The sequence below is a fragment of the Hymenobacter sp. HD11105 genome, assembly GCF_054051685.1.
Genome location: NZ_JBSWBR010000006.1, coordinates 57,672 through 114,475, shown reverse-complemented (window position 1 = coordinate 114,475; position 56,804 = coordinate 57,672). Strand labels below are relative to the sequence as shown.

Sequence of the window (56,804 nt, the reverse complement as noted above, 5' to 3'; positions counted from 1 at the left end):
AGACGCATAAGCCGCTGATTGCCGCCGTATCGGGCTTTGCCTTAGGAGGCGGCTGCGAGCTGGCCATGATCTGCGACATGATTGTGGCCTCGGAAACGGCTCAGTTTGGGCAGCCCGAAATCCGGATTGGTACGATGCCGGGCGCGGGCGGCACTCAGCGGCTCACGCGGGCCCTGGGTAAAGCGCGGGCTATGGAGATGGTGCTAACGGGCCAATCTATTTCAGCCCAAGAAGCTGAGCGACACGGCTTAGTGAATCGGGTAGTACCTGTGGGACAGTATCTAGAAGAAGCGTTTCGATTGGCAGCCAGTATTGCCCAAATGTCGCCGGTAGCGGCGCGACTTGCTAAAGAGTCCGTGAATCGGGCCTTTGAAACCCACCTTGACGAAGGGCTGCACTTCGAGCGCAAAAACTTCTATATGACCTTTGCTTCCGAGGACCAGAAGGAAGGCATGGCGGCTTTCGTGGAAAAGCGGCCGGCTGATTTCAAGGGCAAGTAAGACCCAAATTACAAGGCTCAACCCGCTGATGCTCGTTCAATAGAATGCCTATTTTTTGCCCCCCAACGAACATTATTGTCTTGCGGTAGCTTATAGGATTACCTTTGTGGAGAAGCATTCTTATCTGTGAACACATCAGCCGAACATTCTACTGCCGCCTTACCCACGGCTCCCACCCAGGAGTGGCTGCGTGAGCGCCTCGCCCAGGCGGGTCTGCGGGCTACGCCCCAGCGCCTGCTGATTCTAGAAAGCTTGGTAGTAGCGAAGGGCCACCCGACGGCCGAGCAGGTGCACCGCTGCGTACTCAGCCACGACGCGACCGTGTCGTTGGGTACGGTGTACAAAGCCTTGGATAGCTTCGTATCTGCCGGACTCACGAAGCGGGTTTCGACGGCCGATGGTGCTAGCCGGCGCTACGATGCGGATTGTTCGGCTCATCATCATCTGTATTGCACCAATACGCAGGAAATCATTGATTACTGCGACCCGCAGCTCGATGCCCTGATTCAGGAATTCATTGCGGCCCGTGGCTTCAAGAACTTCCGACCCCGCTCCTTTTCCCTACATATCACGGGTGAGCGGCCCGATACTTCGAAGGCAGGCTAAAAATTGTTTCTATTACCTGATTGCTCGTCAAAAAGTGCTTTTCATTATCCCCCTTTTCAACACCTTTTAACACCAATTCCATGGCAGTTCTCGTTGGCAAACGTGCTCCTTCTTTCAAGGCTACGGCCGTTATTGATGGCGAATTCGAAGAAGATTTCTCTCTCGACCGCTATCTGGGCAAAAAGCACGTTATCTTTTATTTCTACCCCGCCGACTTCACTTTTGTGTGCCCTACCGAAATCATTGCGTTTCAGGATAGATTAGCCGAGTTTGAATCGAAAGGCGTGGCCGTAGTCGGCTGCTCCACTGACACCCATTTCTCCCATTTCGCCTGGCTCCAAACGCCCCGCGAAAATGGTGGTATCGAAGGTATCACGTACCCATTGGTAGCCGACGCTACCAAAACTATTGCCGCTAACTACGACGTACTTGGCGGTCACTACGACTACAACGATGCGGGTGAAATGATCTTTGTAGGCTCTCCTTTGGCGTATCGTGGTCTTTTCCTGATTGATAAGGATGGTATCGTGCGTCACCAGCTTGTAAACGACGGTCCCCTAGGCCGCAGCATCGATGAGGCGCTACGCATGGTAGACGCGCTGCAGTACTACGAGGTGAAGGGTGAGGTATGCCCCGCCAACTGGGAAGAAGGCAAAGAAGGTATGTTCGCTACCCGCGAGGGCGTGTCTAACTACCTCTCTCGTCAGGGCACTACGCACTAGTTTTCAGTTCATTGAGCACCAATTACAAAGCAGCTCCGGCCAGTTGGTCGGGGCTTTTTTGTGCGCAGTAACCAGAAGGCTGTAATTTTGCTGCCCAGCCGGCCATCGTGCCGTGCTCATTTTGGCCCCGCAGGTAGCTGGGGGCATTTTTATATATCGAACGATACTTCCTTGCTTTTTCTCTATAACCTTGCTCTTCGTGCCTACGCCCTGCTTCTGCAGTTGGTGGCGTCGTTTGCGCCTAAGGCCGCGAAGTGGGTAGCTGGGCGCGAGGGACTTCTGCCGCACATTCAGCAAGCGCTTCGTCATGAAACGGCTCCGTTGGTGTGGTTTCATTGCGCTTCGCTGGGCGAGTTTGAACAGGGCCGCCCCTTAATGGAAGCCTTTACGCAGGAGCACCCGCAGTTTAAAATTGTGCTCACGTTTTTCTCGCCTTCCGGCTATGAGGTGCGCAAAAACTGGCCCGGCGCGCACTACGTCTTCTACCTGCCTCTCGACACGGCTGCCAATGCCCGTGCCTTTCTGGACGCAGTGCAGCCCCGCCTGGCCGTATTCGTGAAATATGAATTCTGGTACCACTTTCTCACCGGGCTGCAACGGCGGCGGGTACCAGTGGTGTGCGTAGCGGCAATATTTCGGCCTCAGCAGGTGTTTTTTAAGCCTTGGGGGGCTTTTTTCCGCAAAATACTCAGCCGCTTTACGCACATCTTCACTCAGAACCAAGCCTCCGTTGAGTTGCTGCGCTCCATTGGTATTCGGCAGGCCAGCGTAGCCGGCGACACGCGCTTTGATACGGTAGTGCGCACTGCATTGGCCTCGCCGAAGCCGCTGCCAGTGGTGGAGGCGTTTGTGGCCGATGGCGCTCCAGTGTTTATTGTGGGTAGCAACTGGCCCGAAGACTTGCCGGCGCTTACACCCTTACTACGGCAGTACCAGGCGGAAATGCGCTTTATATTTGCCCCCCACGAAATTACCGAGACTAATCTGAGCTTAGTAGAAGCCGCACTGCCGGGCCTGGTGGTGCGCTACTCCAAGGCCACGCCAGCCACGGTAGCTCAGGCGCGCGTCCTGCTTATGGACAACGTGGGGCTGCTGAGCCAACTCTATCGGTTTGGCACCTATGCCTATATCGGTGGGGCATTTGGCAAGGGGCTGCACAATACGCTAGAAGCTGCGGCTTTTGGGTTGCCCTTGTTCTTTGGGCCTACCTACGCCAAGTTTCAGGAAGCTGTTGATTTGGTAGCGGCTGGCTGTGCATTTCCGGTGCGTACGGCCGCCGAGCTGCAGGTAGCTTTTGGTCTGCTTTGGCACCAGAATGAAGTTCGGCTGCGGGTGCAGGATACGAGTCTGGAATACGTGCACCAGCAGGCGGGCGCCACGGCCATCATCATGGCCGCCCTTGAAAAGATGGCCATGGTGGAAATCATCAAACAGTAACTAATTAAGCACAAGCTCCCATGACTGGCATTGTCATTAAATCAACCGGCTCATGGTACTTAGTGCGGGAGCATGGCACGGGCGTGCTGCACCGCTGCCGGCTGCGTGGCAAATTCAAGAACAAAGGTTTGAAGGTGAGCAACCCGCTGGCCGTAGGCGACCAAGTGGAGTTTACGGTAGAAGAGCAGACCGAGGGCGCGGGCGTCATTCATCATATCGAGCCGCGCCGCAACTACATCATTCGCCGCTCGGTGCACAAGACGGAGCACGCCCACATCGTGGCCGCCAACCTCGACCAGGCGCTGCTCGTGGTTACGCTGGTATCGCCAGCTACCTCGTTCGGATTTATCGATCGGTTTCTGGTAACAGCGGAAGCTTATAGCATTCCTATCACGCTTATCTTCAACAAAACCGACCTCTACGACGAGGATTTGTCGGGGTATCAGGACCAGATTTCCAACATGTATCAGCGCACGGGTTATCCTAGTCTGCGCTGTTCGGCGCACTCCGGCGAGGGTCTGGAGGCCGTTGATGCCCTGCTCGATGGCAAGGTGACCTTGCTTTCCGGTCACTCAGGCGTAGGCAAAAGCACTCTTATTAATGCGCTAGTGCCGGATTTGGACCTAAAAACAGCCGAAATCAGCGACTTCTCGGACAAAGGTGTGCACACTACTACGTTTGCCGAAATGCTGGAAGTGCGAGCCGGCACTTACCTTATTGATACGCCGGGCATCAAGGAACTGGGCTTAGTAGATATTCCGCCGAGCCAATTGGCGCACTTCTTTCCCGAGATGCGGGCTTTGCTCAACCAGTGCCGCTACCATAATTGCCAGCACGTGCACGAGCCGGGCTGTGTAGTGCGCGAAGCAGTAGACAAAGGCCGCATCGCGCTGCCGCGCTACGACAGCTACCTGAGTATGCTGGCTGGGCAGGATAATCGGCACTAGGCTTTCTACTCGTTCGATTGTCGCGAGCCTTATTAGCCGTGGGGCTTTGCTGCCAGAACCCAACGAAAAGACGCAACCATCGTTTTCCTTAGAAAACTGATCGTATGCAACTTCAAAATTCCACCTTCCTTATTACTGGCGGCACGCTCGGTATCGGCTACGCTACGGCCAAACTGCTGATTCAGCATGGGGCCAAAGTTGCTATTACGGGTCGCACGGCCGGCACGGTCCAGCGCGCCGCCGACGAGTTGGGCGCTCTTGGCATCACGGCCAATGTAGCCAACCCAGCCGACGTAGAGCGCACCTTTCGGGAGTTCATTGCCGCGTTTGGCCACCTTGACTGCTTAATAAATAATGCTGGTATTGGGGTCCGAAAAAACCTGGTAGACCTGACCCCTGAAGACTTCGAGCAGGTACACAGCACCAATATTGTGGGCGCCGCGCTCATGGCTCAGCAGGCCGCCAAGCTATTTATGGAGCAAAAGTCCGGCAACATTATCAACATCGGCTCCTCTGCGGCCACCAAAGGCTATGAGGGTGGCTCCGTTTACGTGGCCTCCAAGTTTGCCCTGCGCGGCATGACCCAATGCTGGCAGGCCGAACTGCGCAAATACAACGTGCGGGTGATTCTGGTAAACCCGAGCGAGGTAACAACGGCGTTTGGCAACGAGGAGCGTCGCGAGCGGCCCGACCAAGACAATAAGCTGCGCGGGGAGGAAATCGCCTCTGCTATCAAAGGCGCTCTAGAAATGGACGACCGAGGCTTTATCACCGAGCTAAACGTATGGGCCACAAATCCCTTCTAGGCTCCCATTCAAGCTTGAATAAAAAAGCCCCCCAGATGTGCTCTAGGGGGCTTTTTACAATACGGCTAGAAACCGAAATTACTTTGTAGGCATCAACACTTTGTCGATTACGTGGGCAACGCCATTGTTCGACATTACGTCGGCCTGCACTACGTTAGCACCATTTACGGTCACTTTGCCGCCCGTTGTTTTCACGGTTAGCTTTTCACCTTGAATGGTGGTGAGTTGCTGTCCATCTTTCAGGTCAGCGGCCATCAGGCGGCCTTTTACTACGTGGTAGGTCAGTACGCCGCTTAGTTTCTCTTTGCTTTCGGGCTTCAAAAGGCCGTCGAGAGCACCTTTGGGCAAGGCCTCGAAGGCAGCGTTAGTTGGCGCAAATACAGTGAATGGACCCGCGCTGGCGGCTTCATCATCAAGACCGGCGGCTTTCAGAGCCGTAGTCAGCGTGCTTATCTGCGATACGGCCATGGCATTTTCCGCGAGGTTCTTGCCAGACGTATCCATGCGCGACGAATCATTCATGTCCATTGCAGGATCCATGGCCGTGGTGTCGGTCATGGCCATTTCAGTTGATTCGGGCGTTTCCGTCGTTTCTGCGGTTTTGTTGTCGCCGCAGCTTGTTACGCCAAAGGCGAAAGCAGTGGCAGTGAATAAGGTAAACGAGGTGTTTCTCAGGGTCTTTTTCATGAGACGCAGATCAGGGTTTTGGTTGGAAAAAAGAAAATGAAGGTGGTAAGGCAGGAAAGGAGGCAACCCAGCGTACTACTTGCTGGTATGGCTATGCTTACGCAACAAGCTCGACAGTGGATATGGACACCCAACGATTTGGCTACCTTTGCGGTGCTTAGTTGAGCTTAATAAGCCTTGAGCTGTATATTCTGTTTAAAAAATTTATTTCCTCGCACATGAAAACTGCTGAAATTCACACCAATAGAGGTGTAATGAAGGTGGAGTTCTTTGAAAAAGACGCTCCTAACACCGTTAAGAACTTCACCGACTTAGCCCAGAAAGGCTTTTACGACGGCTTGAAATTTCACCGCGTTATTCCCAATTTCGTAGTGCAGGGCGGCGACCCTAACACCCGCGCCGGTGCAAAAGGCGCGCCTGGGACCGGTGGCCCCGGCTACAAAATCAAGTGCGAAACGTCGGGTGAGAACCAGTACCATGACCGCGGCATCCTGAGCATGGCTCACGCCGGTAAGGACACCGGGGGCTCGCAATTCTTCATTGTGCACAGCCGCCAGAACACGGCGCACCTCGACCGGGTACACACCGTATTTGGCAAAGTGGTGGAAGGCCTGGAAGTAATCGACCAGATTAAGGCCGATGACGAGATTCAGAAGATTGTCGTAACGGAAGCGTAAGCGTTCTGTAGCTCACTTAACCCAGCCCGCCGGACGTATCCGGCGGGCTGGGTTTTTTATGGGCTTGTGGTACCATTCGCAAAGCGCGGAGTCCACTTGGTAAAGCAGTGTATTTGTAAGTGTACTGCCTTGCACTGATAAGCGCACTTACTGTACAATATAAACTCGCAGACTGTGAGTATATTGAAGCTAAGTAAGAAAAGATGTAACGTTTCCTTAACTAGCCAAACTTTTGTAATTCCGTTCTTTACCACGCTGCCCATCACCCACTAAACCCAATTCATCCCTATGAAACACTTTCTCCGCATTGCAACTTGCTGCTCCGTCGCTCTCTTGGGAGCCTGCAACGACGATCATGGTAATCCATTCATTATCAAGCCTCCGCAAGTGTCAGCGTTACGCTTCATTGGCGAACAGATTGTTCCTTTTAGCCAAACTTACAATGGTACTACACTGGGGGGCTTTTCGAGCATTGACTACCGCGCGGACAACAACTCATACTATATCATGAGCGACGACGCCTCGGCCCTACAGCCAGCGCGTTATTACACCGCTACTCTCAACTTCAATCAAAATAGCTTTGCGGGCGTCAACTTCACGAGCGTTACCACGCTGAAGCGCCCCGATGGCAGCAACTTCCCCAGCTTCGCCGCCGACCGCAACAACGCCATCGACCCGGAGGGCATTCGCTACGACCCCAGCACCAATCGTATTATCTGGTCGAGCGAAGGCATTCGCAATGTGGCTGTCACGCCATTTGTGTTGAATCAGCCTTTCCTGCGCGAGGCCAACCTCGACGGTTCCTACGTAGCCGATTTCGGCTTGCCCCAGCTGTTCCGCATTCAGGCTACCGAAAACGGCACCCGCTCCAACGGCTCGTTCGAGGGTTTATCGCTCACGCCCGATAGTCGCTACTTGTTTGCCTCGCAAGAAGAACCGCTCTACGAAGATGGTCCCCGCGCCGACGTGGGCGTAGCCAACTCACCAGTCCGCATCGTGCAATACAACCGCGCTACCCGCCAGCCCATTGCGCAGTATGCCTATCTACTCGACGCTGTGCATCAGGCGCCTAGGCCTGCGGATCAGTTTCGCTTAAACGGCATTGTAGAGGTGCTGGCCCTGTCAGATAAGAAGCTGCTGGTAATGGAACGCTCCTTTGCCGTTGGCGCCACCCCCGACTACTCCGTAAAGATCTACGAGGTGAACCTGGCCAGTGCCACCGACATCTCCGGCCTGAATTCCTTGCAAGCCGCCATATACAAACCCGTGCAAAAGCGCCTCATCCTCGATGTGGGCTCCACAGGAATCCGTCGGGTAGATAACCTGGAGGGCATGACCTTCGGTCCCAAACTGCCAAATGGCAACCGCTCGTTGATCTTAGTAGCAGATGACAATTTCAGCAACGGGCAGATTTCACAGTTTCTGGCTTTCGAGGTAATTCCTTAACCCGTACATAACAGCCGTTTAGAGAGCGGGAGTCTATGCCAAGGCGTAGGCTCCCGCTTTCGTTTTATCCAGCTTTATTTCTACCAGTATTACCTCCTTTTACAGCTTCTGTTTCGAACTTAACTATCGTATTTCTAACAATTTGCGGTTTAAAGTCGTACCAATAGTATTACCAATAGAACCTTATACCATGACATTAAGAAATAACATACTGCGAGGCCTTATACTATTTTCATTGCCATTGACCATGAGCTGCTCTCTCGTTGGAGGAGGTGTTTCGTCCGATCCGCAAGTACAGGAGTTACAGCGCCGGGTTGATGATCAAAAACGAATTGCAGATGAAGCCGAATTGCGGGCCAAAAGTGAGAAACAGGAGTTAAAAGCGCGTCAGCTGCGACTGAAGGCGGCCAAAAACGACGCCAAGGCTCGACGAATTTAGTTTAAGCCTTTGAACACAAAAAAGCCCCCCAGACCAAGTCTGGGGGGCTTTTTTGTGAATGTCATTTACTACTGAGCAGGCTTACCGACGGCGGCGTGGCTTTTCTTCCTCCTCGTCCTCATCCTCATCACCGCCAAAGCTAGGCATGGTGAACATGGAACTGAGCAGGTCTTTGAACTGCGCCCCTGCCGTCACGCGGTTGCGCGAAATTAGGCTGTGCTCGGCTAGGCCGTGCAGGCAGAACTCCATGAGGAAATAGGTCGTGTCCTTGTCCTCATTGGGGTGCAGAAAAGTCACGATATCGCGCAGACCCGGCACTTCGTCCAGGGATTTACGGTAGTCTTTGTCCGTAGAGTCGTTGAGCACATCCACGGTATTACCGGCTCCAAACCAATCCTGAACCGTTTTGTAGGGGTTCGGGATGGTCTTCTTTTTCTTCTGCTTATCTGGGTCGGGAAAGTAGTTCAGGAAGTAGGTTCGGATAGCTTTACCCATCAGCTTTTCAGCTACAAGGCCAGCTCCCTCCTGCTCACCTTCGTACACAAGCTCCACTTTGCCTGTAAGCGCGGGCACGGCAGCCATAAAGTCGGCGATGCGCACGTAGGTTTTCTTCTCCCCGTTGATCAAGGCCCGGCGCTCAGCAGCGCTAATCAAACTTTCGTAGGCGGCAATGGTCAAGCGGGCTGAAACCCCACTTTTCGCATCTACGAACTCCGAACCACGAGCTTCCACCGCTACTTGCTCCACCAGGTCGCGCACCAGTTCATTGCTGGTCACCATACCTTCCTGAGCGGGCTTGATGCGAGCTTCCTGGCGGGTAATGCGCTTGCCAATTTCGATTGACTTCGGATAGTGCGTGATTATCTGGGAATCAATACGGTCCTTAAGCGGCGTCACGATAGAGCCCCGGTTCGTGTAGTCCTCGGGGTTGGCCGTGAACACGAACTGAATATCCAGCGGCAAGCGCACTTTGAAGCCACGAATCTGGATGTCGCCTTCCTGTAGAATATTAAACAGCGACACCTGAATACGGGCCTGTAAGTCGGGCAATTCGTTGATGACGAAGATGCCGCGATGCGAACGGGGAATCAAGCCAAAGTGAATAACGCGTTCATCAGAGTAAGGTAGCTTCAGCGTGGCCGCTTTAATCGGGTCAGCGTCACCAATAAGGTCAGCCACCGATACGTCGGGCGTTGCCAGCTTCTCGGTGTAACGGTCCGAGCGATGCAGCCACGACACGGGCGTATCATCGCCTTTTTCGGCGATTAGGTTTTTGGCGAAAATGGACAAGGGCTGTAACGGGTCATCGTTTAGCTCCGAGCCTTCTACCACCGGAATGTATTCGTCGAGCAAATCCACCATCAGGCGGGCGATGCGGGTTTTGGCCTGACCACGCAAACCCAGCAGGTTGATGTGGTGCATACTCAGGATAGCCCGTTGCAAGTCAGGAATTACCGTTTCTTCATAGCCGAAGATGCCGGGAAATACCTCTTCCTTGCTTTGCAGTTTAGCAATCAGATTATCGCGCAGCTCCTGCTTCACGGAGCGAGGCTTATAGCCGGATTTCTTCAGGGCACCAAGGGTGCGGATGTCGGTTTGAATCATAAGGGGGAGTGAGTTACCAGCCTATCTACGTAAACCCAACTAGTTGCAGTCGGCGTCAAATGGCTGGATTGGTTATATAACTAGCAAGTAGGGCCATTGGTTCGGCCAAATAAAAGGTAGCTCATAGCAAATGCGCTACTGGTGTTCATTTAAGCCATTATTTTATATATTATAATTTATATACTTTTATTTATATTAGTTATAAAACAACGCACTTATGAAAAAGGCTCTAAAGATTATTGGCATACTGGCGTCAGTGGTGGTGCTCCTCATTGCCGGATTTGTGGTGTTTGTTCAGGCGCGCGGAATCCCAAGCTATGACGTGCCTGCTTTAACTCTTCGCCCAGTGGTCAGTACACCAGAACGAGTAGAACTAGGCGAAAAGCTAGTGCTTGCCTCCTGCGGCGATTGTCACCTTAACCGTGAAACCAACTCTTTAACTGGCCAACAATTGCTGGATCTCACCCCGGATTTCGGAAAAGTATACTCTGCTAATATTACGCAGGACGTAAACCACGGCATAGGCAAATGGACTGATGCAGAACTAGTGACACTGCTACGCACGGGTATCGGGCGTGATGGACGTTACCGGGTAATCATGCCTAACTTTAATTACATGTCGGACGAAGATGTGAATAGTATCATTGCTTTTCTGCACTCCGATAATGCTATCGTAAAGCCAAGCCCTACTCCCACTCACGAGCAGGAACCTTCCTTTCTGCTCAAGGCACTCACCAACACCGTGATGAAGCCGGTACCCCTGTCCACCGCAGCAGTCGTAGCTCCGGCTCCCACGGACGCTTTAGCTTATGGCCGCTACTTAGTAGTAGGGCGCTACAAGTGCTACGAGTGCCACAGCGCCGATTTCAAGACTAATAATACACTAGACCCCGAAAAATCGGAGGGCTACTTAGGCGGCGGCAACCCTCTCCTGAATAAGCAGCAAAAGGTGGTAGTATCGCGCAACATCACCGGCGACCCTGAAACCGGCATCGGCAACTGGACGGAGGAGCAATTTTCAAAAAGCGTGAAATTTGGCCTCTCACCCAGCTTGCCTCTCGCTTATCCAATGCCAAAATACTCAACCCTAACTAATGAGGAAGTGCACGCCCTATTTACTTACCTGCAATCAGTACCCAAAATAAAGAATGCTACGCCGGAAGACGAGCCCACTCTCGCGCTGCGCTAGTGCACTGAATTTTCGACGAGTAGCCGTAGTAAACATGGGGGGCAAATTTACTGTTTAGTGAAATCCATACGCTGAATGCGCACCGCATTCAGGATGGCCAGCAGCGCCACGCCTACGTCGGCGAACACGGCTTCCCACATGGTGGCCACGCCGCCAGCTCCCAGAGCAAGCACTAAGGCCTTCACGCCAAACGCCAGCCAGATGTTTTGCCACACCACCGTATGGGTAGCGCGGGCAATGCGGCGGGCGGTGGCAATCTTGCTAGGGTGGTCGGTTTGAATCACTACGTCGGCCGTTTCGATGGTGGCGTCAGAGCCGAGGCCCCCCATGGCAATACCAACGTCGGCCAAAGCGACCACAGGGGCGTCGTTTACCCCATCACCCACGAACGCCAATTTGCGGCCCTCATTGAGATATTGCTGCACGTAGCGGGCTTTGTCTTCTGGCAGCAGGCCGCCGTGGGCTTCCTCAATGCCAAGCTCCTTGGCTACGCGCTGAGTTATGCTGTCTTTGTCGCCGGAAAGCATTACTAGCTTGGTTATCCCATCGGCCTTCAGTTCCTGCACGGCCTGGAAAGCGTCTGCTTTGGGCGCGTCGGCCACGGTCAGGTAGCCGGCGTAGCGGCCATCAATGGCGGCTACCACGATGCTGTCTGCCACTTGCTCCACTTCGGTGGGATATGACATGTTGAACCGGGTGAGCAACTTGGCGTTGCCAGCCAGCACTTCATGACCATCTACATGCCCGCGCAGGCCGTGTCCGGCAATTTCCTCTACATTGCTCACAGGAACATTCGCCGTGGCCGAACCCACGTGCGTGACCACAGCTTTGGCGATGGGATGGTTCGATTTGGTCTCAAGGGCTCCGACCAACCGAAGCAGCTGAGTAGCCTCGGTACCGGGGGCTGCCTGAACCTGTTGTACAGCGAATACGCCTTGGGTGAGCGTGCCAGTCTTGTCCATCACCACGGTATCAATCTCGCGCATGACGTCCAGAAAGTTGGAACCCTTAAATAGAATGCCTGCTCTTGAGGCGGCCCCTATTCCGCCAAAGTAGCCCAACGGAATACTCACTACGAGCGCGCACGGACAGGAAATCACGAGAAAAATAAGGGAGCGGTACAGCCAAGTGCGAAACACGTAGTCGTCGACAAAGAAGTAGGGCAGCACAATGAGCAGTGTGGCCAACGCCACCACAATAGGCGTGTATACTTTAGCAAAGCGGGTGATGAAAAGCTGGGTTTTAGCCTTGCGCCCTACGGCATCTTGCACCATGGCCAGAATCTTGGCTAGCTTGGTATCCTGGTAAGTGGCCGTCACGGCTATCAGCACCAAGCGCTCCAGATTGATCATGCCGGCCAGCACCATGTCGCCGGCCTGCTTGGTTTGGGGAGCCGATTCGCCCGTGAGAGCCGCCGTGTTGAAGCTGGCCGCAGGAGTTTGTAGGGTACCGTCTAGGGCCACTTTCTCGCCCGGCTTCACCTCGATTACGTCGCCTTGCTGCACCTGCTGTGGGTCTAATACCAGATTTTGCCCCCCACGAACCACCGTCACTTCAGTGGCTTGAATTTCGAGCAGGGCCCGGATGCTGCGCTTGGCGCGGTTTACTGCCGCGTCCTGAAATAGCTCGCCCACGGTATAGAACAGCATTACGGCCACGCCCTCAGGATACTCACCGATAGCAAACGCCCCAAGCGTAGCCAGACTCATCAGCAGAAACTCATTGAAAATATTGCCGGAAGGAATGCTGCGTATGGCCGAGCGAATTACTTTCCAGCCCACCAACACAAAGGCCAAACTGTACCAAAGCAGCCGCACCGGACCAATGAAAAAGGCTACGCCAGCGTAATCGAGGGCCAGACCGCCGAGCAACAGGACAAGACTAACGCCGGGCCCCAGGTAAGGATTTGTGCCGGCGTCATCGTGGGTGTGGTCGCCGTGGTTTTGAGTGGATGTGGGGGGCTTTTTGGTGGGCTGCTTTACGCTACAGCAGGCATCATCGGTGGCTGCGCGCTTGGGGGCGGGCAGGATTGACGCGTGGTCGTGGCCGGGCACGTCGTGGCCCTGGGAGGAAGCGGCAGCTTCGGGTGTGAGTTGGCTGCGACTAATGGCTCCCGCGTTGGCTGGGTCAACTTGCTTGGCGGTGTTTAGCTGCTCACTTATATCGGATATATCTGAGGACTTTTTCATCGGCGTATAGTTGGGCAAGAGGCTGTTGGGCATTCTCTCATCTTTTATGCATGCTTTGCGGCTACATCAGCACCCCAAATCTTCGCCATCATCAGGCGCTCCGCGTCCTTAACTAACTCACTTTGAGCACCTGCTTTGCTTTCTACGGAATTAATAGGTGAAGCAGAGAGGAATTATGCTTGAGCTAAGCCTTACCTTAACTCTTTGTAAGAGCGACTGCTCATTATCAAAACACAGTCTTGCCTGTAAAAACAAGGAAGCCGCGGAGTACATAACCCCAGCGGCTTCCTTGTTTTTATAGATCTGGCTTTTAGCCAAAATTCGTTTTATAGCGTCTTCCGACGGTTTTTTTTATAGTCTTCGAAGATCAAATGACCTAAGCCTTTCAAGCCGCTAAAGTAGGCTTGGCCTTGATTTACTTCCGTAAACTCGTTCACGAATTGCTGCAAATACGGATCTGAGGCAATCATGAATGTCGTAATCGGAATTTTCAAGCGGCGAGCGGCGGCGGCCAGGTTAAGGGTTTTGTTGACCACTTTACGGTCGAGGCCAAAGCTGTTTTTGTAGTAGCCGTTGCCTTCTTTTAGGCAGGTGGGCTTACCGTCGGTAATCATAAAAATCTGCTTGTTCGCGGTTTTGCGCTTGCGCAGCAGATCCATGGCCAGTTCCAGGCCAGCTACGGTGTTGGTGTGGTAAGGGCCAACTTCGAGGTAAGGCAAGTCCTTTACCTTGATTTCCCAGGCGTCGTTGCCAAACACGATAACGTCGAGGAAGTCTTTGGGGTACTTCTGCTTTACCAGCTCGGCTAGGGCCATGGCTACCTTTTTGGCGGGTGTGATGCGATCCTCACCGTACAGGATCATAGAGTGCGAAATATCGATCATAAGCACCGTGCTAGTCTGCGACTTATGCTCGTTTTCGCGCACTTCCAGGTCGCCCTCAGCCAGCATAAACTCGTCGGTGAGGCCGTGGTTGAGTTGGGCGTTGCGGATGCTTTCGGTCATCGAAATCTGATCGAGCGAGTCGCCGAAGCGAAATTCGCGCATGTCAGTGCTTTGCTCGTCACCTTGGCCAGTGTGGGGCGTGCGGTGGTTGCCGGTGTTGCTCTTTTTGAGCTTGCCGAAGATTTCTTCGAGCGCCGACTTACGAATACCCTGCTCGGTTTTGGGCGTGATCTTGAAAGCGCCCCGCTCCTGCTCGTTTTCATCGATGTAACCTTTTGTTTTAAGGTCTTCAATGAAATTCCCGATGCCGTATTCGCCCTCGGTCAGGCCGTATTGTTTGTCAAGCTCCGAGAGCCAGGAAAGAGCCTCCGCCACATCGCCGGACGTGATGGTGACCAATTGCATGAAGATTTTGAATAAAGAGTCGAAGCCTTTTTCAGGCGATTCATCGGGCACGAAGTCCCGGAAGCGAAAACCAGCAGCCATAGGAAGGGGATTGAAGCATGAGAACAACAGGCAAGGTGAGTTAGTTTGCCAAATGTTGCTGCTCGTTTGTTGGTGTATAAGTTTTGGAGCCCAGTTTAAAGTCAAAACGCATAATCTACGTCTTCTTAAGTATAAGCAACCCAAAACGTCCCTCACCAAACACAATTAACGAAAACGAACCTATGAAAGCTATTTGGAACGATACGGTGCTGGCCGAAAGCAACGATACGGTTGTGGTAGAGAATAACCATTACTTCCCCGCCGACTCGTTGAAGCGGGAATTTTTCGAGGATAGCATTGCTCATACTTCCTGTCCGTGGAAGGGGCGTGCTAGCTATTACTCTGTACGCGTAAACGGCGAGCTAAACAAAGATGCCGCTTGGTATTACCCCGAGCCCAAGGACGCTGCCAAGCAGATTGAAGGCCGCGTAGCGTTCTGGAAAGGCGTGAAGGTACAGCCCTAAACGCCCAAAAATGCCCCCCAGCGCAACCTGAGCCGCCACCCACCGTTTGCCAAAGCTGGGTCGGCCCGACGAGGTCGGCAGTTTAATCATACGTTTTTTGATATGAAGCTGCACTTCTTTTCACCGCGCTTGGGGGGCATTTTAGTAATGTTTGGCCTGCTAATGATGGGCTGCGATACCCAGCGCACGGCCACCGAAACGGCAAACCCATCGGCGCCTAGTTCGGAGGCCACTTCGCCCATCAGCTTTAAGAAAGATTTAGCGCACGATGATTACCGCTTCACGGTGCAAACAAATGGCTCTGGCACCAGTCGCAAGCTGACGCTCCGGGCGACCAAAAATAATCGTGACCTGCTCGCTACTTCCGTCACGATTGAGGGCGAGGTAACTGACGCCGTAACCACCAATCTCAACGACGACAATTACCCCGAACTGTTCATTTTTGTGACCGGAGCGGGCAGCGGCTCCTATGGCAGCGTGGTAGCCTACGAATTTATGAACCAGGGCCGACGCCCGCTTACTTTACCGGCGCTGAAAGGTCCCGCCGCCGTTGGCTATATGGGGCAAGATGTGTTTCGGGTTGAAGATGACCAGTTGCTGCGCTCCTTCCCGGTATACCGTCCCGATGATCCGAATAGCACCCCTTCGGGCGGTACTCGTACCGTGGCTTATACTATGTCGCCAGGTAAGGGCTTAACCATTAGCGGCTTCAAGGACGCTCCTATGCAAGCGCAGTAATCTGTGAAATCTAATTGATTGGAAGAAGCCCCTCAGCTTTTATTTAATGGCTGGGGGGCTTTTTTCTGCGAAACAGCGCAAGTTTCGGGTGGGAGCAGGAGAAGCGAGGTGGTACATTTGACTAGCATCTTAGCCTTGTACCGATGACAGATTATGAACGCATTGCGGCGGCCATTGCTTACGCCCACACCCATTTCCAGACCCAGCCCGACCTCAACGAAATGGCCAGGCAGGCACACTGGAGCCCATTTCATTTTCAGCGCAAGTTTCAGGAGTGGGCTGGCGTATCGCCGAAGAAATTTCTGCAATACCTCAGCCTCGATCACGCCAAAACCTTGTTGCGTCAGCAGCTTTCCGTAGCCGAAGCAGCATACGAAACTGGCTTATCTGGTCCTGGCCGCCTGCACGACTTATTCGTGAACATGGAAGCCATGACACCCGGCGACTACCGCCAGGGAGGCGCCGCTCTCAGCATTGCCTACAGCTTCGGCGAAAGTGCATTTGGGCGCTACTTGGTTGCCACCACCCCCAAAGGTATCTGCAAGCTGGTGTTCCCCGAAACGGACGAGGCCGCCGTGGCTGAATTGCACCAGGAATGGCCCCAAGCATCGTTAGTGGCCGAGTCCAATGCCGTGCACGAGCAGGTGTCCCGGTTCTTTGCCGGTACCTTCTCCCCCACCGACCGCTTTACGGTACACCTGAAAGGCACGCCTTTTCAACTAAAAGTCTGGGCAGCACTGCTCCAAATTCCCGAAGGTCAGCTGACTACTTACTCCCAACTAGCCCGTGTTGCCGGCCACGAGCGAGCCGTACGGGCCGTAGGCACCGCCGTGGGCGACAATCCTATCAGCTACCTTATCCCCTGCCACCGCGTAATTCGGCAAACCGGCGAGCTAGGTCAATACCGCTGGGGCGCCACCCGTAAAGTAGCGCTGGTCGGTTGGGAAGCCGCACGGGTTCACCCAAATGCGTTAGTAGCATTGCCAAGCTTGTTTGATTAAGCATATTCTTACTTATGTCATGCAGAGCACAGCGAAGGATCTCGCGTGCTGACATCAGGTTACTAATCTTACTAAACACGCGAGATGCTTCGCTGTGCTCTGCATGACCGCCTTTTAAATATTCACAAAAAAGGCCCCCTAGAAACGTTTCTGGGGGGCCTTTTTTGACTTATGAAGGAAACTTACTCAATCCACTTAAACTTGTATTCCAGCTTGGGCACTGGCATACGGTCGGCTACGCGGCGCAGGCGGTTGGGTAGCGCCATGATGTATTCACGAGCTTTTTCTGCCTGACCATTGAGGCCGGTAATCTGGTCGATTTTCCAGGTATGAATGAGACCTTCCAGAATATCGGTGTAATCCTGGCTGGTGTATACGCCTAGGCGCTGGGCGGCATCGGTGAAGTGACCGAAGGTTTTACCCATCTCTACGCCCATCTCACGCATGTAGTGGGCCGGCATCACGATCTTCTTGCGCATCATATCCTCGAAGGCCAGCATCATTTCGGATGGGTCTACTTCGAATATTTTGTCCACGAAGGTCTGATACACACGAGCGTGGCGTGATTCATCACCGGCAATCATTCCGCAGAGCTTGGAGAGCTGATCGTCGCCGGCCTTGCGGGCTAGCGTGCCCACCCGGCGGTGCGAAAGGTTGGTGGCAGCTTCCTGGTAGCTCGTGTAAATGAAAGCGCGGTACGGGTCGTGGGCGGTGCCCAGATCGAAACCATCAGCAATCAAGTACTGGGTGCTAGTTTCGAACTCGCGCATGTTCACGCGGCCCGACAAATACAGGTAGCGGTTGAGCAGGTCGCCGTGGCGGTTTTCCTCCGCTGTCCAGCCCCGAATCCACTGCGCCCAGCCGTTGTTGGGGTCGCGATTGAGGTCGTCGAGCTGGTGAAACCAAGCTTCGTAGTTGGGCAGTGCTTCTTCTGTAATCGTATCGCCAATGAGTACCGCGAGCAGGTCGTAGCTGAGTTCTTTGGCGCGCTCACGCATGAGCTTTACTTCGTCAAAAAACGTATCGAGGCGGGAGTCGGGCAGGAAATCGGAGGGCTGCCAGCTGTCTTCCACTTTTTTGAGGAAGGTGCCCATGTTTTCCCGTAAAAAAGATTCCAGATGCTGAAGCACCTCCCCGCGGGAGGTTACGGTTGCGAGCATGACGTAAGGGAGAAAAGTAGACAGAACGGAAGGCCAAATGTATGCATTCCCATTTCCCGAATACGATATATCGCCGTGTTAGGGCTATTATAAAATTTTGGCTTTTTAGGCTATTCTATCATTCTTAGACGCACCTGGTATAGTTGAGGTAGCAAAGAGTCGGCTGTCAATGCATTAATGGCCTCAAATGTGAGGGCTGATTTGCTCGCGGGCTGGCGGCTGGCGGCGTAGCGTTGTAAAAAGGGCACCACTTCGGGTGCCAACGCCCACTGGACATCGGTGCGCTCAGCCAAGCGCTGCAGACTTAGATGGAAGTCGCGCGAGCCGGTTAGCTGCTGGCGCAATCTCGGCAGTGAAGGATCGAGGGTAGCCCAGCCAGTGAGGGGAAGCTGCCCTACGCCAAGCGTATACACACGAAAGGGAGACAAGGACTTGTAAGCTGCTTCTAGGTTAGCCGTCACCAGAATTTGCCCCCCAGCCGTTGCTTGGGTTAGCTTCGCGAGATAAGCTTCGTGCTGCTGCTGCTCGGCCGCCAGGAGTTGGCTGCGATGCCAGGTTTTGTAGCCATAAACCCCAACACATACAAGTAAAGCGGCCAGCGCCAGCCTAGGAAACGGCAACCGCAAGCTGGGGGGCAGTTGCAACCAGTACACCACATTGCCGAGGCTAAACAAGGTGAAAAGCGGCAACCCCAGCCGGGGCGGTAGTTTCAGGCCTATACCTAGCACTACAATCAACAGCACAAAGCCTAATTGCGCCAGCCAAAAAAAACGCCCCCCCGGCCTGGATTTAGCTCGCAGCAAACTGGCAAATAACAGAGCGTTAAGGAGCAGCAAAGGGAAGTAGTCGCGCACGACTAAGCGGCCCAAGGTAACCAGCTTAGCTGGCGCAGTAGTACGCACAAAGTACCCAACGTCCGAAGACATGGTGCGTTCAAAAAAAGCTTCGTTTACTAGTGTAGAATCGCTTAGTATCCAATGACCTAGGGCCGCTACGCCAAGGCTATCGGTGGGCGTTTGGGGCTGAGGATGGTAAAGCTGGTAGTCGTTAAGGTTAGACTTCAGCACATCCAGCACACGGTAGTGAGCAGCGGCCGGCGAGCGGGTTAGCCCAAGCAAACCACCGCCGAGCCCGGCCGCTGCTAAGGTCGCTAGTAGCACAATAGCGCCGCGCCGCCCACCTAGCCAAATGCCCCCCGGCACCGCTACTATGAGTCCTAGTACGGCGGCGCTCGGTCGGATCAGCCAGGCAATGCTGAATGCGACTAGGCCTAGTACTACACCCCAACTTTGTTTGGTGCGTTGCGCTGCAAAAAGCCCCCCAGTTCCGGCCAGCAGCAAAGGCACGCGCATGTAGTTAAACCAAAGGCTATTTTCAATCAGTACTAGTCCGAAGATTAGCGCCAAGGCTATAGTTAACTGAGTAGGCGTTAACCAAGGCTTCAGCAAGCGGTTGAGCACCGCAAATACTAGCACTAAGGATGCGTAAAGCAAGCTATAGAGCCATAACCCAAACCAAGGCACAGCAGGAAATCGGGTGTATAACGCGGCTAACACAGGCGCCAGACCGTGGAAGTATAGGTGCAGATCGGTGACCGGGGCTGCTGCTGTTTCGCCCCGTAGCAGTTGGGTGATGATCAGGTCATCGTTGGTTTCGTAATAAGCACCCAACCCAGCTATAGCGGCCAGCAGCAAAAGCAGGGGCAGCAGTATTACCCGAAAAATGCCCCCCAGGGTAGCAGCGTTCATGCCTGCAAGGTAGGAAGAGGCAGGAGTTGTAGAGTGCGGCTTCTTTGGGAAGTGTATGAGACTTAGTGCTGAGTGGTGGTTCAGAGCGAAAAGGTGTGACCGACTTTAGAAAGAGAGCGAGCTAAAGCGATGATAAGTTGGGCCTACTCCTGCCCTCATCCTACCTTGCGGCCGTGAATACTCGTCCCTTTGTTCGTTTGGCTTTCCTCACTCTATTAGCGGTGGGGCTGTTTACCGTCGCATACTTCTTCCTGACGCACGAAGGCCTCTATGCTCTCGACGATTATTACTATTCGCGTTACGCCTATCAGCTTGCTACTGGCACCTTCAAAGTAGCCCCCGACCCCGAGGGCCTGCTCGTCGATCCATTGCGGGAGCGCCCCATGATCTTCGCGCCTGTGGCCTTGCTTTACTCGCTTTTTGGAGTCTCCATTGTCACCACTACATTGTGGCCTTTGCTGGCTACCCTCGGTTGCACGGTGGTACTTTGGAGATTGTACGGACGGCGCGAACCGATGGTAGCTGCCGGGGCTATGCTACTGCTAGGACTCCACTATTTCACTCTTAATCTTACAAATTACCTCTACCCAGACAATATATTGATGTTCTGGTGTTTGTGCTGCGCATCAGCTTTACTCTTAGGGCGTCAAAAGCAGCAGACGAAAAGTGGCTGGTGGGGCTTGGGTTTCGCTTTGCTCAACTTCGCGGCTCTGCTAAGTAAAGAAACCATTGTCTACTATTTACCTTTCTATTTAGCGGTGCTAATAGTGGATATTCGACACCGCCAAAATCGTCGTTTTTGGCTAATAGCCGGCGCAGCAGGCTTGGTGTTATTGACGAGCTATCTGGCGTTCTACTACCTATTCACCAACGACGCGCTATACCGCATTCACCTCATTGAGGGCACTAACGAGTTCTTAAAAGAAGGCAATTACTTGCTTGGTAAGCGCGGCGCCTTGCTGGCCCGTCTCACTATCGCTCCCCTCGACTTTTTTATCGGAACCGGCCTAGGTACTGCTGTGGTGTTCGCGGTTGCAGCCTTACTGAATCAGCGTCGCCTATCTGACCCAGATGCTAAGTATTGGCTGGCGCTGGCAGGCACAACGGTGGCTTTTTACTGGCTGGGCAGCACTTCCCTTACGCAGTACAACCCCATTACGCTCTTGCCTCGCATGAGCACTCCCCTGCTCCCACCTCTGTGCATTGCAGCCGGATTCGGCCTTCGCAACTTTGCCCAAACTGGGCGTGGTAGCGGTTGGCTTGCGCTAGTACTGCTGGCTTGCGCAGTTTGGGCCCGCAGTTCCGTGTCTGTCATTTATGGAGGCTTGGGCTTATACTTTGGTGCCATGGCGTTTCTGGCACGCCCCACAGCAAGGTTGCCTTGGCTACGGCCCGCTACGCCGGCTTTCGCCACGTTACTGCTTTTAGTTGTAGGCCTGATGACTGCCCTACGGCCGGCCTACTTTATGACCAAGCCGAGCGTATCCTCTCACTTTGAGCAGGACCAACTTATCCGCAGCCATTTGCAATCGCCTTTGACTGGTGTGGTGTTCGTAGATGATTACCTCATTAGCAACTACGACTTTTACTACACCTATAAAATGCCCCCCGGCCTAGCTTTCCGCCGCTACGCTGCCCGGGACTCTGTACACCTAATGCCTGGCCAGCAAGCTTGGCTGCTTCTCAATCGCAGCACACTTACCAATGATGAGTTGACCCGAAAACTGATTCGTTACTCTGCGGCCGAAGTGCTTTCCCATTATCCGCAACGGCAGTTGATGGCTGAGGTGGGAAAGGTGAGCTTGTATAAGCTCGATTTAGATCGGACAAAGTCTACTGTACCCGCAATGACGCTGCAAAGCAGCAAGTAGAATAGCGCAGCGATAGGCAGGATCTCTGCCCAGGTTTGTATGATCAGCTACCTCAATCAGGTGGTAACCAGCATCAAAATGCAGCTTACAGCCAGTAGTAAGGTTACGATGTACGTTTGGCGGCGATAGTAGACAGTCGTTTTCATATACGCGTCTTTATGATTTAAAATATATTCAAATCTCGCCATAACGCCCCCTCCTAACAAGGAAAAAAAACCGGTATTTGTGACATAAGGATAGCCTGAATAATAGACTATTACGTATAAATAATACAAATATTTTTAGCTAATGAGGACACATATATAATCGGTTGAACTACGGCTAGGATATAAGATTATATGATGATTAAGTAAATTTTGCAGCATGGATAATGCTCAAACCACGCTAATATCAAGTATTCAAAGCTCAAAGTCAGTGGGATGCAAGAGTCTTAGGCTGCCCAAAAACGCATCTCCAGCGACAGGCGGGTGGCATCTGCATTTAGATTAACTGCTCCACCGTGCAGTAAATAGGGTGAGAAAACCAGCACTTCAGATGCACTTGGGTTAGGCCTAATTAGTTCGAGCGGCGTTTCACTGTTTTTGACTGCGGGCACCGTGTACGTAACTCCGTTATAAACAGCCCCGTCTCGAGTGCGCTCAACCTGGCTTTCGGGCCACCAATGACTCCCGGGCACTAAGCTCAAAGAAGAATCGGCCGTGCTGCCAGCTACGGGCACGTAGATATTGAGGCAATTATCATAATCTGGCAACCACACGTCGCGGTGCAGCGGATTATTATCTGAGCGGCCCGGCCGCACTAGGCGGAGGTGAAAGATGCGCATTTGATCAAAGGGATTGTAGGCTTGCACAGCCCGGCCGCACAGCTCCGAAACTCGCTTTTCCAGCAGGGCTACGGGTACCGGCAAGCGCTCAATGAAGTATTCCTTCGTCAGGTTTACAACTGCTAGATGCCGGTGCTGGTCATCCCCAATCACCTTATGATAGTCTTGGATAGGAAAATCATTAGCTACCGATACCCCGGCCGCACGTAGCGCTTCACGCACCAGCGCTTCTAATCCGGCCTGCAATTGCTGTTGCTCGGGAGCGGGCAGAAAGGTGGCAATAGTATAGCCCTCGTCGGCCCAAGGAGTGCCACTGGTCAAATCAATGCTGCTAGCTAGAAGCACCTGGTTATCTGCCTGCCCACTTTCGCCTTCAATCTGATAATGAACCTCACGAGCATTGATATTCGCTTTCATAAAATAGTGGCTAGAAGCAATGAGCAAAACAATTATGAGCCAGTACCCACGTGTCGCGCTGAGATAAATGAGGGCGCAAAGTAGTAGAAAGCAGTGCTAGCGCGCAATTGTTCCGTGGTACTTATCGGGATATCAGCTCTGCCGCTACCACTAGCCCGACTACCAATTGGTAACTTGCCGCCGTGTCGACTCAAGCATTCCGTCAGTTGCCCAGCCTCACGCTGGCCTTTGTTGTAGTTTTTACCCTTGCGTTTTTCTTTTTCGCTTAATAGGGGCCTTACGAATACGACGAGCTAATCCCACAGGTCATTCCCTACTCAGCAGACGAGCTACTAGCGCGCTTTCCGCGTCGCCAATTTCAGGTGCAGGATAATGGTGTGGAGCTATATTTATTACCAGATTAGGCAGACTTCTAAATCTCAAATGGTAAGCCTCACTCAAAGGACAAGCTACAGGCGCAGTTTACTCCAACTAAACAACAGCCAATCCAATGGGCTCACCCAAACAGTTTGCCGCAGCAGGTCATAGAAACGCAGCGCATGCTCATGATTACCCCAACGGATCGACTGCCGCATTTCCCACCGCAGACGCACGGCTAAGGCAGCCCGCTCCCTTTCATTTCGGCACAAAGCCAACGCTTTTCGGCATGTTTGGATAGTAGAATCGAGGTGAGGATCGTCGGGCAGGTAGGCTTGGCGCGACATTGCCTGCGGATGTTTGCGCTTGCGGGTGGTTACCTCGTCTAGAAAGTAGAAATGCCAATGGCGCGCGGCCCGCACCCAGAAATCAAAGTCCTCGTAGTAAAGTGTTTCGTCGTAACCGCGTAGCTCATCCAGCGTTGCGCGCCGCATCATCATGCTGGGTGTACTGATGAAATAGCGCTCGAGCACATCGGCAAACACTTCACCCGAAGCCGGACGAGGCTGAACCCCTTTGCGGGTACGGCGGAAATGGTAGCGCAAAAAGCGCGACTGTTCGTCGATGAGTTCAGCATCTGAATACACAACGCCATAGCTAGCGGGTAAACGCTGAAAAGCCGCCACTTGCTGGGCCACCCGCGCGGGCAGCAGCACGTCATCGGTGGCAAAGTCAATCAAAAATGCCCCGCGCGATTGCCGGTATGCCTGGTTGAAACCAGCACACAACCCCAGGTTTTGAGCATGCAGCGTGAGCTGCCAGGTCGGGTTGGCGGCCGCATACTCGCGCAGAATCTCCGGGCTGCCATCGGTGCTACCATTATCCACGAGGAGTACTTCGAGCGCCGGATAGGTTTGGGCCAAAATCGAATCCAGCGCCTCCCGCAGAAAAAGCGCATGATTGTGACACAAAGCCACAATGGTCACTAGCGGCAGGTCAGCATCAACTTTAGGCTGGGGGGCTTTTTTGGAAGCAAAATCAACCATGACTACGGCGTAGATAGTCTCGAAAGTACACGCCACAGGCCAGGAGCAAAATGCCAAAGCGAGCGGCGTGAGCCAGTGTCACGCCCAGTAAGCCATACTGTGGCAACAAGACTTGTAACAAGGCCGCATACAGCACCGCCGAGCCCGCTTGCACCGCCACGTACCGCCCTACCTGGGCCTGAGCCGTTAGCAGGAAAAGTAAGAGCCAGGTGATGAATTTAAACCAATCGCCGAGCAGCTGGGGGGCAAAAAGGTAGCTAGAGGCCGCAAAACGCTCATCAAAAAGCAAGGGCAGCAGCCAATCGCGCAGCAGGTACAGCACGCTTAGGCCGACAGCAAGTACCGGGGCTAACAGTAAGACTACCGTGCGCACATACCCTCGCTGGGCGGTTGGTTGGGTACTCAGGGCGGCCAGGCGAGGATAATATACACTGCTCATCAGGGCCGTAAATACCATTGTGTAGTTGTCGGAGGTCTTGGCCACAGCCTGCCACAAATCGGTTTGGGCGAGACCGAAGCGGGCGATCAGCACCTCGCGCAAAGCAAAGTTGACGGCTGTGCCAAATAAAAGCAAGCTGCCTGCCATCAGCAGGAAACGGCCTAAGCCTCGGAGCGCTACCTTGCTCACCCGCCCACCTAAGCGCGGCAACAGGCCCGCCCGCTTGCATACAACTAAAGCAGGTACCAATGTACAAGCTTGCGCTAACAAGTAAGCCAATAACACCTGCTCTACCGGCCATCCCAGGGCTAGGGTGGCCCCGGCCCCACTCACCCCCAGAAAGCTTAGTGCAACGGTTAGCCCCACGTAGGCTCGCAGCCGCCCCGCCGCCAACAGCACCGACCCAAGCAAGGCATGAGCCGAGAGCAATCCGATACCAAGAAAAAACCAAAACGCCCACCCAGCCGTGAGATGAAATAGACCTACTAGCGGCCTTGGCGCCAGCATTAAGGCCAGTCCACCCAGCAGAAGTCCCAGCAGATTGAGGATAAGGCCAGCACCAAACCAAGCCCGGTAGCGCCCAGAACCAGCGCGTAGCGGCGCCAGATACTTCACCACGCCTACGTGCACCCCATCGTTAGGCAGGGTGGTAAATAGCGCCGAAAGGTTCTGAAAATGAGCCAGCAGCGTGAGCCCTCCGGGTCCGCCGTAGAGCGCTAGTAGCTTATTGAGTAGCAAGGCGCTGCTCACTCGCGCACTTATTCCCAAACCTGAACCCAGTGAACCGCGCAGGAACCGCCCTAGCACCGAGGTATCCGGTGCAGGCTGGGGGGCTTTTTTGGCAGTGTTGGGGGGCAAATTAGAAAGCACAGAATTCGAGTTGAGAGCTCTAAATGGCCGAGCAGCTAGTTTGCTACTGCATACCGCCTAGCCATTGAATCAGCAAATTTCCAGCCTCACTAGCACTGGCAGAAACCGTTTAAGCTCGAAACTAGCTAGGCTAGTCCGATTTTACGAAGCGGCTTCCCACTCAAATGTTAGCTTCAAGCTAAGAATTCCGCCCAAATGTCGCTTGAACTGCAATAGAGACTGGTTCAGGCCTGTAGGCAAGCTCGAAGTGCCCAAGTCGAGCAGGTGCAAACCACTGGCCCGGCCGAAGGCGTGCAGGCCTTCGTTTAGCATGACTACTGGGCTAAACGCGTTGTAGGATAGCGGACTAGCTGGGTAAAAATTATACAAGACCCGCTCGTTTACTTGAATGGCAACCGTAAGGGCTGCCCACTCGCCGGCTGCGTCGCGCACGGAGAACAGAAAGTGATTATTGGGGAGAAGGCGGAATAGCTCGGTTAGCCGCTCCTCGCTCATGGATAAGTGCTGGCCCTTTTCCTCCCGACAGCGCCGCAGAAACTCGTAGGCCTTGGGCAGAAAAAACAACGGCTCCTGCTCGAAATGAAAGCCGTGGCGCCGGCATTTAGCCAAGCGCCGCCGCTCCGACGGGTGCAGGCGCGCTTCAAAGTCCTGATTTAATGGCAGATGGTTATTCAGCTCGGCCAATACTACGCGGTAGCCTAACTGACTGAGTACGTGCGTAAGAAGGCCGCTGCTAGTGGGGTCGTAGGCAAAAGGGTAAGCGCGTAAACGCACTTGCCGCACACGGGCCGCCTCCAGCACGGCATGTACGGCCTCCAAATACCTGCCCAAGGCTCCACTCGTCAAACCAGGACCCATCTGCACTCCCCCAAATGGGGCTTGATATGGACTATAAGCCATAGTAGGCTGAGCCGCGTTCTCGAGAAAAACGTGCAGCTGCGCTACTGTCATGCCCTGCGTATGATCTTCAAGGTAGAATGCTAGGTGCGCACCGGGAGCCATCTGGAGGGCAAGGTGGGTGGGCTGAAAATACAGGAAGGGCTCAAAGGCCAGTGGCAAGGCTGGGCCGGTGCCGTACCCGTGCCGCACGACATACCGAGCGCCATTGGTCGAAAAAGCAAGCAGTTGGGCAGCGTCGGCGGGTGAGTTCACCAATGAAAAAGTCAAATCGGGACCGCGAAAGTACGAGTAAAAGTGCGGGGTTTATTGTACCTCCTTGCAATGTCCATGCGGGAAGGCGGCATTATTCGTATCAACTTAGGCCTACCTCCGCCCAACCCTCATTACCTTAGATACCGCAAAACGCTCTATTTCTTCCCTATTGCTGCATGGAACCCAAAATGCCGCCCCCTACCGCCGAGGCTCCCGACCTGCACCACGACCTGGACACCACGCATCCTACCGGCGTAGCCGACCGCGACGCGACGCGCTTGGCTCGGGAGCAGACCGTCGGCCAGCGCCCCGGCACCTTGAATATCCGGCCAGATGCGTTGCCGCCGCGCTTGTTTTTGATCTCTTACGAGGCAGCTTATTATGAGGAGAAAGAGTACACCAGCTACGCCGAACTGATTGCTTATTTCCAGGCGTCGCCCCATCTCAAGCATTGGATTGATGTGCGGGGCTACAACGACCTGGGTATGATACAGCAGATGATGGCTGATTTCGATATTCATCCGCTGCTCATGGAAGATGTGCTCAGCGACTACCAGCGGGCGAAAGTAGACGTGCTAGACGACCGTCGCCTTTTTCTGGTATCGCGCATGACGGAGTTCACGCCTCTACTCGAAATCGACGACGATCAGCTTTCCATCTTCACGGGCCCCAACTACATTCTCACCTTTCAGGAGGATTACGAAGACTGCCTCGATGCGGTCCGCAACCGCCTACGGTCCGGGTTTAGCCATATCAAGCAACGTTCGTCGCTGTATCTGGCCTACGCCCTCACCGATGTGGTGCTCGACCATTATTACCCCACTATGGCGGCAATAGGCGACTACATCGAAACGCTGGAAAACCGCATTATAACAGGGCGTCGCGTCGATCGGCGCCTGCTCAACCGTATTCTGCACATCAAGAAAGACATCATTCGTTTTCGGCGCCTAGTATATCCGGAGCGCGAGAAAATCGCCGAAATCCTGCGCCTACCCGACGAGGTTATTCCTGAAGACATCAAGCTGTTTTTCCGCGACTGCTACGACCACGCCATTCAAACCCTAGACCTAGCCGAGAGCTACCGTGAGTCTGTTACCAGCCTTGTGGACCTGTTTATGTCTGACCAAAGCAACCGCATGAATGAGGTAATGAAGGTGCTTACCATTATCAGCAGCATATTCATTCCGTTGAGCTTTGTGGTAGGTCTGTATGGTATGAACTTCCAGCGCGAAAACCCCAATGGCGGCATTAATTACTGGAACATGCCCGAGTTGTATCATCCCTGGGGCTACCCTATCTTAATGGCCATACTGGCCTTCATTGTGACGGGTCAAATCGTATACTTCTATCGTAAAGGCTGGCTTTCCAATCGCTAAGCTCGCTGCAAGATTGCAAGTTGTCTTATAAAAAAGCCCCCCAGCAGCCGGATTATGGCTGCTGGGGGGCTTTTTTGAAGTATTATGTTTTAGCGGCGACTTTGCAGCGCGGGTCCGGCGGCCCGTGGAGCCGGCGAGCTACCCGAATTGAAGCGGTCGTTTTTATGCTTCTTATAGTAAGCCGTTGCCTCTTGGTACGATTCAGATTTGCGGTCAGCTTTGTCGCGCACTACGCCGTAGTAGCGTAGGGCCGTCTTTACATCTTTTTCCGCGGCTGCTATCTGAGCTAAGTTCTGATTAGCAAATACATAGAATCCAATCGTTGTTTCGCCGGTAGCCTCCGCGAATACAATACAGCGCTCGTAATAGTCTTTGGCCTTGGCCACGTCCTTGTAGCGCAATTGCATGAGCGAGCCGAGCATGTAGGTAGCGTACTTACCGCTAACACCCTCATAACCAGGCATTCCCTTATTAATTTTGGCTAGAATATCGCGGCACACCCGCTCACACTCCTGATTCTGCTGCTCCCGAAAGCAGGTAAGAGCATAAATGCGCTGGAAATAGCCATTATCGGGGTATGTAACGGCCAGGTACCGGGCCACAGGCAAGCAGGCAGCAGGGTTGTCTTCCTCATTAAGCAGGATTTTCATTAGGAAGAACTTAGCTTCCATGCCCGTATAAAAGCCATTGTCGGCCACGGTGCGCAGTTGCTGCAAACCAAGCTTCTGGTTGCCCTTGGGAAAGAATAATAGTACTGGCCGTAGCAAGGGGTAGTTTTCCGAAATCCAGACGGCGTAATAATTCATCAGCGCCTGCCCCAATAGAAAGTCCGCGCTCAACCCATTAGCTTCTTTGCTTTTCTCTAAATAGTCAAGGGCGCGCTTGCTGCTTACGGTCGCCTTGCGCCAGTTGGAACGCTCCGCATTCAGGCGAGCATCGAAGCCGTAGGCCGCTGAAAGAAAAAAACAGGCTTCGTAGTTTTTAGGGTCGGCTTTATAGAGCTTTTCGCCATACACGATGGCCGTATCCATGTATGCAAAGAGCTGTTTATCATACTGTTTGGCCTGCATATTCGTCGGCAGAATTTTCCACCATGTGCTCAGCCCCATCAAAAAGTATGGCATGGGATGCTGCGGATAACGACGGCGCAACGAGCGAAACTGGCGTTCAGCTTTATCGAATTTGAAGTTGTATAGATTATGTACTGCTCCCTCTAGCTCGGTTTGAATATCCTGGTCGAGCAGAAGCCAGCCTTTCGTATCAACGGCGCCGGGTAGCACCTCAACATCAGCCACTTCTACGCCGGGCATGACCGGCAACGCGGGCACTGAGTTAATGCTCTGTGCCAGGGTTAATAAAGGATATAAGCCAAATAATAAGAGTAAAAGTTTTCTATACATAGTGCTACTTTAAATCTTTCCCTACTTACACGGACGAAAGTTAGAAACTTAATACGGAATAAGCATTAATTCGGCATTTATCAACTTATTATACAATAAAAAATAAACCCCGTACTCTTTACAGAATATCGGGGTAATACAAGCAATTAACATACCTAAGCTCCGTCGCCTACATAGTGCTAGGGGGCTAGTTCATCTTTACATCAGTGCGGCGCAACTCGTTTCCGACCGTGCGATAGAGGTGATATATGCCGGTGCCAGCTTCATAGTATAAGCCTACTTCGGGAGCAGTACTTGCGAAAGGCTGCCCTCCTACTAAGCGACCCTGAGCATCGTAGAGATAAGCTTGGCGCGGCCCAGGCTCGGTGAGAACAAACACGCGGCGTCCGGTGCCAAAATCGAAGTATTGTATGGGCTTGCGAGCCGATGTCAGAAACTTTTGTGTGAGCAGTTGCCGACCCGTGGGCTCAAATAAACTTAGCTGCCCTCCTTCCTCGCGCGCTACCACGTAGCTGCGGCCAGCAGGATCAGCAATGAGTCGAAATACGGAGTTGCGGCTCCAGGTCGCCACCCGCCCCTTGTTTACCACGTCGCCGCTCAAGTTGAAGGTCAGCCGCTCGCCGTGCTGATTTACCACGGTCAGGCGAGTGCGGCGCAAAGTAGTGCCGACTTCAACGAAAGCCCCCGAGTGCATACGAGCCCCCAGGCTGAGCGGAAAGCCCGGATATAGCGTACCCTGCTGATTATAGGCATACACGTAGCCATTCTCGAGCAGAGCTACAATAACAGTACGCCCTCCTACGGCCAAGTAATGCGGGGGCGCCGCCAGGTTGAAATCGAGACGCTTAGGCTGCCAGCCAGTAAAGGCGAGGCCGTTGGTGTTGTACAAAAACAGATTCCCACCCCCACCACCGACCAATAAGCCAGGCGGCGTGCGCCCAACCACCGGGCCGTGCGTTAGCGAACTGGCCCGCACCGTATCCGGCAGATTAAGCGGAAAGTTCGGCGCCATTCGCCCCTGCGGATCAAAGAGGTGAAGCTGAGTAGGCGTAGCCAGCAGATAGCCCAAATTGCCCCCCACCGGCAGGCGGCTGATATTTCCGACCAGCGGCCCAGGAAGCGAATCGGACCAGGCGACGGCGTTGTCGGGGGTTACGTAGTGCAGCACTTGCGCATTGTCTTGCACCAGCACACCAGGCAAACGCGCGCCCTGTACCGTGACGAGCGTGGGCGAGCTAGCTAGTGGCGTTTTGAACGTAAGCAGGCCTCCTGTAGCATTAGCTCCTTGAGCGCTAGCTACCGCGGGCCCGGCTACGGGGTGACGCAACAAAAGCTGAGTGTAGTATTGAGCACCCGTATCGGCCTCATTTGTGGTAGGCACCAGCTGCAAGGATAGTTGAGGAAAACGCTTAAACAAGGTTTCGTTGCGCAGCAAACCTGCCCGGCGCTCCTCTACCAACGCCCGCAGCAGCACGTTCCAGCTGTTGCGCGTGTCCATCACCAAACTCAGGCGGGCCAGCGGCTGCGTTTCTTGCAAAAAAGCCACTTGGGCAGGCGAGCTGCTCCATGTTGCTTTCCCTATTACATCATTGAGCCATGAGCGTAGCGCGTCGGCGTCTTTGCCAAAAGCCAGGTACTCGCCCACTTGCGCCACTACGGGAGCCGACTCAAAGCCCGTGAAAAAGCCCCCCAGCAAATGACTGGGCAACTCCGGAATGCCAGTTTGGTAAATACGATAAGGCCCCACGCGCTCAAACGAAGGGCTGGTGCCCGTGAGGCGACGGAGCTGGCCCAGCAAGGTAGCCGTACGCGTAGGATCGGGGCAATACACTAGAGCGAGTTTAGCCGGGTTCTGGCGGGGCGAAGGCGAAGCTAGATAACACAGTGCCGCCTCCCGACTAAAGGAAGCGGTCAGGCTATCGAAGAGGCTATGAGTTTGGGTTGTGAGCGTATCAGTGGGAGTTGCACGGGGAGCGGCCGGCAGCTTGGTCATGTCCTGTAGCCCCATATGCAGGAGCAGCGCTGTACGCAGGGAAAGCACCTCGGCCATGCGCAGCCGCTGGGCCGGTTGCCCGCGCAGGCGCTCGTGCAGGGCGTCGCGGGTGGTTTCGGGGTTAGCAAATCCTTTAAATAGAATCTTGTTGCCTACCAGCTTCATTTCCAGTAGGCCATTGCGCGTCAAGCCCGTTAGGCTCTGCAGACTAGGCCGCAGCTCCGGCCGGAAAAACACGTTCAGGAACGGCGGCAGCTGTCGGTAATTAAGCAGCAGCATAGCGTCGACATCCTTGTGCTGCAGATAATCGGTATTCTGAAAGTCGGCAGCTATGGAGGGCAATTCGGGCTGCTCAAGGCGGCGCACTACGGCTTCTACCAAACCCGCATTGGAACTCATAATAAGCTGGTTGCGGTAGTTTAAGTAGGTAAATCCGCTGCCGCTGCCCCGCTGGCTTATGTCAGTGAGTTGATGCCCGCGGTATTCCCGGGTATTGATTCGGTAGCGCGCATCCTGGCCTAGGCCATCTACTAGTGTGCGCAACTGCCGATACTCGCGAACGGTACCTATGGGAACCTGAAACAGTAGGTCGAAGGCGCCTGGACTCGTAACGTGCACCGACATGAGGACCAGCTTAGTTCCTAAAAAGCGCAGCACCACATCGCGGCTGCCGGCTATGCTGTCAATAAGGGTAACGTTTTCTTCGACTTGCTGAAAGTAGCGCACACCCGTCATGTTGTCCCAGATCTGGGTTTCCTTGAGGTGACGTACTAAGGTTGGATGGTCGCGGGTGGCGGTTACCAGTACAGCATCGTCGGGCACCAGCGCCCAGGGATCCACGGGGGTGCGAGCCACGGTGCGGCGGTAATACAGGTAAGAGCCGAGGGCCGAAACCAGCAGCAGTCCAACCAAAAACACCAGAAGCTTCTGCGACATTAGGGCTAGGGAGCGTGAGCAAGGGGGCAAAGGTAGCTATTCGGCTAAGCGCCAGCGAAGGTTGTGAGCGTAGCTTATGCTATACGTAAGTAAGCTGATGCGCTCCTTTATTGCTTAGCCGAATCTGCCCCCTGAAATAATTAGCTTAAGCAAATAAGGGTGATGACTCGAATTTAAGAATGTAGTGGGCCGAAGTTTACAAAAAAGCCCCCCAATGTAGCTTTGGGGGGCTTTTTCTGGCAAATCAAGTATTTTACTGAATGAAGTCAACCTGCTTGGGTGGAAACATACGATGGGAGAGTTTATCTAGGCGGCGTTTAGTATTGCGCAGCTTCTTTTTGATTGGCAGCTTCCGGTAATCAAACGAACTGAGAGCAGCCAATTCGGCTTCTAGAGTCCGCTTTTTTAAGTGAGATTCTAACATGAAGGCGCTGATGCTGGTGTTCCACTCTTCCTTGGTGCTCCAATAATGCCCGATCGTCGGGCGGGCCTCCAGCAAAGAATACGTTTCGGCCAGGGCCACCGATAAGGCGAACTGCTCAATCAGGCGGGGCGTAACTTGCTGCTCGCAAAGCGCATCGCAGATGCGCAGGGCTAAGTCAATGGCCTCTAGGTTGCGGGCCGCGGGAATGCCCACTACGCCGGCATTCCACATCTGGTGCTGCTCCTGCAGTTGAACACCACCAAATGTTCGGTCTTTGATCTGCTGCCACATGAGGCGCTCTGTTTTGCTGGTAAGGCCAGACAGTGCGCCTTCCGACTCGTGCATAAAAGCTGTGCCCGCGTTCAGCGCTTGGCTAAGCGACTCTAACGGGCCATGCAGGAAGGTATCGGTATCGAGGTAGAGCAGCGGTAGATCTGGGTATTGCCGGGCCGTGAATTCCAAGGCCTTGATCTTGGCCCGCCAGAAAAAATTATACTCACCCTGCCACTCACGCAGCGTGGTGGGCTCAATTATCTGCACGGTTATTTCCGAGGCCAGGTGCTTGTAAAAATCGGGCGCGTCGGTGATAACGGTGACGCCCGCCAGTCCGCTGCTTTTTTGCCGAAGAAACGAGAGGATGGAAAAAGTAGCTTGAAAGTGATTCTGCAGGTTGTCGCCGAATACCAGATAAAGAAGTCGCATGGCGAAATGTAGGATTTTTGTTGTGGGCATGTACTATAGCCCGACGTATTCCGCTGGGCTAAGCAAGCAGCTGCGGACACGTTTTGTTTTGCCGGGGCCATGCGGCCTGTCGCTGCGCTGGCTCAGCTGACGCCAGAAGCAACTCACGTTTTGCTTCTGGTTCGGCCCCAATTTGCCCCCCAGCTTGCCTAGCTGCATCAGACAGGCTATTTCTTTTCTATCTTCCGCCCCTGAATCCAATTCTACCTCCCGCTCATGCCTGAAAAACAAGGTCAGTTTCAACGCGCCATTACTCTCTTTGATGCCATCATGATCGTGACGGGCAGCATGATTGGTTCTGGTATTTTCATTGTTTCCGCCGATATCTCCCGCAAAGTGGGCTCGCCCGGCTGGCTACTGGTGGTGTGGCTGATTACGGGCTTTATCACCCTGGCCGGGGCCGTGAGTTACGGGGAGTTGGCCTCCATGTTTCCGAAGGTGGGTGGTCAGTATGTGTACCTGCGTGAGGCCTACAACAAGCTGGTGGCCTTCCTGTATGGCTGGTCGCTGTTTCTGGTTATTCAAACAGGTGTTATTGCGGCAGTAGCTGTGGCCTTCGCCCGCTTTGTTGGCGTGCTGGTGCCGTGGTTTAGTGAGCAGCGCATTCTGTTTTCTGTGTTGGGCTTCGAGTTTAATAGCGTGATGCTACTGGCCGTGATTATGCTGGTAGGCCTGACCTGGGTGAACTCGCGCGGGGTGCGCGGCGGCAAGCTGATTTCCAACGTGTTTGGCACTACTAAGCTGATAGCCTTAGGGTTGCTGATCCTCTTTGGCCTGGCGCTGGGTATTAATCAGGAGGCTCTGAGCGTAAACTTTAGCAACATGTGGCAAGCCGCCAGCTTTCTGCCCACCGGCGAATCGGTGCCGTTGAGCGCCTGGGGCCTGATTGGCGCTATCGGCCTAGCCATGACTGGCTCCCTGTTCAGTTCTGATGCCTGGAATAACATCGGCTTCTCCGGCGACGAAATCGTGCGGCCCGAGCGGACTATTGTGCTTAGCATGGCTATTGGTACAGCTATCGTTACGGGTTTGTATCTGCTTATTAACTTGGTATATCTGCTGGTGCTGCCGCTAGAGGGCAGCCCAGGCGCGGCTGATATAGCTGGGCGCGGCATTATGTACACCCAGGGCGACTTGGTAGCAACCGCCGTAGCGGAAAGTATTCTGGGCCGGGCCGGCGCTTATGTAATGGCCGTGCTTATCATGATCAGCACCTTTGGCGCTAATAACAGCATCATTCTCAGCGGGGCCCGCGCTTACTATGCTATGGCCAAGGATGGGTTGTTCTTTCCTGGTATGGCGCGGCTGAACAAGGCTGGTGTGCCCGGTGTAGCGCTCTGGGCTCAGTGCTTATGGGCCTGCTTGCTGTGTCTGTCTGGTTCGTACGGGCAGCTGCTCAACTACGTGATGTTCTCCGTGATTCTGTTTTATGTTATTACCATCATTGGCATCTTCATTTTGCGTCGTACGCGCCCCGATGCACCGCGCCCCTACCGCGCCCTGGGCTACCCTATTATTCCGATGCTCTATGTTATCCTAGCTTCGGCGTTCTGCGTCATTCTACTCGTGTCGCCCGCTACGGCTCGCGATTCGGGCTTGGGTTTGCTGCTCGTGGCGGTGGGTGTGCCGGTCTACTTCTTCTTTGGCAAACGGTTCGCCGCCCGGTCTGAGTCGGAGAAGGTGAAAGTGTAGGTGTAGGCTCACAAAATAAGCTTCACAAAAAAGCCCCCTAGAAACTTCTGGGGGGCTTTTTTGTGAGTAACAGTTTGATTATTTGTCTTTGCGCTCCTTTAACGTTGCAGCGCTGGGTTGGAGGCTCATAGTCAGTGGGGCGCTGGTCCCGATAACTACGTCGCGGTCGTTGTAGCCACCGTAGCCGTAGCGAAGCGTTTTTTTGCCAGCGGCAGGCACTTCAATTACAAATTTGCCCTCAGTATCAGTGATGACGGCCAAGTCGCTGCCATGCAGGTACACGGTAGCACCGGCTAGAGGCTGCCCTTCCTCGTTGCGAATACGGCCCGTAAGGGTAAGCATAGCGGTGGTAGCCGTAACTGCTACGGGCGCCACTGCAGGGGCTACCGCTGCAACCGAAGTCGAAGCTTTCTCAACGCTTCCTCTTTTGGTCTTAGTTGTAGGCTCGTTGGCTAAGGCTGGATTGGCCAGCAGGCTACTACCTAACAAGGTCAAAACTAAGACAGGCTTAGTTAGGGCAGTAAGTGTAGAAAACAGAGACATAAATGCAGCACTAGGTGGTGAGAGGGGCGGGTGAAAGTTTAGGTGAGAAAAATACTCTTCCTAAGTTTCTTGTTGTAAATATATAAGAATCATTACATACCAAGCAATGATTTTATAAATATTTAGCCATAATAAATAACTCCACCGTGACAAAGTCAGTTTTAACGCTAACAGAGCCCTTTTGTCTCTAGTAATTTTTTGTACTTACAGTCGAGCTAACCTGCATTTTGTAAAGACCGAGACGATAAGCCCAAGTTTTTCAGTCTCTGTTCTGACTTCAGCTTCACAAACAAACCGAACTAATTAGCATTGGATTGCCCGCCAAAACGGGGCAACAACATAGGTACTCGCTGTTGGTAATGGGCATACATGGCGCCAAACCGCTGCAACAGTTTACGTTCTTCTAACCGGCTCCCAACCAGAATATAAGCAATAGCGCACCCGACAAATATCAGCCATGGCAACGTAGGCTTAGTCAGAAAAAAGCCCCCCAGAGCGATGATTATCCCAGCATGAAACGGATGACGTACTATACCGTTGAGCCCACCGGTATTTAAATCAGTGTTGGCAGCAGCGGCGCCTTGGCGCACATACGCCCATCCGGCAAATTCGCTGAGGCTATACCCACGCATAGCCAATACTGCAATCACGACCCCTAAGGCCAGCAACGCATAGCCGCCAATGGCTAAAGCTGGTATTCGAGGTAGGAGGGGCTGGGCGGGCAGGCTGAACTGATAGCGCAGCAGCAGTAGAAATAGCCACACCGAAATCTGGTTGTAAGCTAGTCGGTAATAGCGGGGCGCCGCCGACCAGCGCGCCGCAACTGCTTCCTTCACTTGGGTAGTGGCCAAGTCACTATGAATTACATAATATACTATCCAGCCGAACAGCAACAAAAGCATAGAAACCGGGATACGTGTAAAGAATGAGCCCGCTGAATGAGGTACCAAAAAGCCCTGTGCCGGGGCGGACACAGGGCTTTCCCGCCTATTGATCGACTCTCTATTGTGAAATAGATCCGTCTTTCAATTGTTTATCAGGGCCGCTGGGGGCATCTTCACCAAACTTCTGCTCACTGGTGCGTACCGTATGGTCGAGCTCATAGGTTCCTTCGGCCTCAAAACCAGGGCCTTGAGCCTGCTCACCCGCATTTTTGTGGTCGTTTCCGCCTTGGGGAGTGGTTTCGTCGCCGCCAATGTGCAGGTTTTCGAGTTGGTCTTTCTGGTCACTACGCTGGGTGTAGCCGTTGGCACCCATGTGGCGATAGGCCGAAGGGTCATTGGCTTCCTTGCCGTTGCTTTCAGTTTGCTGAACTTTTTTGTGCGCCTCAAACTCTTCGTTCTTAGAGACGCCTTTGCCTTCGGTGATATCGCCGTTTTCGTTGTTATCGTCGTCGCCGCCGAATAATTTATCTAAGATCATTGTGGTAGCTTTTGGGTGGAATGCTTGATTATCTTCTGCTTACGGTGGAGACTTGCTGACAGTTATACCTATATGTTGCGGTTTTAGCAACTTACTGGGCATTCAGCGTCCAATCGTAGGCGTAATAATCCAGGGCATAAGTAGCCGGAATTGGTTGAGCTTCCCGATACTGATTAAGGTAGGCAATGGTAGATTTGCCGGTGGCTTTGAAGTCGTCGGCGTACCACTTGAATATCTCGGAAACCAAGACTTTTTTAGCGCCTGCGTCGGGCCGAATAAAGCTAGGGTTGGTAAGCACACGCTTAGCCTGGGCCGTAAGTTGGGCATCGAGGGTTGTAGTTGAATAGGCCTCGCGGCTGAGTTGAGGGCAGCCTTTGGCTGCACACACCAGCGCAAAATGAATGCGCGGGTCATTGTAGGGTTTGCGCAGCTTATTGGTTTCGAGGTCATTTAGCGTGGTTTGCTCGCCGGCTACTGTAAACTGCAGCTTATCAAAGAAGCCCGGCACCTTCATCACTGACGCCAGTGGATACCGCTCTACCACGGCCCCAATAACGACGACGTTATAAGCATTCAGGTAAAACGCTTTGCGCTCGGCCGCCGACGCGGCTTTGGTGTCGAAGCTCCGCACGGTTTGAAGTAAGCTATTCAGTTCAGCTGGCTGCTTTTTAATAGCGGCGTAGTCTACGTTGCCGGCGTTATTCACGTATTTCTGCAAGAAAGCCGAGGTTGCCGCCGAGAACGTGGGGGCTACAGGAGCCGCCAAAACGCCCCCCAGCGGTACCCAAAGCGTTAGAAATAACGCCAGCAGGCGCAATGGCCTTGCGGCCGGAAATCCAGAAGGATACATAAATGAGTAGGTTTAGGGGAAATACGCCAGACGGCTCAGCATGGATTTGCAAACCTGACACTACAAACTAATGTTGTGCTCTGCCAATTGCGAGTGTGCTTAGGTTGGGGGGCTTTTTAATGTACTCGCTTAATTAGCCCGTCATGCAGAGTGGAAGCGAAGCTTCTCGCGGGCTAATTCAAATCCAATTACTTTAATACCCAAACTCCATCCATGCACCTGGTTATTATTGGCAACGGCATTACGGGCGTGACGGCGGCCCAGACCGTGCGGCGTCTGCAGCCGGAGGCCCGCATCACGCTCGTGTCTGATGAGAGTGAGCACCACTACTCGCGCACGGCGCTGATGTACGTGTACATGGGCCATTTGCGCTACCAGGATATCAAACCTTATGAGGACTGGTTTTGGAAGGAAAACCGCCTAGAGCTGGTGCACGCCACGGCCACAGCACTGAACGCCGACCTACGCCAAATCCAGCTCAGCAATGGCCAGACCCTAACGTACGATAAGCTGCTGCTGGCTACCGGCTCGGTGTCGCGGCGTGCGGACTGGCCCGGGCAGGAACTGCGCGGCGTACAGGGACTTTACGGCCTTCCTGATCTGGCGCAGATGGAGCAGCATACGCGCGGCATTCAGCGGGGTGTGGTAGTGGGCGGCGGCTTAATTGGCGTGGAACTGGCCGAAATGCTGCATACTCGCCGTATTGCTGCTACCGTGCTCGTTCGCGACCAGCACTACTGGGGCTCTGTTTTGCCTCCCGAAGAAGCCGAACTGGTCGACCAGCAGTTTCGGCAGCACGACGTGGACGTGCGCTACCGCACCGAACTGCAAGAGATTCTGGGCGATGCTAAGGGCCGAGTGCGCGCCGTCGTAACCAGCCGGGGCGAGGAAATTGCCTGTCAGTGGGTGGGCTTAGGCATTGGCGTGACGCCTAACTTGAGCCTGGCTGCTACCTCAGCGGTGGAAACCGACCGGGGCATTCTGGTAAATGAGCTGCTGCAAACCAACCTGCCCGATGTGTACGCCGCCGGCGACTGCGCCCAGCACCGCCAACCTGGCGCGGGTGAGGTGCCAATCGAGCAGCTTTGGTATACGGGTCGCATGCAAGGCGAAACCGTTGCTCACACCATCTGCGGGCAGCCTACCCCCTACCGGCGTGGCGTGTGGTTCAACTCGGCCAAGTTCTTCAACCTCGAATACCAGACTTATGGACAGGTGCCGGCCCGCACGCCGGATGGCATTGAGAGCTTCTACTGGCAGCACCCGACTGGCAACTGCGCGCTACGGATCAATTTTGCCCCACAGGTCAATAATGCGGTTGTTGGGTTCAATGCCATGGGCTTACGCCTGCGCCAAGCGGTATGCGAAAACTGGATAAAAGCCCAAATGCCCATCGAAACCGTGCTTAAAGAGCTAAAAAAGGCCAACTTTGACCCCGAGTTTTACCGCCGCCACGAACGGGCAATACAGCGGCAGTTTACCGACCTGTCGGCAGTAAGCAAGTAGCTAATGAATCAAAAGCGCGGCTTATTTAGTTAGTGCTTACTGTATCTAGTCCTGATCGTCAGGCCTTTCTCACTTATTCTTCTCCTGTGGATCTTTCCAAACTATATCGTCCCAGCGCCCTCAACAGCTATCAGTTCATCGCCATCACGGGCATCCTGATGAGCATCGGCGCCCACTTGATTCTACACTTTTTTGCCCCCGAGCAAAAGCCAGCAGGCTTCAATTGGCTTTACGTGTGCTGGACGGCGCTTTACATCGTGGGCTCCTTGGTAAACCTTTTCGGCAAGCCCGACGAGGGACATCATCACCATCATCATTAACCTCTCCAGCGCCCTTCTCCCCTTCCCGTTCTGTTTATGGAACTGACTTCGGATCATTCCTTTGCCCTTGCCCAGGCGCCTTTACCCGTCACTGATACTACCGAAAAAGTTACCCTGGCTGCCGTGGCACTGGGGCTGCTGGCCCTGCTCGGCGCCACCTTCGATGCTGATGTGGTGCGGGCCCGCATGAGCATGTACGCAGCGCTGGCTCTCATTAGTGGGGGTACGCTGGCGTGGGCCTGGCATAAGTTTGGGCGGGGCGAAGCGGGCGTAAAGCAGAACAACCTTTGGCTGCGATCCAGCACCAGTCGCGGGGCTATAGCCTGGGTTACGGGCTTGGTGCTCACGGGCTTCTACGTGATGTTGTACTGGTTTCCCTGGACGCTCGAAAACCTCATTCGCACGCTGGACCCGTTCAGCCAGGCCTTGCGCAATAAGCCCGCCGATCAGTGGTTTTTGTACGGCACATTTTACACACTGGCCGTGCTGCTAATGGGGGGCCGGGCGCTGTGGAAATACCGCCACTCCCGCTACCAGATCATTCGCACCTGTTCAGTGATGTTCTTTCAGTTGGGCTTCGCGTTTTTGCTGCCAGGCCTGCTGTTATTTTTCCAACAGCCCGAGTTTTACTTCTCCTATTTCTGGCCGCTTAAGTACGATTACCTGTTTCCAGGTGGCGTGGGCGAGCTAGTGAAGAACGGTGGCTTAGGGGTGTTTATGGTGTTTTGGGGGGCAATTATGTCCTTGGTAGCTACGCCTATTCTCACCTACTTCTATGGCAAGCGCTGGTACTGCTCGTGGGTGTGCGGCTGCGGCGGCCTGGCCGAAACCGCCGGCGACCCCTACCGCCACCTCTCCGATAAAAGCCGTGCGGCCTGGCGCTGGGAAGTGCGCATCGTCTATCCTATTCTGGCGCTTATTGTGCTGATTACGGTGCTGCTTTGGGTGAACCAAGTGTACGGCAGCTTCCTAGGCGACATTGGCAACACGCTCAACCAGTTCTACGGCTTTGCTATTGGGGCGGTGTTTTCGGGTGTGGTGGGCGTGGGCTTCTACCCTATTATGGGCAACCGAGTGTGGTGCCGTTTTGGCTGCCCGATGGCGGCTTACCTGGGCTTATTGCAAAAGCACTTCTCCCGCTTCCGCATCACTACCAATGGCGGCCAGTGCATCAGTTGCGGCAACTGCTCCAACGTCTGCGAAATGGGCATTGATGTAAAGCAGTACGCCCAGCGCGGCGAGCCAATCATTCGGGCCTCCTGCGTGGGCTGCGGTATGTGCTCTACCGCCTGCCCGCGCGGCGTGCTTAACCTGGAAAACGCCCCCCGAGAAGGTCGCTACCAAGGTTCCCAGCTCATCCACGCTGACTCGCTACGAATCTTGAGCTAAGCTTCGAGACAAACAACAAAGGTCGTCATGCTTCGCTGCGCTCTGCATGACGACCTTTGTTGCACTGAGTTTCTACTTCAAAAACGCCAGTAGCGCCGCTTGAAAATCCTTCGGCGCCTCAAGATGTGGAATGTGGCCTACTTTCTCTAAGGCTACCAATTTTGCCCCCCGGATCTGCTCGGCGGTGCGCTTGCCTAGTGCCGGATACTGGCCCATGGTAGCCAGCACTTTGGGGTCTTTAATCAAGCCTTTGCCGACTATGGTGCGGTCTTGCTGACCGATAATGAGCAACGTGGGCACAACCACGCGGCTGAACTCGTAGGCCACGGGCTGCTGATAGATCATCTGATAGGTTAGGGCGCTGGCCAGGGCCACTTTGGAAAAATCGGGGTGGCCTACTTGGGCGGCCAGAGGGCGCACCCATTCGTCGTGGGCAGCTGGGTAACCGTTGGGGTAATAGGTTGCGTGGTACTTGCGAATGCTTTCCGCCGTGGTTTTCCGCTCCGTGGCCAAGGACTGATCCACGGATTGAAACGGCACGCCCACACGGTAGTCTTCTAGGCCGATGGGGTTTTCGAGCACCAAGCGTTCGGTGGCTTCGGGGTAAAGCAGAGCAAAACGAGTAGCCAGCATGCCGCCCATGCTGTGGCCTACTATTACGGCTTTGGCCACGCCCAAGGTATCCAGCAAATGCTTGGTATTGCGGGCCAGCTGATGAAATGAATAGTGGAGCGCCGGCTTATCCGACTTGCCAAAGCCTACCTGATCAGGCGCTATTACCCGAAACCCAGCTCCTGTTAAGGCTTTGATGGTCTCACGCCAATAAGCTGCAAAGAAGTTTTTGCCGTGCAGCAGTACCACCACACGGCCGTTGGCCCGGCCTGTAGGTGCTACGTCCATATAAGCCATGCGCACCGCCTGCCCTTCCAGCTTCAGCGGTAGCGTCTTAACTGGAAAGGGATACTCGTATACGTCGAGGGTAGCGTTGAGGCTGGGAGGCGTTTGGGCTAGTAGCTGAAGTGATAGAAACAGCAGAAGGAATGAGAAAAGCTTTTTCATATGGTAAAGGCGCATTTTAGGCTGGTGTTAAGTAGCCCGTTGCCTTTCCCGAAAACGTATTTCAATAGCTCTGGTATCCTCGTCAGACCAAATAATTGATTTTATATCATCTACTCGGAATACTGAAATGCCATCATGCCGGCCGTAGGTATCATAGCATTCCACCAATATCTCCTCTTCAGTTTGCTGCTTTACGACGGCATAGTATCCTGGCCCTGAGTAAGTAATAAAATAGATTAGCTGCTGCAGGTGCTGTGACTTTTGCAACAGTTCGGGGATAGTTATGTACGCCTCCTCAAAATGAGCAGGGCTTTTTAACCGCCCATATATCTTATCTAAGTTATTTTCTTTCAACTCGACATTCTGGATATATTGGTCGTCATAATCCACCTGAAATACCTCTGCCGTACGGATACTTCTAAGACCGTGCACAAGGCCATTAGAATTGATGGCTCGCAAGCTTATAGTTTCATCATTGTACCCCATAATGTAGCCTAATACAAAACTGCCTGGCTCGCTGGGATTGGTACGGAGCGCGACAATACGCTTTTCTGCCTGAGCTTTGTCTAGCAGTTCACTAATTAGAGAACCCATATTTTCGTAATGCTAACCCGCTATTTAGTTTTAGTTGTTTAGGCCCGTCAGCACTTCTTTCGCCTTGGCTACGTGGTCGGTGGCTCGCTGCATAGAATTGAAGATATATTGAATCACCCCGTTCTTGTCGATCACAAACGTGACGCGGCCGGGCAGAATACCGAGCATGGCGCGGGGCACTTCATAGAGTTTGCGCACCTGGCCGCCTTCATCGGCCAGCAAGGGAAATGGCAACCGGTGCTTCTGGGTAAATTTCTGGTGGGAAGCTTCGCTATCGGAGCTGATGCCAATTACTTCGGCTCCTAGGTCTTTGAAATCTTCGTACTGGTCGCGGAAGGAGCAGGCTTGGGCCGTGCAGCCGGGCGTGTCGTCTTTGGGGTAGAAATAAAGCACAATGGCACGCTTGCCACGCTCATCGGCGAGGCGGAACGAAGTGCCAGTAGTGGTGTGCAGAGTAAAGTCGGGGGCTTGGTCGCCAATCTGAAGCATGTGAGCCGCGTATAAGTGAGCGGGAAAGATAGCGCGAAAAAGAATCGGCATCTTTGCACCCTATCTCTATCGTATGCCCGATTTGCCCCCCACACCCATTATCGACGTCATCATCCCTGCCTACAACGAGGTTCATTCCATTTCTCACGTCGTGCTGGAGATTCCGAAGGGACTAGTTCGGGAGATTCTCGTTGTCGACAATAACTCCACGGATGATACCGGCCTGATAGCTCGTGCCTCGGGAGCCACGGTGTTGCTGGAGAAGCGGGCGGGCTACGGCTATGCGTGTCTGCGCGGCATGGCTCACTGCTTTGCCCGCCCCATCGAGGAGCAGCCCGACATCATCGTGTTTCTCGACGGCGACTATTCCGATTATCCCAAAGATATGCCTCAAGTGCTGGCGCCCATTCTGCGTGGCGAGGCCGACTTGGTGATAGGCTCGCGGGCGCTGGGCAAGCGCGAGAAAGGCTCGATGCTGCCCCAGCAGATTTTCGGCAATTGGCTAGCTACTACACTGCTGCGTTCCTTTTATGGAGCTAATTACACCGATCTGGGTCCTTTCCGTGCTGTTCGGACCTCTGCTCTGAAGCAGATTAATATGGAGGACAAAACCTACGGCTGGACGGTAGAAATGCAACTCAAAGCCGCTAAGCTCAAGCTTCGCACCACCGAAGTGCCTGTTCGCTACCGGCGCCGTATCGGCAAGTCGAAAGTGTCGGGTACGGTGGCTGGCACGCTCGGCGCGGGCTACAAAATTCTGTGGACGATTTTTAAGTACTTGTAAGCGCGGCCTTCGCCAACTAAGCTTCTGCACTCGGGTTAAAGAGAGGCTACTGCCCGGCCGCTTTTTCGCAATGCTGACATTCTGATGCCTTCATTACTGTATCCATGAAAGAGCTGGAAATTCTTCTTCTGGTTCTTTATGGCTTGTGTTTGACGTTCATTCTGGGCTTTAGCCTCAGTCAGCTGCACCTTACGCTCCTAGCCCGCCGCGCCTATCGTAAGCCCAGCGTACCCACTCCCGCCCCGCCTACAGAGTGGCCCCTGGTCACGGTTCAGCTGCCGGTCTACAACGAGCTTTATGTAATAGAGCGCGTCATCGACGCCGCCGCTGCTCTTACTTACCCACAGGGCAAGCTACACATCCAAGTACTCGACGACTCGACGGACGAAACGATAGCGCTAGCAGCCACTCGCATTGCGTTTCACAGAGCCAATGGTGTCAATATTGACCACATTCTTCGTCCTGATCGTGAAGGATTTAAAGCTGGCGCCTTAAAGCATGGATTAAATTGTACCGCAGGCGAGTTTATCGCAATTTTCGATGCTGACTTTGTGCCTACTCCGGACTTTCTTCTGCACACCGTTCCCTACTTTTCTGATGCCCAAGTAGGCGTGGTTCAGACACGTTGGGCCCATCTGAATGAGGAGTATTCCCTGCTGACTGAGTTGCAGGCGTTTGCATTGAACGCCCATTTTTACGTGGAGCAAGTGGGGCGCTGGGCTGGGGGGCATTTTATCAATTTTAACGGGACGGGCGGAGTGTGGCGGCGGCGTTGTATAGAGGACTCGGGCGGCTGGCACAGCGACACGCTCACCGAGGATCTCGACCTTAGCTACCGGGCCCAGCTGCGCGGGTGGCGCTTTATGTACCTGCCTCAGGTAATGGCGCCCGCCGAACTTCCCGCTGCCATGGACGCGCTAAAATCGCAGCAGTTTCGCTGGACCAAAGGAGGCGCCGAAACGGCCCGTAAGCACTTGAGCAGCGTACTGCGCTCGGCGCTGCCCTGGGCTACGAAGGTGCACGCTACTTTCCATCTACTCAATAGCTCGGTGTTCTTGGCGGTGCTGCTGCTGGCCGTGCTGAGCGTGCCGCTGGTCTTTGTGCGGCAGCACTTGCCTGAGTTGGAGCCGGTATTTAGTCTGGCTAGCCTATTCTTGCTGACCTTGGTGCCGCTAGTGTTCTACTATTACTCAGCCTGGCGCCGCGACAACCCAACGGCTCCCTGGGGGGCCTTTTTGCTTAAATTTCTATTGTTCTTGGCGGTATCGATGGGGCTTGCGCTGCACAACTCTCGGGCCGTACTGCTGGGACTTGCTGGACGCCGGTCGGCTTTCATTCGCACGCCCAAGTTGGGCCTGATCAGGCGGCGCGGCACCTGGCAGGGCCGTCGCTACCGCACGGGCCGCTTCGATGGCCTCACGGTGCTGGAGGGCCTGCTTATGCTTTATTTCCTCTTCGGAATCGGGGCCGGCCTGTACCTTGGCGACTATGGCCTACTTCCTTTCCACCTGCTCCTGACGGTGGGCTATGGTCTAGTGTTTTATTACTCGGTGCGTCACTCAAACTAAACACCGCCGCGAGCCGCCCTTCCATGCCCTGCCTTTCTCTCCGCCACCTTAGTGCTTTATTGCTTAGCGCAACGGCGTATTCGGGGCTGGCTTACGCTACGCCGCGCACTCATTTTTGGCAACTCATGGGGCTGCTAGCAGTAGCGTTTACAGCGTACACCTACTTACTGCATAGCCGCCTACCTTTACGCTTTGCCCTAGCCGCCGGACTCCTGTTTCGCCTTCTGTGGTTGCCCGCCGTACCCGCCCTCTCCGACGATTATCACCGCTTCCGCTGGGATGGCCTACTGGTGGCTGGGGGGCAGAATCCTTACCTACACCGTCCCGATGAGTTGCTATCGGCTACGAATGAATGGCTTGTAGATGAGGCAGATCAGCCTGTCCGGCAGCTTCTAAGCGAGCTTTATCCTAAGCTAAACTCGCCGCATTACTATTCGGTGTACCCTCCTGTTTGTCAGGCGGTATTTGGCGCGGCTGCTTGGTTATTTCCGCAGAGTGAACGAGGCTTCATTATAATGCTGCGCTTGGTTATCCTTTTGGCTGAAGCAGGCACTGCTTTATTGCTAATTAGTTTATTGCGTGGTTTCGGCCAACCGAGGCAGCAGGCGCTTTGGTACGTCGTCAACCCGCTCGTAATTGTGGAGTTGACCGGGAACCTACACTTCGAGGCTCTGCTAATCTGTGGGTTGCTAGCGGCTTGGTGGACACTAACGAGGGGGCGCTGGAGTTGGTCGGCGGGGGCGCTGGGCTTGGCCGTCGCTACCAAGCTGCTGCCTCTGCTAGTGCTGCCATTTCTTGTTCGTCGTCTGGACTGGGGGACGTTTTTGCGCTATGTCGGTGTCGTGGGCTTGGTGCTGGGGGGCGTTTTTGCTCCCTTCTTATCTTCTGAGTTGCTCAGCAACATAGGTCGCAGCCTCGATCTGTATTTTCACACCTTCGAGTTCAACGCGAGCATCTACTATGTACTACGCGCCATTGGCTACTGGCTGGTAGGCTACAATACCATCAGTACACTCGGCACCGGACTGGCGTTGGCGGCGGGCTTGCTCATCCTGGGCCTCGCATGGCGCGAAAAGCGACCTTCTTTCGCTACGCTAGGCCAAGTGCTACTGCTGGCTCTCACTGCGTATTACTTGCTGGCTACTATCGTGCATCCTTGGTACCTGGCGCCGTTGGTAGCACTAAGTTGCTTCACGTCCTATCGCTACCCAATTGTGTGGTCTGGGTTAGTAATGGTTTCTTATGCTGCCTATCAAACTAGTGCCTACACCGAAAACTTAATATTGGTCGGTTTAGAATATTGTATAGTGCTCGGAGTGCTACTTTGGGAAAGCAGCCATACGATCAACTTACACGAAACGGCGAATAAATATTCGGGCTGACTGCCAGATAACTAACGAACTACGTTTATGCATGAAATGCACTAGGCTTGGGGGTTAATAAACCCTGCAATAATTATAATTTACAAGCCTTAATTAAGAAGCCATAACACAAAAATAACTTTATAGCTAGTTTTGATTCTTACGGTAAGTACGTAGTTTCGACCCACCAAACCGTATCTAAACCTAGTATTAATACGCATTATTGTACGTGCTCTTATTTAATCAGACCTATATATCTTGATTATCTTCCTCAAATGATTGGCCCACAAACTTTATTAGATATTTCATATATTTCTATCACGTATGATCATTGTAATGAATGGTTATATGTCGATTGGAAAGGCCATCAGGATGAACAAACGGTACAAGCAGGATGCCTACAGTTGTTAACCTACTTGCGCGCAACTAATTGCAAGAAGGTACTCAACGATAATTCAAATGTGACTGGTGATTGGGAGTGCGCCTCCCGCTGGTTAGGTCAGGAGTTTTTACCACGCCTCGCTGAAGCTGGCTTGCACTATTTGGCTTGGGTTTACTCGCCTAATTATCTCAGTCGCCGCGCCATCGATACGGCTTTATCCTTCGTGACTATCCCAACGGTAGTTAGCTTCGAGGATGTCGATGCGGCCTATACGTGGCTACGCAGGAAGGATCATAATTCGATCTTTAAGAATTTAAATTAGTAGGCTTTAGGGCACTATATTTCAAGTCTTCCAGTAAGCATAACGCCGCACCGATTTTAGGATAAGACTACGGCCATCCCAGGTGGTCTGACGCAGGAGCACGTTAGGATAAGTCTTAGCGAACCAATAGCTGTTTCGCTTGCCTTCAGCTAGGGTCACGTTTACGCGCCAGGCCGGCGCCGGTGTGTCGGCGGCTAAGCCATCATCTACCCGCACTTGAGCCTTGTAGTAAGTAGGGCGCGTGGCCTTGTTGGTTTGCTGCAGCTCTACAATTACGGCTGCAAAGGTGGGCTTTTGGTCGAAACGCAAGCTTCGCAATGTGTACGGCAGTGCATCTTCAAAAAGAGCATCTCGACGCAGCTGGCGCTCGCCGCTACCTTGGCCATCCCAGTAGGAGTTGTACGTTTGAAGGTAGTGCAATCCCTCATCGGTAACGGCTTTGAAGGTATTGCCACACCACTCCTGGGAAGAGGTCGTCATCTTGTGCATTGCCACCGGCTCATCGCGCCGAAAAAACAGGGACGAGAGGTAATGGTAAGGATACTGGTCAGTCTCGATGCGACAGAACTGATTGACTTTCATCACCGGAAACAAATCGGGGCGCGTCAAGCTATCAGCCTTCACGTTGTGCTCGGGCGTAAACTCCTCCTTCACGGTAATCAGCGTGTACTCGAAGCGGCGAACTTTATTGTACACTACCCGCTCGGCCTCGTAGGTAGCCACCTCGGCTAGACCATCTTCCCACCACTTATTCATAGCCCATTCTTGCTTGAAATAAGGCGCGAGCTTAAGCAAGGCAGCATTAGCCGGTAAAGTAGCTTTAACAGTTCCAGCCTGCGCACTGTCCGCTTCGGATTGCTCGGCACAAGCAGACAAGCCACTACCCAAAGCCATCAGGCTCAGCCCTATAACTAAACGAAAGACAGCATGCATATAAGTAGCTAAACCAGTACAGCTAGCTAATACGGGTAAACGCGACCATAGTAGTACCGGACCTACGTTTCTGCGGCCCGCCACGCAGCTAAATCATCGGCGGTATCGACATCATGCAGGGTGGGTAAGTGTGCCACTCGCAGGCTCAAATAAGCAGCATCGGCTAAGGTATCAGCAAGCACCGAGGCGGTACTCCAAGCCTTGTCTTGAAAAAGCTTCTCGTGTAGGGTTGTCATGCCCAAAAGGTAATAGCCACCGTCGGCGGCGGGCCCTACCACCACATCGTGGCTAGTCAGCAATTCAAACGCATGGTGAAGGTGCTGGCTAGTGAGCCCCGGACAATCAGTGCCAATGATTACCACAGCCCTAGCACCGGAGTCGAAAGCCTGCTGGAAAGCTGTCTGCATTTTGCCCCCCAGATCACCTTCGGGTTGGGGCTGCCAGACATAGCCGGGCCATTCGGCAGCTACAGCCGCAGGGTTCAGGGGGGAAGCGGGTTGCGTGAGCCATACGGTTTTTTGCCCCCCAAAAGGCTCCGCTGCCACGCGGGTGCGGGTCAGCAGTTCACGGTATATCTCCAAAGCCGCCGGCTCCCCAATTGTATGCGCCAATCGGGTTTTAACCTGGCCTAACTCAGGTAACCTAGCAAAAATAAGCAGGTGATTTTGTGATATATCCGATGCCAAAATTCGCGCTTTACTTTACTTATAAGCTGGTTCACCCTGCCGCAGCCAAGTACTCCACAAAGCCGAATACGGATGAATCTGGCGCGTGGGTCCCGCGGCATTATACACGGGTCGACCTTCATTCACCCACTGAAAAATGCCGCCATACAAGTTGCGCACATCCCGAAAGCCTAGCGCTTTGAGCCGCTCCCCTACCCTCTCGCTACGGTAGCCCACTGAGCAGTACACGACAACCGTTTGCTGACGCGAAACGCCTGCAAAGTCAGCTTGCTCATAGGTATCAAAATCGACGAAACGGGCCCCTTGCAAATGGCTCACACGGTACTCGGCAGGTGTGCGCGTATCCAGCAACACGACTTGCTGGGGATTAGTACGCAGCACCTTCGCTAAGGCAGCAGCCTGTATAGTGGGCACCGTTTCACGGTACAGCGTACGCAGCATCTGCCGGTACGCCGGACTCACCGTTTCGGGAACGGAAGTATCCTGCCCACAGGCCGGTAAAGCCAGCAGCGCCCAGATAACTGCTATTCCGCACTTTGTCATTTAGCGATTTAGTGAAATGGTGGGCTTCTTATTCATGTTGCGCAGATCGAACGACAAACTTGCTAAATCGCTCAATCACCTCTAAGCCGTTGCTCCGCCGCAACTAGAGCCGGCACCCGCAGTGCAGCCATAGCAATGCTGATTGATTACAATGGCGCGGTCCTGCAAAGCGGCTGCGTTAAAGTCTCGAATGTGCTGGGGGGCATTTTGGGCGACATTCAGATCAAGTTGCTGATTGAAGTCGCAGTCGTAGAGCTGGCCGTCCCAACCTACCGATAACGTGCTGCGGCACATCACATTGGCTGCTGCCACCGGGTTATAAGCCGTTACCAGCTTCTGCATATAGCCCTCATAATTACCGCTTTCCAGCAGGTACTCCATAAAACGGCTGATAGGCAAGTTGGTAATAGCCAGCAGGTTATTGAACACTACCTCGTGCTCCCGCAGCAAACGCTGCTTAAACTCTCGCTCCAACCCCGCCTGACTGCCTGGCAAAAAGGCCCCCGCCGGATTATACACTAAGTCAAGCTCAAGACCTGAGCCGGCCACACCGTAGCCTACAGCATTCAGCATTCGCAGGGCCCGAATAGAGCGTCCAAATACACCCTCGCCTCGCTGGGCATCGGTTCGGCCAGCGGAGAAGTGCGGCAGTGAAGACACCACCCGTACTCCATGGTAAGCAAAGAACTCCGGCAAGTCGTGGTACTTGGGGTTAGCCACGATAATGGTAAGGTTGCAGCGCACGATCGTCTGGCGACCCAAGGCTGAAATCTGCTCCACAAACCACCGGAAATCGGGGTTCATCTCAGGGGCACCGCCCGTCAGGTCTACTACCGGAATGTCGGTTTGAGCCAGCGCATCGAGGCATTGCTGCATGGTAGCACGAGTCATAATCTCAGTGCGGTCAGGGCCGGCGTCTACGTGGCAGTGGCGGCAGGTCTGATTGCACATCTTCCCCACGTTCACTTGCAACACGGTTAGCTCAGTAGGCCGCAGGGGCAGCAAGCCCGTTTCGCGCAGCTTGTGGGCAAACGCTGGCAGCCGGGCACCCGCCGCTTCCGCCTCACTCAGCACCGTGAGCTGGTAGCTGGTATCGGCCAGGGCGTGGTGTTGGGCGTGCAATGATTTCATGGGCTGGATGATTGGGGGGCAAAATGACTGGCGGTTTACTCTAATAAGAAGTCAGACTATCCAACTAGCCATTCTGCCACTTAACCATTTATCTACATCGACAGTTCTTTCGCCTTGTTCATCATCTGAACGCCGTGCACCAAGGCTGCGCCTCCTTTGATCGCGGCGGCTACGTGTACCGCTTCCATCATTTGGGCTTCGTCGGCACCCTTCTGCAAGGAGTCAGTAGTATAAGCATCAATGCAATATGGGCACTGCACGGCGTGCGCTACAGCTAAGGCAATAAGCGACTTCTCACGCTCCGTAAGGGCTCCATCTTTGAACACTTCGACGTAGTACTCAAAGAATTTACGGCCCATCTCAGGCTGCCATTCCGTGATGCTACCAAATTTACCTAAGTCGTCGGGATTGTAGTAAGTCGATTTTTCCATGACAAGGAGAGGAATATGATGGAGGGAAGAATATGATTCGTGCTTGTGCTTTAGGAGAGAAGGACCTACTTACCGTAGCAGTAGCAACTGCCTCACGGTGAATAGGTCCTTCTTATTGTACTGTAAGCTAGTAATAACGAAAGCAGCCTAAATGTTTCCGACTACGGTAAGCGTCGAGAGTGTGGGGTTTACACTACCGCCTTCAGGCTCTATAGTCATGGCAAAAGCTTGGGCACTGGCAATATCCTTCATCTGCTGCAAGCTATCACCAGCGGTGGTAGCGGCGGCTAGTACGCCAGCGTCTACAGGCTTGCCATTGTCGAGGGCCCAGAGCTGATACTGCTTGCCTGTAGGCGGAGCCGGCAGCTTGCGCACATCCAGATACACGGCCTTGGTGGTAGGGTTATACAAGACTCGAGCACTAGCGGCGGGCGCGGTGGCCGTGCCAGCCAAAGCAACGGTTTTAAATTCGTCACTACGTAGCACTTCCAACTCTTGCTGACGAACGGCTAAGGTTCGCTCTGAAGCTTGCATCACCGAAGCAACACGGCTCTGCTCGGCCCGAGCAACGGCCAGATCGGCCGAAGCATCGCGCCAGCGGCTGTACAACACAAAGTTGGCCACACCGCTAGCCAGCAGCAGCGCCACCGACGCCGCCAGCATCCAGCGGAAAGCCGAGCCAGCCTCGGTGGCGGGCGTATCGGGCTTCAGCAGAGGCATCTGGCGCACTACTGGCTCAGCGGCAGCGGGAGCCACTGGCAGCTCAGGCGCCGTTGACTGGGGGGCGTTTTGAGCCTCGTTTCGGATAGCGGCTTGCCAGCCAGCCAGCACCCGCTCCCGCATGGCAGCGGGAGGCGTTTGGGCATGTGCTTGGGCATAAAGCCCTAATGCCTGCTGTATCTGATCCAGTTCTTGTGCAATTTCGGGGTGAGCCGCAGCTTGCGCTTCGACAGCCGCGCGCTCTGCCTCGCTCAGCTCGCCAAGGGCGTACTGTTCGAGGATGCCTGATTCGATATATTCCTGACTGTCCACGATTACCGAATCAATTTTGCTAGTACTTTGATAGCCGCCCGGGCACGGGTTTTTACCGTTCCGAGAGGCAGGTTTAGTTCTTCTGCCACTTCGCTTTGTGTAAATCCGCCAAAGTACAGCAGGTCAATAACTTGCTTCTGCTCCGGGACGAGCTTCGTAGTTATTTCCTGTATGCCGATATGGTCGGGCTGGAACCCGGTAGGGGCCGCCTGACGCAGCGCGGCGCTATCCTCCAGCGGCTGTGTACGACTACCTACGCGGTACTGTCGAGACCGGATTTTATCAATAGCTAAATTCCGACATACATTCACCACCCACGTAAACAAACGCCCTTTAGAAGCGTCGTAAGAGTGGAAAGAGTGCCATATTTTAACTAAACTTTCCTGTAAGACGTCCTCAGCTATTTCTTCTTTTTTGACAATTCGAAGAATAACCCCATACAGGGCCGCCGAATATTTGTCGTAAAAGAGCGTCATAGCTGCCTCTTCGCGGTCGCGGAGTCGCTGCACCAGCAGTTCCTCCGGCATGGGCACTATCGATTCTGGATGGTTGGCAGACACTGGAAACAGGCTGAAGGACATGGGGCTGGCCACACTATAGCTAGCCGCCGAACGAAAGTAAGGCATTCTGCTCGTATTTGTGATACCAACAAGCCCAGCAGCGAGGGTGAAGCGCTGCCGAAGTACCAGCAATAGACGAGTTTCCCTGCATATACCCGCCCAACGTTTTTTTGTTCTTGCCTTTTACTAATTCGCTCCAGGCTGCGTACGCAAAACCTTTCAGTGACCATCTCTCTGCCCAATATTTATGGCTATCGAATCATTTAATCCACACACTGGTCGCGTTGTGCGCCGCTTCAAGTCATTTTCTTGGACTAAAACGGAGCGTATCCTGAATCAAGCAGCGCAGGCAGCCCGCACTTGGCCTACCACCAGCTTTGCCGACCGCGCCGAACGTATGCACCGAGCAGCTGCCCTACTCCGAGAGCGCCAGGATGAGCTGGCTCGCCTGATGGCGATAGAAATGGGCAAGCCCATAACTGATGGGCGGGCCGAAGTGGAAAAGTGCGCCCTCACCTGTGATTATTACGCTGACCACGCCGAAGAATTTATGCGCGATGAGCTCATTGAAACGCCGGCCCAGCGCAGCTTTATATCCCACGAGCCGCTAGGTGTGGTACTAGCCATTATGCCCTGGAATTTTCCGTTTTGGCAAGTAGTACGTTTCGCTGCTCCTGCTTTGATGGCTGGAAACGTAGGTCTATTAAAACATGCCTCCAACGTGCCACAGTGCGCACTGGCCCTGGAGGGCATTTTTCATGATGCTGGCTTCCCCCCCGCCACCTTCCGCACGCTGCTCATCGACACCGACCTGGTTGAGAAGCTTATTGCCGACGACCGACTAAAAGCCGTTACCCTCACTGGCAGCGAGTTGGCCGGCTCTAAAGTGGCTGCTACGGCCGGAGCTCATATCAAGAAAACGGTGCTGGAGTTGGGTGGCTCCGATGCCTTTATTGTGCTAGCCGATGCCGACCTGGAACTGGCAGCCAAAACAGCTGCCCAGGCCCGCATGATCAATGCGGGACAAAGCTGCATTGCGGCCAAGCGCTTTATTGTAGAAAAGCCAGTGCTCAAAGAGTTTATCGCCCAAATGAAAACCCACTTGCAGGCTTTTCGCACCGGCGACCCGCTCGACGAAGCCACCCAGTATGGTCCCCTCGCCCGCCCCGACTTGGCCGATGAGCTAACCAAGCAAGTTGCAGAATCGGTGCGCCGGGGGGCAAAAGTGGAGTTGCAGGGCGGCCAAGATGAGCCCGGCAGGGCCTTGTTTCGCCCGATGATGCTCACAAAAGTAAAGCCCGGCCAACCGGCCTACCACGAGGAGTTTTTCGGCCCCGTAGCTATTATCCTCGAAGCCCGCGACGCCGACGATGCTATTCGCCTGGCCAACGATTCACCCTTCGGCCTGGGTGGCTCCATCTGGACCCGCGACGTGCGCCGGGGGGAGGAGTTAGCACGCCGTGTAGAAGCAGGAGCCGTTTTTGTGAACTCCATGGTGAAATCATCGCCCGAAATGCCGTTTGGCGGGGTTAAGAAATCGGGCTATGGTCGGGAGTTATCACACCTGGGTATTCGCGAGTTTGTCAATCAGAAAAGCATCTGGATTGGCGGAGAGGCGCCACTAAAGGATGGATCGAAGACTGAGTAAAACTCCTTTCCTTATTTATGTCTGGGGTAGAGGCGTGAGATTCGTGGCTTTTACCCCGGTTATAAAGCTGCTTAGCAATAACCCAAGACTCTGTAAATCAAATAGCCTGCTGTTTCGCGCAGCAACAGATGCCACCGCTTCAAAGCCCCCATATTAGGCAATATCCAATCCTGAAAACAATGAGTAGAAGTAATAGCGCGGAAATCGGTGGGAAAGGGCACGGGCCGCAGACCTACCCGCCGAAAACAACCTAGTGCCCGCCGTTGATGATAAGCGGAAGTGACCAGCACCAACGACTGTAACTGGGGGTAGCTAGTCAATAGCTGCTTGGTAAACAGCGCATTCTCGCGGGTATTGCGGCTGCGCTCTTCTATCAGAATGTGCGCAGGCGGTACACCAGCCGCTTCCAGCAATTGCGCCAGGTGACGAGCCTCACTTACCCTGCCTTGGCCCCCCAAGTCGCCCGAGCCACCACTGACGAGAATGCGCTTGATGTGGCCGGCTTGATACAAGTCTAAAGCAGCGGCCACGCGGCTCATTGCCGGCCCCGTATTAGCGCGTAGCGTGAGAGGCCGCTGACGACCATCGCCCAGGCCGGTAAGCAAGATGCCTACATCGTGCACCTGGAGCGTTGAAGCTTTTCTGGGGGGCATTTCCCAGGCTCCAAGCGTAGCCTCAGCTAAGGGAGAGTTAGTAAAAACGAGTGCTACTCCTATACCAAGCGCCAGCAGCCAATTGCGCCGCCTTGGTCGCCGCGTAGCCCAGGCGCCAGCCAGCAACAGCAGCACCCAGAATATCGGCGAGAAAATGAAAAGAAGGAGTTTGGACAGCGGAAAAAACACAGCGTGAAGCTAAAGGCCTGGTCTACTCTAGTCCACACAGCAAATGATACATGGCGCTGTCCGAAAGTTGCAGAGTTGTTGCTTAGACGGTTTATGCCTTATGGGGCATGTAATGGCGCAGGCGCGTAAGCATATCTAGCACTTCAGCTTCGAGATAAAGCGTGTCGCATTCCAACAAATGACCCTGGCAGTACGACACAAAGAAGGGCGCCGCCTTCTCTTTCATCATCTTCTGCGCTACCGGGTTCTCGTCGGAATTCAGGCGCAGGAAAAGAATCGGCGCGAACAACTCCCGATCAGCGAATTGGGCAAAGTGCGGCGCAAGTTTCTCGCAGATTTCACAGTTGGGCGAAGTGAATTTGACGAACACCTTCAGGTGCTCATGCACGAGGCGGCGCAGTCCCTCGTCGTCAGTGTCCATTACGCTAATGCGAGTAGAGTCCTTCATAACAGCAGTCAATACAATAAAGACAACCCTGAACCCAACAGCACGGCCCGCAGACAAGAAAGCCGCCCAAAAGATTCCAAAATGGCGCGGCCTTCTTACTACATAGCTATGCTTCAGCTCCTTAAACGGCCTTCAGCATCATCGTGCGGATGTACTTTACCGGGGCGCTACCGTAGCTCAGAAACTGCTCATTGAAGGTTTTGAGGTCGAATTTGCTTCCCTGCTCCTTCTTTAGCTCTTCGCGTAAATCATAGATGGCGGTGTAGCCGCTGAAGTAGCTACTAAGCTGCACTTGCGAGAGCGTAGCCCGACGCCATTTATTCGTCGTTTCATTTTCCTCTTGAAAGCCGTCGCGCTGAAGCATTTTTAGGGCGGCTTCGCGGGAAATGCCCCCCACGTGCACGTCGTGGTCGAGAATGGTGTTCAAGGTCACGCGCATGTTCCACTTGTCCCACATCAGCCAGATTTCGTCGGTATTCTGGCCGTAGCCGCTTTCCAGCATCATACGCTCGGCGTACACGGCCCAGCCTTCAATCATGGAGCCGTTGCGCAGGATGCTCTTAACCAAAGAGGGCGAGCGGTTGGCATACACAAGCTGGGTGTAGTGACCTGGAATAGCCTCATGGATGTTTA

At 53.9% G+C, this 56,804-nt stretch carries 54 protein-coding genes (2 of these 54 cut by a window edge); 24 read left to right on the top strand and 30 right to left on the bottom strand.

Annotation, left to right across the window (positions count from 1 at the left end):
• The 6 genes from ACW9KT_RS17300 to ACW9KT_RS17275 all read left to right on the top strand — a co-directional run.
• On the top strand, positions 1-500 hold the 3' portion of the coding sequence (locus ACW9KT_RS17300) for an enoyl-CoA hydratase-related protein (RefSeq protein WP_457082670.1). 274 nt of this gene lie to the left of the window's left edge; only the last 500 of its 774 coding nucleotides appear in the window; its start codon lies off the left edge, out of view; the stop codon is at positions 498-500.
• A gap of 126 nt (positions 501-626) precedes the next feature.
• Positions 627-1,106 carry a Fur family transcriptional regulator gene (locus tag ACW9KT_RS17295; protein WP_457082668.1) on the top strand — a complete coding sequence of 160 codons (480 nt, stop codon included), beginning with the start codon at positions 627-629 and terminating at the stop codon, positions 1,104-1,106.
• 80 nt (positions 1,107-1,186) lie between these two features.
• Complete coding sequence (locus ACW9KT_RS17290) at positions 1,187-1,828, top strand: redoxin domain-containing protein (RefSeq protein WP_457082666.1); 642 nt, start codon at positions 1,187-1,189, stop codon at positions 1,826-1,828.
• Between the two features lie 171 nt (positions 1,829-1,999).
• Complete coding sequence (locus tag ACW9KT_RS17285) at positions 2,000-3,265, top strand: 3-deoxy-D-manno-octulosonic acid transferase (protein ID WP_457082664.1); 1,266 nt, start codon at positions 2,000-2,002, stop codon at positions 3,263-3,265.
• A 20-nt stretch (positions 3,266-3,285) separates the two neighbouring features.
• Positions 3,286-4,212, top strand: coding sequence for a ribosome small subunit-dependent GTPase A (gene rsgA, locus ACW9KT_RS17280; protein WP_457082662.1), 927 nt, complete (start codon positions 3,286-3,288; stop codon positions 4,210-4,212).
• 104 nt (positions 4,213-4,316) lie between these two features.
• Complete coding sequence (locus ACW9KT_RS17275; protein WP_457082660.1) at positions 4,317-5,018, top strand: SDR family oxidoreductase; 702 nt, start codon at positions 4,317-4,319, stop codon at positions 5,016-5,018.
• A gap of 78 nt (positions 5,019-5,096) precedes the next feature.
• On the opposite strand, the gene ACW9KT_RS17270 is transcribed toward ACW9KT_RS17275, so the two are convergent.
• A complete protein-coding gene (locus ACW9KT_RS17270; RefSeq protein WP_457082658.1) occupies positions 5,097-5,705 on the bottom strand; it encodes a fasciclin domain-containing protein in 609 nt (202 codons plus the stop codon).
• A 218-nt stretch (positions 5,706-5,923) separates the two neighbouring features.
• Between ACW9KT_RS17270 and ACW9KT_RS17265 the strand changes: the two genes are divergently transcribed.
• From ACW9KT_RS17265 to ACW9KT_RS17255, 3 genes are all read left to right on the top strand, one after another.
• Complete coding sequence (locus tag ACW9KT_RS17265; RefSeq protein WP_457082656.1) at positions 5,924-6,382, top strand: peptidylprolyl isomerase; 459 nt, start codon at positions 5,924-5,926, stop codon at positions 6,380-6,382.
• 288 nt (positions 6,383-6,670) lie between these two features.
• Positions 6,671-7,828 carry an esterase-like activity of phytase family protein gene (locus ACW9KT_RS17260; RefSeq protein WP_457082654.1) on the top strand — a complete coding sequence of 386 codons (1,158 nt, stop codon included), beginning with the start codon at positions 6,671-6,673 and terminating at the stop codon, positions 7,826-7,828.
• Positions 7,829-8,075: 247 nt separating this feature from the next.
• A complete protein-coding gene (locus tag ACW9KT_RS17255) occupies positions 8,076-8,267 on the top strand; it encodes a hypothetical protein (protein ID WP_457082652.1) in 192 nt (63 codons plus the stop codon).
• 81 nt (positions 8,268-8,348) lie between these two features.
• Here ACW9KT_RS17255 and ACW9KT_RS17250 read toward each other — a convergent pair whose 3' ends face one another.
• Positions 8,349-9,872 carry a sigma 54-interacting transcriptional regulator gene (locus tag ACW9KT_RS17250; RefSeq protein WP_457082650.1) on the bottom strand — a complete coding sequence of 508 codons (1,524 nt, stop codon included), beginning with the start codon at positions 9,870-9,872 and terminating at the stop codon, positions 8,349-8,351.
• A gap of 217 nt (positions 9,873-10,089) precedes the next feature.
• On the opposite strand from ACW9KT_RS17250, the gene ACW9KT_RS17245 reads away from it, so the two are divergent.
• Positions 10,090-11,061: a c-type cytochrome gene (locus ACW9KT_RS17245; protein WP_457082648.1), complete on the top strand. Its 972-nt coding sequence runs from the start codon at positions 10,090-10,092 to the stop codon at positions 11,059-11,061.
• A 47-nt stretch (positions 11,062-11,108) separates the two neighbouring features.
• Here the strand turns inward: ACW9KT_RS17245 and ACW9KT_RS17240 are convergent, their stop codons facing one another.
• Both ACW9KT_RS17240 and ACW9KT_RS17235 read right to left on the bottom strand, forming a co-directional pair.
• Positions 11,109-13,250 (bottom strand): heavy metal translocating P-type ATPase, encoded by a 2,142-nt coding sequence (locus tag ACW9KT_RS17240; RefSeq protein WP_457082646.1) that lies wholly within the window; start codon positions 13,248-13,250, stop codon positions 11,109-11,111.
• Between the two features lie 326 nt (positions 13,251-13,576).
• Positions 13,577-14,680, bottom strand: coding sequence for a vWA domain-containing protein (locus ACW9KT_RS17235; RefSeq protein WP_457082644.1), 1,104 nt, complete (start codon positions 14,678-14,680; stop codon positions 13,577-13,579).
• Positions 14,681-14,862: 182 nt separating this feature from the next.
• Between ACW9KT_RS17235 and ACW9KT_RS17230 the strand changes: the two genes are divergently transcribed.
• The 3 genes from ACW9KT_RS17230 to ACW9KT_RS17220 all read left to right on the top strand — a co-directional run bounded on the left by ACW9KT_RS17230 (position 14,863) and on the right by ACW9KT_RS17220 (position 16,883).
• Positions 14,863-15,144, top strand: a complete 282-nt coding sequence (locus ACW9KT_RS17230; protein WP_457082642.1) for a DUF427 domain-containing protein — start codon at positions 14,863-14,865, stop codon at positions 15,142-15,144.
• 102 nt (positions 15,145-15,246) lie between these two features.
• Entirely contained in the window at positions 15,247-15,882 is a 636-nt protein-coding gene (locus ACW9KT_RS17225) for a hypothetical protein (RefSeq protein ID WP_457082640.1), read from the top strand.
• A 143-nt stretch (positions 15,883-16,025) separates the two neighbouring features.
• Complete coding sequence (locus tag ACW9KT_RS17220; protein ID WP_457082638.1) at positions 16,026-16,883, top strand: bifunctional transcriptional activator/DNA repair enzyme AdaA; 858 nt, start codon at positions 16,026-16,028, stop codon at positions 16,881-16,883.
• Positions 16,884-17,065: 182 nt separating this feature from the next.
• On the opposite strand, the gene ACW9KT_RS17215 is transcribed toward ACW9KT_RS17220, so the two are convergent.
• Both ACW9KT_RS17215 and ACW9KT_RS17210 read right to left on the bottom strand, forming a co-directional pair.
• Positions 17,066-18,043 (bottom strand): acyl-ACP desaturase, encoded by a 978-nt coding sequence (locus tag ACW9KT_RS17215; RefSeq protein WP_457082636.1) that lies wholly within the window; start codon positions 18,041-18,043, stop codon positions 17,066-17,068.
• A 110-nt stretch (positions 18,044-18,153) separates the two neighbouring features.
• Positions 18,154-19,791 carry a hypothetical protein gene (locus ACW9KT_RS17210; protein ID WP_457082634.1) on the bottom strand — a complete coding sequence of 546 codons (1,638 nt, stop codon included), beginning with the start codon at positions 19,789-19,791 and terminating at the stop codon, positions 18,154-18,156.
• 173 nt (positions 19,792-19,964) lie between these two features.
• Between ACW9KT_RS17210 and ACW9KT_RS17205 the strand changes: the two genes are divergently transcribed.
• Positions 19,965-21,662 (top strand): ArnT family glycosyltransferase, encoded by a 1,698-nt coding sequence (locus ACW9KT_RS17205; RefSeq protein WP_457082632.1) that lies wholly within the window; start codon positions 19,965-19,967, stop codon positions 21,660-21,662.
• A gap of 430 nt (positions 21,663-22,092) precedes the next feature.
• On the opposite strand, the gene ACW9KT_RS17200 is transcribed toward ACW9KT_RS17205, so the two are convergent.
• The 4 genes from ACW9KT_RS17200 to ACW9KT_RS17185 form a co-directional block, all read right to left on the bottom strand.
• Complete coding sequence (locus tag ACW9KT_RS17200; protein ID WP_457082630.1) at positions 22,093-22,902, bottom strand: phytanoyl-CoA dioxygenase family protein; 810 nt, start codon at positions 22,900-22,902, stop codon at positions 22,093-22,095.
• 449 nt (positions 22,903-23,351) lie between these two features.
• The gene (locus ACW9KT_RS17195; protein ID WP_457082628.1) at positions 23,352-24,305 is read right to left on the bottom strand and encodes a glycosyltransferase family 2 protein; all 954 of its coding nucleotides are present in this window, start codon (positions 24,303-24,305) and stop codon (positions 23,352-23,354) included.
• The gene (locus ACW9KT_RS17190) at positions 24,298-25,614 is read right to left on the bottom strand and encodes a hypothetical protein (protein WP_457082626.1); all 1,317 of its coding nucleotides are present in this window, start codon (positions 25,612-25,614) and stop codon (positions 24,298-24,300) included. The genes ACW9KT_RS17195 and ACW9KT_RS17190 overlap by 8 nt, the downstream gene beginning before the upstream one ends.
• 141 nt (positions 25,615-25,755) lie before the next feature.
• Positions 25,756-26,781, bottom strand: a complete 1,026-nt coding sequence (locus ACW9KT_RS17185; RefSeq protein ID WP_457082624.1) for a hypothetical protein — start codon at positions 26,779-26,781, stop codon at positions 25,756-25,758.
• A 161-nt stretch (positions 26,782-26,942) separates the two neighbouring features.
• Between ACW9KT_RS17185 and corA the strand changes: the two genes are divergently transcribed.
• Entirely contained in the window at positions 26,943-28,142 is a 1,200-nt protein-coding gene (gene corA, locus ACW9KT_RS17180; RefSeq protein WP_457082622.1) for a magnesium/cobalt transporter CorA, read from the top strand.
• Positions 28,143-28,231: 89 nt separating this feature from the next.
• Here corA and ACW9KT_RS17175 read toward each other — a convergent pair whose 3' ends face one another.
• The 3 genes from ACW9KT_RS17175 to ACW9KT_RS17165 all read right to left on the bottom strand — a co-directional run bounded on the left by ACW9KT_RS17175 (position 28,232) and on the right by ACW9KT_RS17165 (position 33,597).
• Positions 28,232-29,542 (bottom strand): tetratricopeptide repeat protein, encoded by a 1,311-nt coding sequence (locus ACW9KT_RS17175; RefSeq protein WP_457082620.1) that lies wholly within the window; start codon positions 29,540-29,542, stop codon positions 28,232-28,234.
• A gap of 187 nt (positions 29,543-29,729) precedes the next feature.
• The gene (locus ACW9KT_RS17170) at positions 29,730-32,471 is read right to left on the bottom strand and encodes a hypothetical protein (protein WP_457082618.1); all 2,742 of its coding nucleotides are present in this window, start codon (positions 32,469-32,471) and stop codon (positions 29,730-29,732) included.
• Between the two features lie 253 nt (positions 32,472-32,724).
• Positions 32,725-33,597, bottom strand: a complete 873-nt coding sequence (locus tag ACW9KT_RS17165) for a hypothetical protein (protein ID WP_457082616.1) — start codon at positions 33,595-33,597, stop codon at positions 32,725-32,727.
• A 255-nt stretch (positions 33,598-33,852) separates the two neighbouring features.
• Between ACW9KT_RS17165 and ACW9KT_RS17160 the strand changes: the two genes are divergently transcribed.
• Positions 33,853-35,328, top strand: a complete 1,476-nt coding sequence (locus tag ACW9KT_RS17160; protein ID WP_457082614.1) for an APC family permease — start codon at positions 33,853-33,855, stop codon at positions 35,326-35,328.
• Positions 35,329-35,406: 78 nt separating this feature from the next.
• Here the strand turns inward: ACW9KT_RS17160 and ACW9KT_RS17155 are convergent, their stop codons facing one another.
• The 4 genes from ACW9KT_RS17155 to ACW9KT_RS17140 form a co-directional block, all read right to left on the bottom strand.
• Positions 35,407-35,871, bottom strand: coding sequence for a carboxypeptidase-like regulatory domain-containing protein (locus tag ACW9KT_RS17155; RefSeq protein ID WP_457082612.1), 465 nt, complete (start codon positions 35,869-35,871; stop codon positions 35,407-35,409).
• A gap of 299 nt (positions 35,872-36,170) precedes the next feature.
• Positions 36,171-36,773: a methyltransferase family protein gene (locus ACW9KT_RS17150; protein WP_457082610.1), complete on the bottom strand. Its 603-nt coding sequence runs from the start codon at positions 36,771-36,773 to the stop codon at positions 36,171-36,173.
• A 100-nt stretch (positions 36,774-36,873) separates the two neighbouring features.
• Positions 36,874-37,293, bottom strand: a complete 420-nt coding sequence (locus ACW9KT_RS17145) for a hypothetical protein (RefSeq protein ID WP_457082608.1) — start codon at positions 37,291-37,293, stop codon at positions 36,874-36,876.
• Between the two features lie 91 nt (positions 37,294-37,384).
• Positions 37,385-38,143: a DUF547 domain-containing protein gene (locus ACW9KT_RS17140; RefSeq protein ID WP_457082606.1), complete on the bottom strand. Its 759-nt coding sequence runs from the start codon at positions 38,141-38,143 to the stop codon at positions 37,385-37,387.
• A 213-nt stretch (positions 38,144-38,356) separates the two neighbouring features.
• Between ACW9KT_RS17140 and ACW9KT_RS17135 the strand changes: the two genes are divergently transcribed.
• The 3 genes from ACW9KT_RS17135 (at position 38,357) to ACW9KT_RS17125 (ending at position 41,358) form a co-directional block, all read left to right on the top strand.
• A complete protein-coding gene (locus tag ACW9KT_RS17135) occupies positions 38,357-39,649 on the top strand; it encodes an NAD(P)/FAD-dependent oxidoreductase (RefSeq protein ID WP_457082604.1) in 1,293 nt (430 codons plus the stop codon).
• 86 nt (positions 39,650-39,735) lie between these two features.
• Positions 39,736-39,969 carry a hypothetical protein gene (locus ACW9KT_RS17130; RefSeq protein WP_457082602.1) on the top strand — a complete coding sequence of 78 codons (234 nt, stop codon included), beginning with the start codon at positions 39,736-39,738 and terminating at the stop codon, positions 39,967-39,969.
• A 36-nt stretch (positions 39,970-40,005) separates the two neighbouring features.
• A complete protein-coding gene (locus ACW9KT_RS17125) occupies positions 40,006-41,358 on the top strand; it encodes a 4Fe-4S binding protein (RefSeq protein WP_457082600.1) in 1,353 nt (450 codons plus the stop codon).
• 72 nt (positions 41,359-41,430) lie between these two features.
• Here the strand turns inward: ACW9KT_RS17125 and ACW9KT_RS17120 are convergent, their stop codons facing one another.
• The 3 genes from ACW9KT_RS17120 to ACW9KT_RS17110 are packed head-to-tail and all read right to left on the bottom strand — an operon-like array spanning position 41,431 to position 43,500.
• A complete protein-coding gene (locus ACW9KT_RS17120; protein WP_457082598.1) occupies positions 41,431-42,417 on the bottom strand; it encodes an alpha/beta fold hydrolase in 987 nt (328 codons plus the stop codon).
• A gap of 27 nt (positions 42,418-42,444) precedes the next feature.
• Entirely contained in the window at positions 42,445-43,011 is a 567-nt protein-coding gene (locus tag ACW9KT_RS17115; RefSeq protein ID WP_457082596.1) for a hypothetical protein, read from the bottom strand.
• 30 nt (positions 43,012-43,041) lie between these two features.
• Positions 43,042-43,500: a peroxiredoxin gene (locus ACW9KT_RS17110; RefSeq protein ID WP_457082594.1), complete on the bottom strand. Its 459-nt coding sequence runs from the start codon at positions 43,498-43,500 to the stop codon at positions 43,042-43,044.
• A gap of 73 nt (positions 43,501-43,573) precedes the next feature.
• On the opposite strand from ACW9KT_RS17110, the gene ACW9KT_RS17105 reads away from it, so the two are divergent.
• The 4 genes from ACW9KT_RS17105 (at position 43,574) to ACW9KT_RS17090 (ending at position 47,917) form a co-directional block, all read left to right on the top strand.
• Positions 43,574-44,284, top strand: a complete 711-nt coding sequence (locus tag ACW9KT_RS17105) for a glycosyltransferase family 2 protein (RefSeq protein ID WP_457082592.1) — start codon at positions 43,574-43,576, stop codon at positions 44,282-44,284.
• 104 nt (positions 44,285-44,388) lie between these two features.
• Entirely contained in the window at positions 44,389-45,852 is a 1,464-nt protein-coding gene (locus ACW9KT_RS17100) for a cellulose synthase family protein (protein ID WP_457082590.1), read from the top strand.
• A 23-nt stretch (positions 45,853-45,875) separates the two neighbouring features.
• Positions 45,876-47,234, top strand: a complete 1,359-nt coding sequence (locus tag ACW9KT_RS17095; RefSeq protein ID WP_457082588.1) for a glycosyltransferase 87 family protein — start codon at positions 45,876-45,878, stop codon at positions 47,232-47,234.
• A 254-nt stretch (positions 47,235-47,488) separates the two neighbouring features.
• Positions 47,489-47,917, top strand: coding sequence for a hypothetical protein (locus tag ACW9KT_RS17090; protein WP_457082586.1), 429 nt, complete (start codon positions 47,489-47,491; stop codon positions 47,915-47,917).
• Between the two features lie 21 nt (positions 47,918-47,938).
• Here ACW9KT_RS17090 and ACW9KT_RS17085 read toward each other — a convergent pair whose 3' ends face one another.
• The 7 genes from ACW9KT_RS17085 to ACW9KT_RS17055 all read right to left on the bottom strand — a co-directional run bounded on the left by ACW9KT_RS17085 (position 47,939) and on the right by ACW9KT_RS17055 (position 53,299).
• Positions 47,939-48,850 carry a hypothetical protein gene (locus ACW9KT_RS17085; RefSeq protein ID WP_457082584.1) on the bottom strand — a complete coding sequence of 304 codons (912 nt, stop codon included), beginning with the start codon at positions 48,848-48,850 and terminating at the stop codon, positions 47,939-47,941.
• A gap of 62 nt (positions 48,851-48,912) precedes the next feature.
• The gene (locus ACW9KT_RS17080; protein WP_457082582.1) at positions 48,913-49,536 is read right to left on the bottom strand and encodes a TIGR04282 family arsenosugar biosynthesis glycosyltransferase; all 624 of its coding nucleotides are present in this window, start codon (positions 49,534-49,536) and stop codon (positions 48,913-48,915) included.
• 15 nt (positions 49,537-49,551) lie between these two features.
• Complete coding sequence (locus ACW9KT_RS17075) at positions 49,552-50,079, bottom strand: rhodanese-like domain-containing protein (protein WP_457082580.1); 528 nt, start codon at positions 50,077-50,079, stop codon at positions 49,552-49,554.
• Between the two features lie 81 nt (positions 50,080-50,160).
• Positions 50,161-51,210, bottom strand: coding sequence for an arsenosugar biosynthesis radical SAM (seleno)protein ArsS (gene arsS, locus ACW9KT_RS17070; RefSeq protein ID WP_457082578.1), 1,050 nt, complete (start codon positions 51,208-51,210; stop codon positions 50,161-50,163).
• A 92-nt stretch (positions 51,211-51,302) separates the two neighbouring features.
• Positions 51,303-51,641: an arsenosugar biosynthesis-associated peroxidase-like protein gene (locus tag ACW9KT_RS17065; protein ID WP_457082576.1), complete on the bottom strand. Its 339-nt coding sequence runs from the start codon at positions 51,639-51,641 to the stop codon at positions 51,303-51,305.
• Positions 51,642-51,788: 147 nt separating this feature from the next.
• A complete protein-coding gene (locus tag ACW9KT_RS17060) occupies positions 51,789-52,673 on the bottom strand; it encodes an anti-sigma factor (protein ID WP_457082574.1) in 885 nt (294 codons plus the stop codon).
• A gap of 2 nt (positions 52,674-52,675) precedes the next feature.
• Complete coding sequence (locus ACW9KT_RS17055; protein ID WP_457082572.1) at positions 52,676-53,299, bottom strand: RNA polymerase sigma factor; 624 nt, start codon at positions 53,297-53,299, stop codon at positions 52,676-52,678.
• Positions 53,300-53,480: 181 nt separating this feature from the next.
• On the opposite strand from ACW9KT_RS17055, the gene ACW9KT_RS17050 reads away from it, so the two are divergent.
• Entirely contained in the window at positions 53,481-54,881 is a 1,401-nt protein-coding gene (locus tag ACW9KT_RS17050) for an NAD-dependent succinate-semialdehyde dehydrogenase (RefSeq protein ID WP_457082570.1), read from the top strand.
• Positions 54,882-54,952: 71 nt separating this feature from the next.
• On the opposite strand, the gene ACW9KT_RS17045 is transcribed toward ACW9KT_RS17050, so the two are convergent.
• From ACW9KT_RS17045 to ACW9KT_RS17035, 3 genes are all read right to left on the bottom strand, one after another.
• Positions 54,953-55,723 (bottom strand): YdcF family protein, encoded by a 771-nt coding sequence (locus ACW9KT_RS17045; RefSeq protein WP_457082568.1) that lies wholly within the window; start codon positions 55,721-55,723, stop codon positions 54,953-54,955.
• Positions 55,724-55,814: 91 nt separating this feature from the next.
• Complete coding sequence (locus ACW9KT_RS17040; protein WP_457082566.1) at positions 55,815-56,171, bottom strand: thioredoxin family protein; 357 nt, start codon at positions 56,169-56,171, stop codon at positions 55,815-55,817.
• Positions 56,172-56,292: 121 nt separating this feature from the next.
• On the bottom strand, positions 56,293-56,804 hold the end of the coding sequence (locus tag ACW9KT_RS17035) for a DUF885 domain-containing protein (protein ID WP_457082564.1). Its footprint extends 1,276 nt past the window's final position; 512 of the gene's 1,788 nt are visible here — the last part of the coding sequence; its start codon lies beyond the right edge, outside the window — the gene reads right to left on this strand; its stop codon occupies positions 56,293-56,295.

Excerpts from the sequence above, each read along its gene's own strand:
- ACW9KT_RS17290 (WP_457082666.1), top strand. The coding sequence starts at position 1,187 with ATGGCAGTTCTCGTTGGCAAACGTGCTCCTTCTTTCAAGGCTACGGCC.
- rsgA (WP_457082662.1), top strand. The coding sequence starts at position 3,286 with ATGACTGGCATTGTCATTAAATCAACCGGCTCATGGTACTTAGTGCGG.
- ACW9KT_RS17275 (WP_457082660.1), top strand. The coding sequence starts at position 4,317 with ATGCAACTTCAAAATTCCACCTTCCTTATTACTGGCGGCACGCTCGGT.
- ACW9KT_RS17270 (WP_457082658.1), bottom strand. The coding sequence starts at position 5,705 with ATGAAAAAGACCCTGAGAAACACCTCGTTTACCTTATTCACTGCCACT.
- ACW9KT_RS17265 (WP_457082656.1), top strand. The coding sequence starts at position 5,924 with ATGAAAACTGCTGAAATTCACACCAATAGAGGTGTAATGAAGGTGGAG.
- ACW9KT_RS17260 (WP_457082654.1), top strand. The coding sequence starts at position 6,671 with ATGAAACACTTTCTCCGCATTGCAACTTGCTGCTCCGTCGCTCTCTTG.
- ACW9KT_RS17255 (WP_457082652.1), top strand. The coding sequence starts at position 8,076 with ATGAGCTGCTCTCTCGTTGGAGGAGGTGTTTCGTCCGATCCGCAAGTA.
- ACW9KT_RS17250 (WP_457082650.1), bottom strand. The coding sequence starts at position 9,872 with ATGATTCAAACCGACATCCGCACCCTTGGTGCCCTGAAGAAATCCGGC.
- ACW9KT_RS17245 (WP_457082648.1), top strand. The coding sequence starts at position 10,090 with ATGAAAAAGGCTCTAAAGATTATTGGCATACTGGCGTCAGTGGTGGTG.
- ACW9KT_RS17240 (WP_457082646.1), bottom strand. The coding sequence starts at position 13,250 with ATGAAAAAGTCCTCAGATATATCCGATATAAGTGAGCAGCTAAACACC.
- ACW9KT_RS17235 (WP_457082644.1), bottom strand. The coding sequence starts at position 14,680 with ATGGCTGCTGGTTTTCGCTTCCGGGACTTCGTGCCCGATGAATCGCCT.
- ACW9KT_RS17230 (WP_457082642.1), top strand. The coding sequence starts at position 14,863 with ATGAAAGCTATTTGGAACGATACGGTGCTGGCCGAAAGCAACGATACG.
- ACW9KT_RS17225 (WP_457082640.1), top strand. The coding sequence starts at position 15,247 with ATGAAGCTGCACTTCTTTTCACCGCGCTTGGGGGGCATTTTAGTAATG.
- ACW9KT_RS17220 (WP_457082638.1), top strand. The coding sequence starts at position 16,026 with ATGACAGATTATGAACGCATTGCGGCGGCCATTGCTTACGCCCACACC.
- ACW9KT_RS17215 (WP_457082636.1), bottom strand. The coding sequence starts at position 18,043 with ATGCTCGCAACCGTAACCTCCCGCGGGGAGGTGCTTCAGCATCTGGAA.
- ACW9KT_RS17210 (WP_457082634.1), bottom strand. The coding sequence starts at position 19,791 with ATGAACGCTGCTACCCTGGGGGGCATTTTTCGGGTAATACTGCTGCCC.
- ACW9KT_RS17200 (WP_457082630.1), bottom strand. The coding sequence starts at position 22,902 with ATGAAAGCGAATATCAATGCTCGTGAGGTTCATTATCAGATTGAAGGC.
- ACW9KT_RS17195 (WP_457082628.1), bottom strand. The coding sequence starts at position 24,305 with ATGGTTGATTTTGCTTCCAAAAAAGCCCCCCAGCCTAAAGTTGATGCT.
- corA (WP_457082622.1), top strand. The coding sequence starts at position 26,943 with ATGGAACCCAAAATGCCGCCCCCTACCGCCGAGGCTCCCGACCTGCAC.
- ACW9KT_RS17175 (WP_457082620.1), bottom strand. The coding sequence starts at position 29,542 with ATGTATAGAAAACTTTTACTCTTATTATTTGGCTTATATCCTTTATTA.
- ACW9KT_RS17170 (WP_457082618.1), bottom strand. The coding sequence starts at position 32,471 with ATGTCGCAGAAGCTTCTGGTGTTTTTGGTTGGACTGCTGCTGGTTTCG.
- ACW9KT_RS17165 (WP_457082616.1), bottom strand. The coding sequence starts at position 33,597 with ATGCGACTTCTTTATCTGGTATTCGGCGACAACCTGCAGAATCACTTT.
- ACW9KT_RS17160 (WP_457082614.1), top strand. The coding sequence starts at position 33,853 with ATGCCTGAAAAACAAGGTCAGTTTCAACGCGCCATTACTCTCTTTGAT.
- ACW9KT_RS17155 (WP_457082612.1), bottom strand. The coding sequence starts at position 35,871 with ATGTCTCTGTTTTCTACACTTACTGCCCTAACTAAGCCTGTCTTAGTT.
- ACW9KT_RS17150 (WP_457082610.1), bottom strand. The coding sequence starts at position 36,773 with ATGCTTTTGTTGCTGTTCGGCTGGATAGTATATTATGTAATTCATAGT.
- ACW9KT_RS17145 (WP_457082608.1), bottom strand. The coding sequence starts at position 37,293 with ATGATCTTAGATAAATTATTCGGCGGCGACGACGATAACAACGAAAAC.
- ACW9KT_RS17140 (WP_457082606.1), bottom strand. The coding sequence starts at position 38,143 with ATGTATCCTTCTGGATTTCCGGCCGCAAGGCCATTGCGCCTGCTGGCG.
- ACW9KT_RS17135 (WP_457082604.1), top strand. The coding sequence starts at position 38,357 with ATGCACCTGGTTATTATTGGCAACGGCATTACGGGCGTGACGGCGGCC.
- ACW9KT_RS17125 (WP_457082600.1), top strand. The coding sequence starts at position 40,006 with ATGGAACTGACTTCGGATCATTCCTTTGCCCTTGCCCAGGCGCCTTTA.
- ACW9KT_RS17120 (WP_457082598.1), bottom strand. The coding sequence starts at position 42,417 with ATGAAAAAGCTTTTCTCATTCCTTCTGCTGTTTCTATCACTTCAGCTA.
- ACW9KT_RS17115 (WP_457082596.1), bottom strand. The coding sequence starts at position 43,011 with ATGGGTTCTCTAATTAGTGAACTGCTAGACAAAGCTCAGGCAGAAAAG.
- ACW9KT_RS17110 (WP_457082594.1), bottom strand. The coding sequence starts at position 43,500 with ATGCTTCAGATTGGCGACCAAGCCCCCGACTTTACTCTGCACACCACT.
- ACW9KT_RS17105 (WP_457082592.1), top strand. The coding sequence starts at position 43,574 with ATGCCCGATTTGCCCCCCACACCCATTATCGACGTCATCATCCCTGCC.
- ACW9KT_RS17100 (WP_457082590.1), top strand. The coding sequence starts at position 44,389 with ATGAAAGAGCTGGAAATTCTTCTTCTGGTTCTTTATGGCTTGTGTTTG.
- ACW9KT_RS17095 (WP_457082588.1), top strand. The coding sequence starts at position 45,876 with ATGCCCTGCCTTTCTCTCCGCCACCTTAGTGCTTTATTGCTTAGCGCA.
- ACW9KT_RS17090 (WP_457082586.1), top strand. The coding sequence starts at position 47,489 with ATGATTGGCCCACAAACTTTATTAGATATTTCATATATTTCTATCACG.
- ACW9KT_RS17085 (WP_457082584.1), bottom strand. The coding sequence starts at position 48,850 with ATGCATGCTGTCTTTCGTTTAGTTATAGGGCTGAGCCTGATGGCTTTG.
- ACW9KT_RS17075 (WP_457082580.1), bottom strand. The coding sequence starts at position 50,079 with ATGACAAAGTGCGGAATAGCAGTTATCTGGGCGCTGCTGGCTTTACCG.
- arsS (WP_457082578.1), bottom strand. The coding sequence starts at position 51,210 with ATGAAATCATTGCACGCCCAACACCACGCCCTGGCCGATACCAGCTAC.
- ACW9KT_RS17065 (WP_457082576.1), bottom strand. The coding sequence starts at position 51,641 with ATGGAAAAATCGACTTACTACAATCCCGACGACTTAGGTAAATTTGGT.
- ACW9KT_RS17055 (WP_457082572.1), bottom strand. The coding sequence starts at position 53,299 with ATGCCTTACTTTCGTTCGGCGGCTAGCTATAGTGTGGCCAGCCCCATG.
- ACW9KT_RS17050 (WP_457082570.1), top strand. The coding sequence starts at position 53,481 with ATGGCTATCGAATCATTTAATCCACACACTGGTCGCGTTGTGCGCCGC.
- ACW9KT_RS17040 (WP_457082566.1), bottom strand. The coding sequence starts at position 56,171 with ATGAAGGACTCTACTCGCATTAGCGTAATGGACACTGACGACGAGGGA.